We start from the raw sequence: 46,568 nt of genomic DNA, 5'->3' as shown, positions 1-46,568 counted from the left end.
CCCCCTCTCGGGCCGCTAACGCGCCCACCTCTCCCCCGCCTCCGGCGGGGGCGAGGAACCCAGGTTTTGAGAGGTCACCCCTTCCCCATCCTCTCCACCTCCCCCGCCGACAGGAACAACATCACCACGTCGCTCATGCCCAGCAGCGGCGTGAAGGTGACGATGGTGATGCCGCCGGTGGCGTTGGTGCGGGTCAGGCCTTCGGAATAGATGTCGAGCGGCGGCTCCTCGTCGAACCAGACGCCGTGCAGCGTCTCGCCCTGCCATTTCTCGCGACCTTTTTCGTAGCTCTTGAACGACAGCACGCTCTCGCCGGCCTGCACATCGCCGCCGCCGCCATGGCGCACCACGACGCTGTCGAGCGCACCGGGCGCGCCGCGCCCCATGATGGTGTCCAAAATGGCGTCGGCCGGTATCATGCCGGTGCCCCATGCCGCCTGCTGCTGCGGCGGGCCGACCAGCACGCGCTGCGGGTTGTCGCGCGTGCCCTCGCCGGTGACGCCGGCGGCCCACAGCCGTACCGGCGTATCGAAAACCTTGCCGTGCCACCACGCGGGGTAGCGGCCGGTGAGGTGCATCGCCCATTCGGCGCCGCCTGCTTTTGTCTTGCCGAGCTGGTTGCCGGCCATGAACAGGCGTTCGCGGTTGGCCGCGCCAGCGGCATGAAATTCGGCCTGGCGCTGATACGGCTTGTAAGAAGCCAGTTGGTTGGCGCGCGTTCTGCGGTCAAGCTCCGCCAACAGCGCCAGATATTCGGTTCGGGCCGAGATCAGACGGCTCCTCGAGGAACGGTTTGACAACGGTTTCAAGGGCGCGGATGCGGTTGCGTATCTCGTCATCGCTCAGGGCGTCCAGTTGGTTGACGGCGACACCGAAATCCTTGGGCAGCACCGACAGCACGATCTTCAGATACTGGTCCGGCTTGTCGGTCCGCACCTCGGCGAGGACACCGGCGCCATGCGCCTGAAAATCGGCCCGCACGGCGGCCAGGAAATCGTCGCCCAATGTTTTCTTGGTCCGCTTCGGCCGGGGTGTCCTCGCGGCTACCGGACTGGCAGCGGGCTTGCGCGTTGCCGCCCTGGCCTTGCGGCGCGCCGGCCCGGTTTCATCAGTCATGGGTCCGCGCCCCGACATTGACATCACCGGCGGCGGCCTTCGGCGGCGCCTGCCTGGCCCGCTTTTTCAAGCGGGCGGATTTCTTCCTGGCCTTTCCGCGCTTCGGCTTCGCGGCCTGTGCGGGCCTCGCCACAGGCCTTGCAGCCTTGAGCCGCGCCATGGCGAGACCTACGAGCTGTGCGCCGATACCGGCCGGCGGAAAGCAGAAGCCACCGGCCGCATCGCGCACCATGCCGATCAGCACGCCGGCGGGAACCGCCTCGACACGGCCGAGGCGCGCCACCGGGCCGGCGCCCTCGAATTCGCCTATGGCGCTGACGATCTCGCGGCCGTCATCGCCGGTGATGATGCTGGCATAGCGGGGCATGGGATTTCTCGCATCTCGCGGAAGCGGCGCTCTACGGCGCCACCGCATCGGCAGGCAACCCAACCAGGGGCCAGAAACACAAAACCCGCCTCGGCGGCGGGTCGGTGGCGCAAATCAGCACCATGGGTGGATTTATAGCATCGCTGCCCTCACCGGTCAATGCAAAATAGGAAAAAATTCACATTTCCCGAGGGGCATGATCCCGGCGGCTGACATTTATCCGGCTGTTCATGAACCGGCACCTGTGAAATCATCAGCGCCAGCTCATGGAATGATTCCCGTCGCACGGCCTTGTGGGAGAGGACGATGGACAGACCAGCCATGGCATCCGTCTTCAGGATGCGGCACGCTCCGGCCACGGTTTCCGGTGTGCGCAGCACCGGCCAGGGTCAGGCCGATCCGGTCATCCGGGTGCACTCGCTTGGCGAAGCGATCCGCTTCGTCGCCAACGCTTACCCCAATTACGACATCGGCACCGTCGCCATAGATTGCGGCGACCCTTCGATCCCGCGCCTCGGCAGCCTGGAAGTCAGGGCGCTTTGGCGCGAGTATGGCGAGCGCCTGACGCAGGAGTAGCACCTGACCGCTCACGATCGGCGCGCTGGTTCCCGCACGCCGGCCGGATCGGAAACGCCGCTGATGCGTTCCACTGCGATCAACGGAGGGAAAAGTCCATGAACGTCGCCAATCTGCAACTCGAAGGCCTGCTGATGGCCGTCGCCTCGATCAACCACGTCCTGGTCAAAAAGGGGGTGCTGACGTCGGAGGAGATCGACATCGCGCTCCGCAAGGCCGAGGCGTCGGAAACCGGCGAGGAGCGATCGGACGGCATGTCGGCGTCGAACCGCGACGCCGTCAATTTTCCGATCCGGCTGCTGGAACTCGCCAACCAGTGCCAGCCGGAGGCCGACATGCCGTCTTTCTCGAAGCTGGCCCGCATGGTCGGCCAGATGAAGGAGCCCTACAACGATCAGATGTGAGATCCCTGCCCCTGGCGGACTCCTCGTGCCCTGCCCCCGGCATGCTCATTACGCCCTGCCCGGCCATCCCAGGTTCAGCGCCAGAATTCTTCCAGGTCCGTGGACCGCCGCGAACAGCAGTCCGGCCAGGAACGAAAAATGGTCGACGAAGAAACCGAACTCGGCCTGGTTGCCGGCCCAGTGGCTGGGTCCGTGGAAGGCAAAGGCAAGGAACAGCACATAGGCGGCGGCGACCAGGGCGGCTTGGGTGAAGAAGGCGCCGCTGAGGAAACACAGCACCAGGGCCACCTCCAGGATTGCCGCGCACCATGCCAGGAAGAGCGGGAACGGAAAGCCCGCGGCCGCGATATAGCCCGCCGTGGCCTCCATGCCCAGGAACTTGAAGGTCACCGCCATCAGGAAGACGGCGGCGAAGATCAGGCGGGCGACGAGAAGGGCCGCGGTCTGCCACGGCGATTGTGCGATTTGGGGCGACATGGTTGTTCTCCAGCTTCATCAGCCCCAAGGACGCACCGCCATGTGCCGATCCGACATGCCGGGCAAAAATTTTCACCGGTTCCGGTTTGACGCCCGATGCTATGGCAGCGCACCGCTCGAAGGAAGAAGCAAGACCGCTTACCGGCAGGCACAGCTTTAGAAATTCTTAATGATCCTGAAACTTGTCCGTAACCCTGATCGTGATATTGTTAGCCGGGGCTAATGCACAGCTGTGTCTGGTGCACGATATGGGTGGGTGGGTTTTGGGCGCAAGCGTCAGGCTGGGGACGAAGTCCTATCTGGTCCGGACACCGGTTCTGGAGTGCGAAGGCTGCGGCGGCACTGGACAGGTTTTCCAATGCCCGCGCTGGACGAGTTCCAGCGGCCTTTGCTGCCCCGCCGGCACGCATCGCCGCGGCTGTCCCGGCGCCAGCGCGCGCTGCGCCCAATGCAGCGACACCGACAGCACCGGCCCGACCTCTTCATCGGCCTAGGCTGAACTGGCGTTGCTCCGCGATGGAACCAGCATCGCCGATCCGTGTTATGTGTGACCGCGACATATAGGCGTCCGCGCGACCATGCGGCTTACAGAAAGTGAGGCCCGACATGCCTGACGACAAATCCAAGACCAAACAGGACCGCAAGCTGGTCTCGAGCGAGGAAACTTACGAGGTCGCGGCCTTCGCGCGCAAATACGGCATTCCGCAGAGCGAGGCCCAGACCATCATCAAGCGCTACGGACCCTCGCGCAAGAAGCTCGACAACCACATGGCCGCCCGCGGATAGAAGGAGCGGCCGCAAGGCGGCAACCAATTCGCCGGCATGGCGTTGAAGAATGCTGCGGGCCGCGTCAACCGGGCTCGGCGGTACGGTGAACAGGATGTCTTTTTCCCGGTTTCTCATCCTGGCCAACGAAATGGCAGACGAGCATCTGTCCCGCCCGGCCCGCGGCATGCCAAACTGACGGAGCCGGCCATGGCTGGAGCAGCCCTATGGCAGGCAAAGCCAGGCTGGCGAAACGGAGGGCGCAACCATGTCCGACACAACACGCAGGACCGGCAGTTGCCTGTGCGGTGGCGTGCATTTCGTCGTCAACGGCCAGCCGTCGCGGGTTGGCCTTTGCCATTGCAAGGATTGCCGCAAGGCGGGTGGTTCGGTCTATTCGGCCTTTGCCATCTGGCCGCGCGATGCGTTCGAGACATCGGGCGAAGTCGCCAGCTACGGCACACGCAGCTTCTGCCCGACCTGCGGCAGCCGCGTCGCCTGGGTCGACGACAACGAGGCCGAGGTGATGCTCGGCAGCCTCGACGTCGCACCGACGGATTTGGCACCGCAGTATGAATTGTGGACCGGCCGGCGCGAGACCTGGCTGCATGCCTTGCCCGACGCCGAGCAGTTCGAACATGATCGGCCGCAAGCACAGGATGTCGATCCGCCGGCGCCCAGGCCCTTGTCGGACGCCGTCGCGCGCGACTGAAAGCATGGTTAGAAATTGATTGTCCGGGCCTGGAACCCTCCCCTGTCGTCGACGTTATCCGGCGCTTCCTCGGTGCATGTCGGCCGATGTGCCTGATTCATGGAGACGACCGTTGAACGACAAGATGTTTCCCCGACCGATCCGCCTGAAATTCGCTCCCGAGCGGGAGCGCGTGGTGCGCAGCGCCTGGGAGGGGCTGGAATGCCTTGGCGACTGGCCGGCCGGCCAAGGCCGCCGATACCGGGCGGCACTGCGCAGCTGCCGCGATGCGCTGGACGGCTGGACGCCGGCGGAAAAGGCGATGCGGGCGATGATCGACGCCGCGCGCGAGGCGCGCATCCTGCAATGAGGCCCTGGTAGCGGGCAATGAGGACCCAGTAGCGGGAGAAACCAATGGCCGGTTTGATGCTGTCGACACCGCTGCGGGTCAAGCCTCATGGCTCGGACACGATCCGCGAGGTGGCCACGCTTCAGGACGCCAGTGAAATCCTGATCGACTGGCCACAAGCCAGGCGCGGCCCCTTCTACCAGACCGCCCGCGAAAAGATCGAGTCGGTGCTGGCCAACAATGAGGGCGCGGCACAGGCGCAGGAAGCCTTCACCGCGCTCTGCGATCACGCGGGCCTTCTGGTCAGGTAAGCCAAGGCACCCTGCAAACGAAAAGCAGGCGAACTCGCCTGCTTTCTTGTGCGGAACCGCTTTCGGGTCATTCCACTGGCAGATCGCCGTCCACGATCGGGTGGGAGGCCTCGAAGCCGAAGCTCTTCGGCGCCGTCAGCATCAGGACGATGACGATGGCAATAGAGGCAAGCAACGCGGTGGTACTGGCAACATCTCTCACGGCTCCATCCTTTCCAGATCCGGTTTGTCAGAGAAACGTTTCCTGATCCGCGAAGTTCCTCCGCCGTCATGACAATGCTGCTGAACGATCTCTACTGCTTTGGCGGCTGGGGCGGCACCTCGCCCGGCTTGATGACCGGCGTCTTGCCTTCATCGGGTGCCGGCGCGGCCATGCCCTGATCGCCTGTGGGGGGCGGTTTCAGCACGCCGCCGCAATCGTTGAGCTTCTCGCTCAGGTCGCCGCTGCCGGACTGCTGCTTGCCGCCCTGATCCGTTTGTGCCCGGCATTTGTCGGCCTGCTGGTTCGGCGACTGCTGGGCCGTCTGTGCCGCTGCCGGCAATGCCAGGGCCAGCATCGCGGCGCATGACGCAATGACGAGGGATTTCATCTCGGCCTCCTTCGTTGAAGCCGCCCCACGGCGGCCTTCCGTTCACGGGGACAACGTCCGCCGGCCCAAAAGGTTGGCCCAAGGGATTGGGGGAGAGCTTGCGCGGGATCGGCCCGTTGCGGCCGGCGCTTGCGAAGGCGCCGCAACCAATCCCGTTCTCCAGCCGTTGCCTGTGCCGGAGGCCAGCCATGTTCGAGCATTTCCAGCCTATAGACGTCGACATCGAGGACGCCGGCATCTTCGTGCGCCGCGCCGGTGCCGGACCGGCGGTGCTTTTGCTGCACGGCTTTCCGCAAACCCATCTGATGTGGCGCGATATTGCGCCGCTGCTTGCCGATCGTTTCACCGTCATCTGCGCCGACCTGCGTGGCTATGGGCGCAGCGCCTGCCCGGCCTCGAGCGCCGATCATGCTCCCTATGCCAAGCGGGCCATGGCATCGGAGATGGTGGCGATGATGGCCAGGCTCGGCTTTACCAGCTTCATGGTCGCCGGCCATGATCGCGGCGGGCGCGTCGCCTACCGCATGGCGCTCGACCATCCCGGCCGTATCGAAAAACTCGCCGTGCTCGACATCGTCCCCACGGCCGACGCCTGGGATCGGGCCGACGCCCGGCTGGCCCTCGGCTTCTGGCCGTGGTCCTTGCTGGCACAGCCCGAACCCTTGCCGGAAAAGATCCTGGCGGGCGCCGCCGACGCCATCGTCGACAATGCGTTGGGTGGCTGGGGGTCGTCGCCCGATGTCTTTCCGGCCGGCATCCGCCAGGCCTATGTCGAAGCCTTGCGCGACCCCGCCCACCTCCACGCGATCTGCGAGGAATACCGGGCCGCGGCAACGCTGGACCGCGATCACGACCGGGCGGACAAAGCCGCCGGCCGGCGCATCGCCTGCCCGGTGCTGGCCTTGTGGAGCGGGCAAGGCGCGCTCGCCCAATGGTATGCCAGCGAAGGTGGGCCGTTGGCGCTCTGGCGGAACTGGGCCGACGACGTGCGCGGCCGCGCGATCTCGGGCGGACATTTCTTCCCGGAGGAGGCGCCCGCGCAAACGGCAGGTGCGCTGATCGATTTCTTCGGCGGGCTCAAGTCGGATGCCGGTTAGCCACCCGCCACCGGGCACCTCGGATCAGCCGGCTGGTTCCTCCGCTATATCCTCGCCCTCGGGCTCGCCGGGCCGGAAAGGATCGGGCATTCGCGGACATTCCTCGAACCGATGGTCGCGGCCGCCGCAGAAGGAGCAGCACATCGCCTCGCGGCCCTCGTTTCCGGGCCGCCATTGCGGTGTTTCGTAAGGTTTCCTGCCGTCCATGCCCAGCAATGCGCGACGCCTGATTTGGTTGCGCGGCGCGCAACGCGCGCCCGGCAAGGCCCGTCGCGGAACCAACGGACACGATAGGGGGTTATGTGCGACAATGCATGCGGCCATTCCCCGGCGAATCCGGGCCAGCCGCGTTCGCAATTCCGTCAAACCGAAGAGAACCATCATGTCCGCTCGCGTTCCGACCCTGTTGATGGCCATGGCCGTCGTGCTCGCGGCGACCGGTCTGGCCGATGCCCGGCCCGACAGCCGCTCCATGGGCTGCGCTCAGATCCGGGCCATGATCCAGAACCACCGCGCCGTGGTGCTGACCACTGGCCCCAACACCTACGATCGCTATGTCAGGCAGTTCGGCAACGAGTGCGACTGGCCTGAAGTGCCGATGTCGGCCTATGTCCCGTCCCGCGACGGGGACTGCCCGGTCTATCGTTGCGAAGAGCCGGTCAACAATTTCCCGAATTGACCGCAAGCTGCCTGGGCGCCATAACGTGCCGGCTTTCCCGCTTCGTCTAATGGTAGGACAGCGCCCTTTGAAGGCGTGAATCGTGGTTCGAGCCCATGAGCGGGAACCAGGCAGCTGCAAGCCAACGAGTAGCCGGAACCAGGTCGGGTAGCTCCCGATCCTCTCCGATCAATGATGCCGTGATCCGGGACAGGAACCGGCCGGTATCCGGGCAGGAGGAAGGTGGCTTCCTCCCTGGACCTCCGTCGCGATTGACGGCCAGGTAACGTTACGTTAACTTTAATTTAGCTTAAGCTAAACTAGGGGGATCTAATGAAGATGGTTTTCATTTGCCTGGCGATTGTCCTCGCCGGCTCAAATGTCGCTGCGGCACACGAAAAGAAGGCGACCGTCACCGCCTCGAAGGCATGCGCTGGTCTGTCGATCAAGGCGGCGGTGGCAGCAAAATTGGACTGCATAGCAACCGGAACAGCAACGTCGACCCCGACCGACGCAGCGAATGCCAAGCCGCGCCTTGGGTACCAAAACCCTTGGACCATGTCCTCGTTTGGCCTTTGATGTTCCCGGAATTCTGGCTGCCCAGAGGCGCGGAGACCGAAGCCGCCGGGCTTTTGATAAGGCGTGAGTGCGCCGTCAGATCTCGGTCCTGGCCTGTTCCCGCCTGAGCTTCTCGACAATCGGACCATCTGATTGGGGTCACTTCCTCCCGTCAGCATGAAACCTTGCGGCCTGTTGGACGTTCATCGTCGGCCAACAGGAGAGTTTCATGGATCCGGCAACCGCGGCGGTGATGATCATGCTGTCGTGCAACGCATCGCTCTGTCGGCCCATGGAGTCGCGCCCGGTCGTCTATTCATCGATGGCGCAGTGCCAAGCGGCGCTTGAAATCAGATTGGCACCGTGGCCGAGCGGCGAAATGGTCGGCCGGTGCAAGCAGGTCGACCGGATGGCGACCGGCTCGATTGCCCCGGAAGGCTATGCCTCGGTTCAAGTCACGCGTGGAATCGGCGGCGATGCGGTCACCACCAGCTATTTCGTTCCGAGAGCCGACGACTGAATCAGAGGCCGGACGCCGGGGCTACCGGGCAGTTGGTGATTTCGCCCGCGGTCGGCAGGTGTTTGAAGCGAACCTCCTGAAACCATTTCATGGACCCCGCGTTGACGACCGGGGCATCGCCAGACACCGGAGAGAGTCCATGACCGTCAATTGCCGCATATCCATCGACAACAGGCCCGACGCCACCAATGTTACTTTCCAGGCGGTGCCGCGCATTGGCGAGAGCGTGTCCCTGTCGGTCGACGGAAACCCACAGGATCTGCGGGTCTCGCGCGTCGTGCACGTTCCCAACGGTGGACTGGAAGGCGCCGCGATCATCGTCGAAGTGACGACCAGCATCCTCTAGGGATTGGTTCGCGCGGAGATGCCCGAAAGGCTCACGCTACAGTGATCGGCGGCGATGAAACCTCATGCCGCCCAACGCGTTCCACGGGCTAAACATGGTCTAGGTTCCAATGCAAACTGCATGGTTCTCCAAGCCCGTAGTCGTTTCGGTAGGCGTTGCCGGAGCCATCCGCAACCTGTCCAACACACAACAGGCGATCGAGCTCCTGACCACGCATTGGCGCGATGCCGGGAGCCTGAAACATCAGTCCGCGTTGCGCGCCTGCCGCAGGGCAATGAGCGGCGACTTGCCCCCCGAAACCGCCAGGGAGGCCTTTGTCGAGGCCGCGCGCGAGGCGCATATCCTGGTCGAGCAGGTGCAGCCCGACAGGAAATAGGGGGCGGCGTCCAGACCGGCGGATCACCCTAGATGCCGAAACCCGGCGAAACACCATCGGCCTCGCTGCCGGCCTGCGCCACGATGATGGAGGCCAGGGGCGCGCTCAGCTGCCATTTGAGATGGCCGGGGGACCGCTCCAAAATGGCGGAGCCACCGAGCGACTGCGGCGCCACACGCTGCAGCACGACAGTGCCGAACCCCTTGCGCGTGGTCTGATCGCGCCGGTCGCCGGGATGCGGTTCGCAGTTTTCCTCCCAGGTCAGCTGGAATTCCCGTTCGCCAGCGGAGCCGGGAGCATGCGCTCCCGAGCCGATGGTCCAGGTAATCTCGACCCGGCCGCCTTCGCTGCCCAGCGCGCCATACTTTGATGAGTTGGTGCCCAGTTCGTGAAAGGCCATGCCGAGGTTCTGCACCGCGTTCGACTGCAGCGTCAGGACCGGGCCGGAGAGCAGGATCTGCTCCTCGAGGCCGAAGGGCTTGAGATGTTCCTGGATAAGGTCGAACAGGCTCGCCCCCGCCCACTCGGAGGTGACGAGCAGATCGTGCGACCGCGACAGTGCCATGATGCGGGCGCGGATCAATTCCTCGAACTCGCCCGGACCATTCGAGCGCTTGCTGGTCTCCCTGACCATCGACAGGATGACCGCGAACTGGTTCTTGACCCGATGGTTGACCTCCCGCATCAGCAGCCTGATCCGGCGCTCGCTTTCCTTGGCGGCGGAGATATCGCGGGCGATTTTCGAGGCGCCGATGATTTCGCCATCGCCGTTCTTGATCGGCGAAATCGTCAGTGAGACCGAAATCAGCGCTCCGTCCTTGCGCTTGCGCGTCGTCTCATAGCTCGCCACGCGGTCGCCGCTGCGAATCTTGCTGATGATCTCGGTCTCCTCGCTCTTGAGGTGATCGGGAATGAGCATGAGGACGGATTGGCCGATCGCCTCCTCGGCGGTGTAGCCGAACATGCGTTCCGCCGCCTGGTTCCAGCTTTGGATGACGCTGTTCAGGTCCTTGCTGATGATGGCATCGAAGGAGGAATCGACAATTGCCGCGAGCCGGGCGTCGGCGGTCGCCCCCTGTCTGTCGCTGCCATCGATGTCGTTCATCGCCACCCGCAATTGCATCTTTCCCGATCAGATAAGGCGCAAACGGATCAAGGCAATCGCCGGCGCGAGAATGGAAGGCTTACCGCGAAAGTTTCACTCCGCCTGTTCCGGCGGGGCCTTGCCGTCGCCATTGGGCAGGAGCACGCCGAACTCCTGCGACTTGGCGCCCACCTCGGCCGTCAGGAAGCCATCGGAGGCAAGGCCACGGCGCAGCAATTCGCGTACCGCCGCCGAGCGGCTGGGCATGCGTTTGTCGAAACGCCAGTTTTCCAGCGCGGCCAGTTCATCCTGGGTCAACATGATCTGCAGTCGTTCCGGGCGTTCCAGGTCAGCCATGTGCGCCTCCAAGCGCAAAGATCAGGCGAGTTAGTAACCGTCTCATTCTACTTACAGTTAGGAATTTCGGCATCCTGCGTCAAGCGCGGTCAGTGGGTGAATGCAGCGTCGTACCAATGATGATCATCCAACGCAGGTTGCCCATTCGTGTAACTATGCTAACTAGCTGTTTTTGTTTACACTTTTTTCACTTTTAACTTGCCACGCGCCGCCATGGGGCGCATCCTGCCAGCTTGAGGAAACCAACTCGCTTTGGGAGGTTTCAATGCGATACGATTATTCCACGCGACTGCGTGAAGACGTCTATGCGAGCGTCCGCGCAGCGTTCAAGACCGCGGGCATCATCAACGTGTCGGTGGTGGCGGAAAGGATCAGGGTCAGGAACCTGGCCGAGAACGTCGCCCTCGAGGACATTGAACATCTGGTCCTGCAGGCTGCACAACTGGTTGGCGCTGCGATCGAATTCGACGCTTTGGGCAACGGATTGGCCCCGCCTGGAACCGGATTCGTCGAGAACCGTGATGAGAGCTCGATGATCCCTCTCGCTCTACATCGATCAGGCTCGATGCAATAGCCAAAAGCGCCAAGGTGCGACGGCTCCATGCGGCATGGAACCAGTCCGGCCTTCGGAGATTACCGCACCGTCCAGCAGAGGAGGACGTCGTGAAGGTCCTGCGCAGTCTGCTTGCCGAACTGTCGTCCAGCTGGCTCCAGCGCCGCAAGGTGCAGAAATCACTCGCTGGAAATCCAGTCAAACCCGTTTCCCGCGTCCCCCGCCAGGCCGCGACGGTGAGGCCGGTACACAAGCCAAGGTCGCCCTCCTCCCGCGATGTCGCTTCCAATATGTGAACGACCGAGATCGACCCAGTCTCGGAGATCACCGGCACCCACGGCTAGGTCGAGGCCGCCGAGGCCTTTCGGGAGGTGGCGCGCTGTCGCCGCATCCGGCGTTTGGCGACGAGCTTGAGGGCAATTGGCGGCTCGTTCGACAGCGCGCCGACCACTGCGTCCACCATGCCATGCGCCACGAAATCCGCGTTGATGTCACGGGCGAGCTTTTCGGCCGCTTCCTTGTCCTCATTGGCGGCTTGCGACCAGAATACGATTCCCACCCTCAACGCCGCTTTTGCCCGCTTCAGCCGGCGAACCAGAAACCGGGCGTGCTTGATGGAATCCCGGTTCAGGAAGCCGACCACCACGGTATCGATGGTTTCGAGCTCGAGACGGCGGATGTTGGCGGGTTCCATATCGGCAAAGCCGGCCTTCGACACCGTCGTGCCCTGGACTTCCAGCACCTGTGCCAGCATCGCGGCGGCGGCATCGTCCAGTTCACCGCGCCCGCCTGTGCAAAGCACCGACAGATCCGTGCCGTCGGGCAGTTCGGTCTCGTCTTCGCGGGAAGGATCCTTGTCATCCGGCTCCTCTTCGGCCGCCGACGGGCCATCCTCTTCCTCTGCTTCCTCATGCGCACTGTCGTCGAGGTTTGCCACCATCACCAGGGCGCTCTCGGCCACCTGACGCCTTTGCTGGTCGCCCATGACACCGCGCGCACGGTCCTGCTCGCCCAGCAGGAGGGCGGGAATGGCCACCTTGTCGTAGAACTCGACCAGATATTTCTCTTCCAGCATCTCCTCGGCGTGGTCCGTGGCTTCGTCAGGGTCACCGGCCAGCAGACGCTGGTAGAGGCGTGCGTGGGGTTCGAGCACGGGCTCGTTGCCAAACAGGACATCGAGGAACTCGAACTGCGGCACGTGCCTGCCCAGCACCACCAGGCACACGGTGAGCGGTGTTGACAAAACCAGCCCGAGCGGGCCCCACAGCCACGTCCAGAAGATGGCCGCAACGATGATGGCCAGGGACGACAGCCCGGTTCGCGAGCCATAAAGCCAGGGTTCCACGACATTGCCGGTGATCAGTTCCATCACCACGAACAGGGCGGCTGTCCACAGCACCAGCGACCAGCCCGGCGCCACGGCCAGCGCCAGGAACAGCGGCAGCAGCATGCCGATCGCCGGGCCGATATAGGGAACGAAACGCAGGCCAAGGGCCAGCAGCCCCCACAGCAAGGCATTCGGAATGCCCAGGATCCACAGGCCGGCCGCAATTGGTACGGCGTACACGATGTTGACGACCAATTGCATCAGCAGGTACCGGCCAACACGCTTGCCGGCATCCTGAAGCGCCTCGGTGGTACGGTGAAGGTCCCCATACCCGACAAGGCGGATGAAGCGGTCGCGCAAATCCTCCCGCTCCAGCAGCATGAAGATGACGACGACGATGATCAGCCCGGCCGATCCGAGCGGGCTGATCAGCGGCCCGACTATGTTCTGCAGAACCTCCAGGGGTCTTTCGCGCGAGACGATCTCGACCGGCACCGGTTCACGCGGCTTTTCCGGGGTGGCGGCCGGCGGCGGCGTCTCCTGCCTGTCGATCTCCTGGCCGACACGTTCGACCACCTTGCTCAACCTGGCAATGATCCCTCCCCCAACGCCAGTCTCCTTGAGCGAGCGGACCTTGGTCAGGATGTTGGCCTGGTAGACCGGGATGTTTTGCGCCAGTTCGCTGACCTGCGTGGCGACGATGAAGCTGAACAGGGCAAGTGCGGCGAAAGCCCCCAATACGCTGACGATGACGGCGGCAATCCGGGGAATACCGGCCCGTTTGAGCGCGGACACAAGGGGGGCGAGCGCGAAAGTCAGCAACAGCGCGATCGCTATCGGCAGGAAAACCTCACGCCCGAAATACAACGCTGCCACCGTGGTGACGATGGTGGCTACATTGGGCAACGACGTTCGGGGGTGCGGGGCGGCGGGCGAAAGAATATCCTCCAAGCCATGCGCGGGCGACGCCATCCCGTTTCGACGATTGGCCGCCATTCCATGCCTCCCCTGCCAGTCCCATGATCGGGCATATAGAGCCGGCCAGCAACATTAGCCAGAGGTGGAAAGACACGCCGTCCAAAGGGCGGTTTTTCCGATACGGCGGCCGCTGACTCGGATCAGCGCGCGCCGTGCCGCGCCAGCGCATGCTCGATCAAGATATCGATGACCTCGCTGTAGCCGATGCCGATCGCGGCCAGCGCCTTGGCGTACATCGATATGTCGGTGAAACCGGGCAGCGTGTTGACCTCGTTGACCAGCAGGGAGCCGTCGGCGCGCAGGAAGAAGTCGACGCGCGCCATCGCCTCGCAGCCGAGCGCCTTGAAGGCTTGCCCAGCCATTTCCCTCGCCCGGTCGATCACTGCTGCCGGCACATCAGCGGGCACTTTGACCACCGCGCCGTCGGCGTCGAGATATTTGGCCTCATAGGTGTAGAAGCCGTGCTTGCCGGCCGGGATGATCTCGCCGGGCAGCGACACCGTGAGCGAGCCGTCGGCCCGTTGCAGCACCGAGCACTCGATCTCGCGGCCTTCGACGAACTCCTCGATCAACGCCTTGCCGTCATAGCGGAAAGCCGTTTCGACGGCCTGATCGAAACCATCCCGGTCGTTCACCTTGCTCACTCCGAACGACGAGCCCTGGCGCGCCGGCTTGGCGAAGAATGGCAGCCCCAGCGCCCCGGCGATCTCCTGGAAGGAACCGACGTCGTTACGATGGACGGTGACCGAGCGGGCGACGGCAAGCCCGGCTCCGTGCATGAGCCGCTTGGCGACATCCTTGTCCATGGCCGCGGCCGAGGCCAGGATGCCGCAGCCGACATAGGCGACGTCGGCAACCTCCGCATAGCCCTGCACCGAGCCGTCCTCCCCGAAAGGACCGTGCAGCACGGGGAAGACGACATCGACCGGCGCCAGGTCAGCCCGCGTTCCCGTAGGCGACGCTGAGATCAGCCGGCCCTTGCCGCCGGGCAGCAGGGCTATCTCCACGCCATCCTGCGACACTGGAGCTCCCGCCCGTTCGCCGATGGCCTCGGACGCCGGCTGCAGCAGCCATCTGCCCTCCCTGGAAATGGCGATCGGCACCACCTCGTAGCGCGTCCGGTCGATCGCCTTCAGCACATTGGCGGCCGAAAGCCGCGACACGTCATGCTCGGCCGAGCGCCCGCCATAGAGGATCGCAACCCTGATCTTTCCGGTCATCGAAATCCCTCAACTGTCAAAATCAAATGGCGACGGCAATGCCGCGATTGGCAAAGAAGCGGTCGAAAGCGGCTGGCGCCAACACTGCGTTGGCCTGTGTGGCACTGGTATGGCCGGATGGGTTGTGAAAGCGGAACCCTTCATCCGAGGCGGCGGTGACCAGAACCAAATGTCCGCCCTTCGACGGCGGCTCGCGCTCGGGCCAGCGGATCGAACTGCTGACCGAAGCGATGAAGAACCGCGACCGGCCGAGGATCGACGGAATGTCAGCCGTCGCGACATCGGTCATCACCTCGGCATCGAGGCCGAATTCCGCCTTCACGAAGGTGACGAAGGGCGCATAGATCAGCCCCTTGATCGAGCCTTCATTGACGACATAGCCGCCATATGGAGTGCATCGCCTGGCCAGTTCGATCGTCGGCACGATCTCGCCGCGCGTCGCCAGGATCATCTTGAGACACGCCATGCCGCAGACATTGGCGGCCCAGGCCGTGTATTCATCGAGCGTGGCAGCGCCTGATCCCTGCCATAGCGGATCCCGCCGCAACGCGGCTTCGGCGCCGTCGGCGAGCACTGCCAGCGTCATGTCAGGCGTCTCCCACTGACTGAAAAACGGCACGGTTTCAGGCAATGGACTCATGCGAACTCCCCGGGTCTTCAACTCGTATACGAGCATACAAGACTGGAGAAAAGCCGCTCGGACCTGTCGAGGCGCGCGGCGTCTACTCGACCTTCGTCCAGCCAAAAACCAGCCAGGCGTATTTCGATTTTTCGTCGGGTTCGGCGGTATAGGTCATCTGGATGTCGCCGCCCTTGGCGTAGATATCAAGCCGGGGTGCCGTGTCCAGCTCCAGCCATAGCGAACTCTTGTTGAAGGACCAGGTTCCGCACCAGATGCAGGAACCTGATGCCGGGTCACCGGGCTGATGGAAATTGTAGCGGCCGTCCGCCGTGATCTCCAGATAGTCGAACGCGCCGTAGAACGCGGTCACCGTCTGCTGGAAGTCATTGGCGGCCGCTTCCTGTTCCGGCGTTGCCGCATCCTTCATGTCGCGCGGCGGCCGGGTGGTCGCGCCGCTGAGTTGCCATTTGCCGACAAAGTCCTTCTGGGTCGGAAGATATTCCTCCTGAGCCCGTGCCGAAGATATATGAGAAATTGTTAATATGAATGGTGTGGCCATGCCCAAAATCGCAAGCAACGGCGCGGCGACACGGATCGCCCTGGCTGGTTTTTGCATAAAAATTGTTTCTCCACGGTGGGCAAGAGATGGTCTGTTCGGGATGTTATTTGGAAAGGCCGCGCGCATTGCTTTGAGGTCGATTCCCGTCCGCCGTTTCCCGGTTAGCACCGCAGCCACCAATCTGGCAACGCAAGGCACGGCTCAACAAGGCTGATTGGCGCCAGTCTCCACCGTCTCGTGCCGCTTGCGAAGGTGCCGGCGCGAGAAAGCCCGCTTGCGGCTGGCAGCCCTGTCATTGACCGGATGTGCCGGTTGTTTCCCGCCTTCTTTCGAGAGCGAAGAGGTCGGTCGGCGCACCGTGCGGCGTCACCTCGCCTTCGAAGCGAAAACCGCGTTTTTCAAGGACGCGCCGCGAAGGCGGCATCGGCCGTGCGCACCAGTCAGATAACCCGCTCGGCATGCAGGTCGAAGGCAAAAGCCAGGCCGCGCCTTTCCAGTCGTGCCGCCGGCTCACTTCGTATTGATCACCGACGCGGCCCGATAGGTGTCCATGGTCGCGCCGTTGCGGTCCTCGTCGAACAGCGTATCGCTGCCGAAGCTGGCGCGCAGGCCGATGACGACCTTGTTGGCTCTGGTGTCCTGCGTAGACGTTTCGAACTTCCTCCGCTCGAATTCATAGCGTCCGAACACCGCCCATGGCGTTTCGTCGAACCGGTACATGGCCTGCACGGCGGCACCGACCACGTCTTCGTTGGTGCCGTTGTAGTCGGTTCGGTTGAAGTCGAGCTCCGCATCGAGGCGAAGATTCTTCCGGACGAAGTAGCGCGCCACCGCGCGTATACCCCATTGGTCGCCATGAAAGTCGCTGATGGTGAGCTGGCCGACACTGGCCTGGCCATAGAGGGTCAGATTGCCGAAATAGAGTTGTGCTTCCGGGCCGACCGCATAGTTGTTTACGGTCACCCCGCTTTCGCCGACAGATGTGTAGGCGGCGAAAATGCCGGCGGCGAAACGGTCGGAATCGCGGTAGAAGCCATGGACCGCACCGCGCGTGTCATCCAGGGGATCGTAATGGCCCCAGATGCGGTCGTAGGTCAGGTCGCCCTGCAAATTCCAGCGCTCGGCAAACGGAATGTTGACGCGCACGGCGCCGCCGCCGGCCCGGGTCGTGTAGTCGTCGCCGACGAAGCGAAGCCCGCCGAGATAGAGTTCGCCGTAGCCCGAAACATGCGGCGTCACCACCGTCTCCGCTGCCAGCGGCTGCTGCGTATCGGCGGCGTAAGCGGAGGTCGCGGCGACCAGCGACGACGCGGCGAAGATTGAAAAGCGATGCATTAGAGCCCTCGAATGCGAATTTCCGGACCAGCGTCCGGCCGTGGAGATCAGAATTTGTAGGCCACGCCGATCCGCAGATCCTGTGTCGTCAGTTCGATGGCATCCCGATTGAGGGGAGCGCCATTGGAGAAGGCGTGGCGCACGGAGGTGTGGCGGCCGAAATCGGCGAACCTGTATTCGCCCCGAACCACCCAATTGTCGGTGACGGCGTATTCGCCGCCCGCACCCAGCGTATAACCCGCGACGGTATCTCGGACGTCGGCATAGGGACCGCCCGGAATGTTGGTGGTCGTGTGTTTGTAGCTTGCCACCGCCAGGCCGCCGGTGACGAAAGGAAGCCAGCGATCGATCGCATAACCGGCTCTGAGGCGCACGGTGCCTACCGCCTCAAGCTCGAGCTCGCCACCAAAGGCGGGGTCGTCGACGCCGAGCGCCCGGTAGAGCGTCGTGTCGTTCACGCTTGCAAAGCTGTAGTCTCCCTCGACGCCAACAACCAATCCGCTGTCGAACTGCTTGTTGTAGCCGGCAAACACACCGCCGAAACCGCCGGACGGGCTGTAACCCCAGCCGTAATTGTCGAAGCTGCCCGGCGCGAAAGTCTGTCCGACCCTGGCGTCGCTCCGGGCATATCCGGCCTGTGCTCCGAAATAGCCGCCGGACCAGTTGTAGCTGGCCGCGACCGGCAAGGTCTCGGTGGGGTCGGCGGCCAACGCCATGCCGGCGGGAACGAAAAGAAAGGCAGTGGCGAGAAGAATCGTTTTCATTGCTTGTCTGCTGTCCCCGGGATGCTGCACCACGACCGACATGGTCAGTGGCGGTCAGTCGAAGCTACGGTGTTGCATTGATCGCCGGCGGCGTCTTGGGCTGGACAGCATCGGAATTGTCTTGGAGCGCGCCGCCGCACCCCGCCCGGCCGGTGTGGCCGTTCAGCATCAGCCGCGGCGCAGGCAAAACCCCGGCGCGGACGCCAGGGTTTTGTTCGAACCGGCGTGTCAGAACTTATAGCTGAGGCCGACGCGTAAATCGTGCGTCTTGAGATCGATGTTCGAAACCGTGCCAAGACCAAAAATCGGCACCGAGAGATCCTCTTTGCCAAAGTCGGAATAGCGATATTCGACGCGGGCGATCCATTTGTCGGTGAAAGCGTGCTCGACGCCGGCCCCAACCGTCCAGCCAAGATGGGTTTCGTCGTGGATTGTTACTGTACCGAGGGGACCACTGCTGACCACACTCATTTCATACTTGGCCGCTGCCACGCCGGCACTGATATAAGGCAACGTCCGATCGAACGCATAGCCGGCCCGCAGCCGGGCCGAACCCGACCACTTGAGTTCGCTCGACAACAACGCGCCGGCACCGGCGAAGGTCCCCACCGCATCGACATTGCTGTAGGCAAGGTCAGCCTCGGCGCCGAGCACGAAACGGTTCGCCAATTCCTGATTGACGCCGATATGGATGCCACCAATAAAACCGTCCGGATCGAAGGCAGCATTGACGTCGGTGCCCCCAATGCCGGCGCCGCCGATGAAGAGATTGGATTTCCCGGCTACGTAACCGAAGTGAACGCCGGCATAGAGGCCGGACCAGTCATAGCCGGCAGCAACCGGCAAGGTTTCGTTGACGTCCGCCGCGGACGCCATGCCGACCGGCGCAAGCGCGAGGATGGTGGCGAGAAGAATCGTTTTCACTGTTTGCTACCCCAATGATGTTGCTTCCCCCGGCCGTGGAAAATACTCCGCGGCGACCCGGGTATCGTCGAGGTTTTGCATTGTTCGCGGGCGGCGTCTTGGGCTGAGCCGCATTGGAATTGTCGTGGAGAGCGCCGCGGCACTCGGGGCGATCAGTGTGGCCGTTCGGCATCAGTCGATCGGTTCGAAGACAACTGATCCGACTCGCTTCGAGTCCTTGTCTTTGGTGCCGCGCTTCCGCCCGGAATTGCGAAAACAAGGAGTTAGAGCGGCCATCGATTCTGTGAGACGATGATTCGCTCTAACGGGCGGCGTTCGGCGTCGAGCCGAAGCGGCGGCGGAAACAGCGATTGAAGTAGGAGACGTCGGAAAAGCCGCTCAACAGCGCGATCTCGCTGACCCGCATGCGGTCGTTGCGCCGGTCACGCAGCATGCGGTGGGCCCTCTGCAGGCGCAGTTCGAGAATATGCTCGGCGAAACTCGAGCCCGTTTCCTGCAGGAGATCATGGACGTAGCGCGCGGAAAGCCGCAAACGCTGGGCGATGTGCTGGGCCGAGATGCCGGGATCGGCGAAATTGTCCCGCATCGTCTGCAGGATGGCTTGCAGCCTTGCCGCGCGCAGGCCTCGCACGCCCGCCAGCTCGGCGATCTCGCCCTTGGCGCCCGTCGCCAATCCGATCAGGTCCACGATCGTTTCGGTGGCATGGGCGACAAGATCGGGCAAGAGCAATGCCGGCCCCGCTTCCAGGAAGCCGCAATAGCGCTTGAGCATGTCGAGCGCTTCATTGTCGACGCCGATGGTCAGCGCCAGGCGGTCCTCGACATGGGCGAAGGCATTTTCCATGATTTCGCGGGGCACCACGACATTGGTCCAGACATTGCGGTCGCCGCCGGTCATTTCCAGCGCTTCCGAAGCCGAGACCAGCGCGCCTTCGCCCCTGCCGATGCTGTAGTCGCGGCCGGTCTGCACACCGCTCAGCCTGGTGTCGCCATAGTTGACCAGCAGCAGATAGCCGTCGCGGCCGTCATCGGCGATGTTGTGCGTCTTGCGGCTCGCATGCTTGATCGTCCCGGCCATCCGCCCGAGCACCAGCGGCCCGATGGCGGTGGCTTCGATATCCGCCTGGAACGGCACATTGCCGGAGATGGCATATTCGACCGACCAGATCTCGGCGACATGAATGTCCTGCCAGAGCGAGAAGCGCGCGCGGTCGTCGAGATGCGACGGCAGATCGAGCGAAGAGAAGACGTTCTTTTTCAACGAGCAACCGGCCTTTCCCGCGCACGCGTCTTCCCTGAAGCCGCACCGTATGGGACCGATTTGCCTCTTGTCCAGAGACGGCGCCATCCATGCTCCGCAGGACAATTTCAGTGCCGCCCAGGTCAAGAATCCGATCGGATTGGCCGGTGTGGCGTCCGAGTCTCCGAAATACCCCGGAAATGCGGCATCGGAATCACCTCGCCTCGACGCGGTCGATCGATTGCTCCTAGAACGTGATCTTCACCGACGCGGCGCTGCGGTTGGCCGGGCCGTGGTGGACGGCCTCGATGTTGTTGCCGTCCGGGTCGAGCAGGAAGGCGGCATAATAGCCGGGATGATAGGACCGCTCGCCCGGCGCGCCATTGTCCGTGCCGCCGGCTTCGAGCCCGGCCTTGTAGAAGGCATCGACCATGGCGTGATCCCTGGCCTGGAAGGCCAGATGATGACGTCCGGTCAGCTTTCCCAGCGCGGCCCGGCTGTCGGCGCTGGAAATGAACAATTCGTCGGCCCAGAAATAATCCTCGCCGGTGCCGCCGATCGGGACACCAAGGACTTGGAAAACCGCCTCGTAGAAACGCCGGCTGGCGGGGAGATCCCGGACCACGAGCTGGAGGTGGTCGATGAGCCGGCCGCGATGCAATTCCTGGGTTTCCATGAAAGCGCCTCCTCGCAAGGCCTCGAATTTAGGCGCGGTTGGCAGGGCGTCAACGCGGGGCGCGAGCCTCTGCTGACAACCAGCGACAATTTTTCGAGCCCGATGGAACTTTTGCACCGATGGCAAGTTTGGAGGCGCGGCGGGAGAATGTCGGTTGGATTGTTTTCAGAAGCTTGAAGCGCTGGTCGACGGCGCCAATGCCGATGCCATCGAGGAAGCGAACGCATTGCTGCGCCGGTTCAAGGACAGGTCCGAACAGACGACGCGGGCCATCGACGAGTTCATGCTGGACTTCAAGACATTGGTCTTCGTCGTCGAAGCCGGCGAAGAGGGTTTCGAAAAGCCGATCCGCAAGCTCGCCCGCGCCAGGCTTGCAAAGCTCAAGCAGCTGGTGAACGTGCCGGCTTAGGCGCATGCCGCTCTTGCTATTACGCAATTCCTGGGGAAAGCGCTGGGCGCTTTCCCGGGAAAACCATTTGAGACTTTCGTGGAATTTGCTCTAACCCTTGAGCAGCGCCGCCAGCCGGGGAATGCCCTCGCTCACCGCGCTGCGGGTGGCCAGCGTGAACGACAGCCGCAGCGTGTTGCGCCCGGTGCCGTCGGCGTAAAAGGCGTTGCCCGGCACGAAGGCGACCCGCGCCTCCTTCACCGACCGTGCCAGGAGGTCCGTGGCGTCGGTGCCCTCCGGAAGCGTCACCCAGACGAACATGCCGCCTTCCGGACGGCTCCAGGTCACCCCCTCCGGCATGTTGGCTTCAAGCGCGCCGAGCAGGCCGTCGCGGCGCTCGCGGTAGGCGCCGATGAGTTTTTCCACCTGGCCGTCGAACACGGCTTCGGCGACGCGGTGCATCACCATCTGGTTGACGGACGGGCTGTGCAGGTCCGAAGCCTGCTTCATCAGCACCAGTTTTTCCACCACGTGGCGCGGCGCGCAAACCCAGCCGACACGCATGCCCGGCGACAAAATTTTCGAGAACGAGCCGCAATAGAGCGTGCGCGCCTTGTCGATGCCGCCGGACCTGATGCAGTCGAGCGCCAGGATCGGCGGCACACCCTCGCCGTCATAGCGCAGCGCCCGGTAGGCGGCATCCTCGATGACGGCGATGTCGAGCTCGCCGGCAAGGTCGAGCACCGCTTCGCGCTGCTTTCGGTCCAGCGTGTTGCCGGTCGGGTTGGCGAAATCGGGCACCAGATAGGCGAATTTCACCTTGCCGCCATTGGCGGCGGCGGCAGTGTGGTAGGCATCGGGCGTCATGTTGCCGCCCTCGGGCCGCAGCCGGTCATAGCGGGGCTCGTAGGCGTTGAAGGCCTGCAGCGCGCCGAGATAGGTCGGCCATGTCACCAGCGCGGTATCGCCTGGCGACAGGAACAGCTTGCCGAGGTAATCCAGCGCCTGCTGCGAGCCGGAAGTGATGAAGATGTTGGCTTCGTCGCAGGCCACGCCGAGCTTGCCCATTTGCCCGGCGAGCCAGCGCCGCAGCGGCAGATAGCCTTCCGAAACCTGGTATTGCAGTGCTGCCCCCGCTTCCGGGCCGCCGAGCACGTCGGCATAGGCATCGCGGATGGCGTCCGCCGGAAACAGCGACGGATCGGGAATGCCGCCGGCGAAGGAGATGATGTCGGGCTGGTCGAGCAGCTTCAACAGCTCGCGGATTTCGGAGGCCTTCATGCGCGATGAGCGCGAGGCCAGAAGGTTCAAAAGGGTCACGACACGCCTCCCCGGACGTTTTTACAATAGGTCAACCTGACTGACCTATATCCGCTTTGCCAGGCGATTTGAATAGTGCCTGAAGGGCTTCCGCTATACGCCAGTCACCGCCAGGCCCGAACCGGCACGGGTTTCCGCTAAAGGCTCTTCTTGTAACCAATATGGCTGGCACTGAAGCCGAGCCCTTCATAAAAGCGGTGCGCATCCGCTCGCCCCTTGTCGGTGGTGAGCTGCACAAGGCCGCAGCCCCGCGCCCGGCACTCGTCGATCGCCCATTCGAACATCTTCTTGCCGACGCCGTCGGAGCGCCTGTCGCTGACAACGCGAACCGCCTCGATCTGCCCGCGCCAGCCGCCCTTGCGCGAAATGCCGGCAAGGAAGCTGATCTGCAGGGTGCCGATTACCTCCGCGCCATCCACGGCCACGGCAAGCAGCTGATTGGGATCGGCATCGATGGCGTCAAAGGCATCGATATAGCCCTGCGCCAACGGCAACGAGGCGTCTTCGCGGGCGGCACCCAGCGGATCGTCGGCGAGCATGGCGACGATGGCTGGCAAGTCGGAGGCTTGCGCCTTGCGGAATTGGATGTCGGTCATGGACGTGAGATACGGCCGCCCGGCGCCGGCGGCAAGCCGCTAATGGAATGGAGATCAATGGGCGGCAGGACAACGAGGGGGGCGCAACCTCTCGAGGTTCAATCCGCGTCGCCCGCGGGCTTCGCCTTGCCGCACTGCGCCAGCACCTTGCCGATTGCGCCACTGGAACCCTTCAGCGCAAAACTGATCGAACCATATTTGGCAGCGCTGACCGACACGTCCCCCTTGGACCGCAACAGGTCGAGCAGCGGGTCCCCCTTCTCCAGATCGGCCACGAAATAATTGTACATCGCCTCCAGCTGCAGGGTCTTGGTCACCGTCTTGCCGTCGGCCTTGAAGTCGAACGCGCCGCTGATGCCCGGTTCCAGTTGTTGGCCGCTGGCGCCCAGATCGTAGCTCAGCACCGGTTTGTCGTAGCAATTGAGCATCAGATAGGCGTCGCCCCTGGGCCCGCCGCAGACCGAAGCGGTCAGCACGCTGCCACCCTCGTCTTCCTCCATCTTGGCGCTCCAGCCGCCGCAGGATGCCGCGAAGGCCGATTGCGAGCCAAGCACCGCCGCCAAGGCACCGGCGGCAACGAGATTTCTTCTCATGACGTCTCCCTCCGGGCCATTTGCAGCGCCCGCCGGCAGCATATAGGAAAAGCCGTTGAATGGCATTGCATGTGCCGCGCGCCTTGGAGAGAGCGGTGTTGAGAACCTTTGGTCGCCTGTGTTTTCCGACCGCGGCCCTGGTGGCCTTGCCGCTCGCCGCGCATGCCGAATGGAAGCCGGTCGAGAAGGTCGAGACCTACGCCATTTCAGGCCAGTCCGGGCTCGAGCTCTACCGGTCGATTGGCGAGAACGGGCCGAATGTCGGCATTACCCGCGCCATTGCTCACACCAATTTCAAGCTGACCTGGACCAGGGATTATCAGCCGCGTGCCGGAGCCTGCGTGCTGGTCTCGGCCAAGCCAAAGCTCATCATCACCTACACCTTGCCCAGCCCCTCCTCGCCGCTGCCGTCCGCCATCCAGAAGAACTGGGAGGTTTTCCTCGCAGGCGTCAGCGCCCACGAAAAGGTGCATGGCGCGACCATTGTCGACATGGCGCGCAAGATCGAGGCGGCGACGGTCGGCCTCACCGTTCCCGACGATCCCAAATGCAGCAAGATCCGGGTCGAGATGACCAAACGCCTGTCCGCCCTTTCGCAGGCGCAGCGGCAGGCAAGCCGCGATTTCGACCGCATCGAACTCGGCCAGGGCGGCAATCTGCAAAAGCTCATTCTTGCCCTGGTCAATGGCGGCTGAGCCACCGCGCCTCGCGGCGCGGCGGCGTATTCGCGGTTCGCTCCGCCCTAGCGGCTGAGATCAAGCGCGGCTGACAGATCCCCCATCGGCGGCTCGCCATTGGCGGCCAGCGCCTTGTCGCGGGCGACGATGCCCGTCAGCACCGGCAGATCGTAGCGCGCGGTGATGAAGCGCAGGATCGACGTCGTATCGTATTGCGTGTGGTCAACCGTGCCCATCCTGGCATAGGGCGAGACGATGAAGGCCGGGATGCGGTTGCCCGGGCCCCAGCGGTCGGCCTTGGGCGGCGCGACGTGATCCCAGAAGCCGCCATTCTCGTCATAGGTGACGACGACCAGCATGTGGCTCCATTGCGGGCTCTTCTCCAGATGCGCGACGAGGTCGGCCAGATGCCGGTCGCCCGATGTCACGTCGGCATAGCCTGAGTGCTCGTTGAGATTGCCCTGCGGCTTGTAGAAGGCGACCTGCGGCAGCTTGCCGTCGTCGATCGCCTTGATGAACTCGGCGCCATCCAGGCCGCCATCCCTGAGATGCTCGGTGCGCGCTGCCGTGCCGGGCGCGTAGGCGGCGAAATAGTTGAACGGCTGGTGGTGGAACTGGAAGTTCGGCACCGGCGTGGCGTTCTTGCCGTCGAGCGCCGTCTGCCAGGCGCCGGCGTACCAGGCCCAGTCGACCCCCTTCAGCGACAGGAGATCGCCGATGGTGATGTCGTGCTGCGGCGGCAGCGTGGTGGGCGCGGCCGGATCGGCCAGCGCCTTGTCACCGCCCTCGGCAGGCTTGTTGGCGCTCGGCTGATAGGGCGGCTGCATGGTGTTGACGGCGTAAAAATCGGGCGTGATGGCGCCGTCATTGACGAATTTCGGCACGCCGCCCAGCGCCGACGGCGGCGAATTGTCGGCCACCTTCAAGGTCGTTCCGTCGGCCTCGACCACGGCGATCTGGCCCTTGATCGGACTCGTGTCGGCATGCGGATAGACCGGCGTACAGGCGCAGGCGAGCTGGAAATGGTTGAGGAAGGAGCCGCCAAAGGCGCCCTGGAAGAAATTGTCGGCCAGCACATATTTCTTCGCCACCTGCCACATCGGCAGGCTCGAGCCGTCATAATGGCCCATGACCAGCCCGCCGGAATCGGCCCAGGCGACGAATTTATCGTTCTTGCCGCCGTCGATCTGCATCTGCTCCTGGTAGAAACGGTGCCACAAATCGTGGGTGATGACATTGGTGCCTTCGTTGAAGCCCTTGGGATCGTCGATGGCGAAGGCCGCGTTGGCGAGATGCGCGGTCTGCGCCTCCGTCACCACGGGCGTGACGCCCTTTCCGGTCAGCCCGCCCCAGGCCGGCGGCAGTTCGGTCAGCGGCTTGCCATCGCGATCGAGCTGGCGCGCCTGTTCGGCCGAGACATTGGCCAGCCCATTGGCGCCGGGGAAGCCACCATAAAGATTATCGAAGCTGCGGTTCTCCGCATAGATGACGACGACGGTGTCGATCTTGTCGAAGCCGGGAGGGGCGGCATTGGCGGCCGCAAGGGGAAACAAAGCCGAACCGGCCAGACAGAAGGAAGTGAGGAACTTGAGCCTCGTCATGGAAAGACCTCGTGGCAGACTTTAACTAGAAGAGCTATTGCGCGGGAACCATAGGCAGCTAACGTGGATGCCTTGTCACCTTTGTGACATCCGCCGCCGCGGCGAACACGGTTTCGTGAGCACTGGGACCGGTCATCAATCCGTTGCACTGCGTTCTTATTTCCGGGCCAAAGCGGACCGTGCCCCATGATGACGAGACGATGGAAAAGCCTGATGATCGCGAGTGCCGCGATCTCGGCATTTGGCTTTGCCGCGCCCGCGAATACGGCGGGGCCGGACGGGGTCCATCCCGGTCCGCTGTCGCGTGGCCAAGCCTTCGCACGCGCCGAGGCGCTGACTGCCTTGGGGCGAAGGATGTTCTTCGACCCGGCGCTCTCGGCTTCGGGAAAACAGGCCTGTTCCTCCTGCCACGATCCGCGCCATGCCTTCGGTCCGGCCTCGGCATCTCCCGTCGAGATGGGCGGCCCGAACCTCGACCTGCCTGGCGTGCGCGCGGTGCCGTCGCTGCGCTATCTCGAGGCGGCACCCGCCTTCACCGAGCATTTCCACGATTCCGAGGACGAGGGCGACGAGAGCGTCGACAATGGCCCGACCGGCGGTCTGACCTGGGACGGCCGCGCCGATCACGGTGTGGACCAGGCGAAAATCCCCCTGCTCTCGCCCTTCGAGATGGCAAACAAGGATGCCGTGGCGGTCTCCGCCGCCTTGCGCAAGTCAGCCTATGCCGATGACTTCAAGGCAACCTTCGGCAACGATGTCTTCGACCGCCCGGACGATGCCTTCGACGCCGCCGCCGAGGCGCTTGGCACGTTCGAGCAGAGCGCGGTCGACTTCTACCCCTATTCCAGCCGCTACGACGCCTTCCTCGCCGGCAAGGCGACGCTATCGGCGCGGGAATTGCATGGCCGCGCCCTGTTCGAGGACGAGGCGAAAGGCAATTGCGCCTCCTGCCACCTCAGCGAACCGGCCAATGACGGTGAGCCGCCGCAATTCACCGATTTCGGCCTGATCGCCATCGCCGTGCCGCGCAATCCGGCCATCCCGGCCAACGCCGACCCGGCCTATGTCGATCTCGGCCTGTGCGGTCCCCTGCGCACCGATTTCCGTGGCCGCACCGACTATTGCGGCCTGTTCAAGACACCGACCCTGCGCAACGTCGCACTGCGCAAGAGCTTCTTCCACAACGGATATTTCCACACGCTGCGCGAAGCGGTGGCCTTCTACGCCAGCCGCGACACCGACCCCGGCCGCTGGTACCCGAAAAACGCTTACGGTACGGTCGATAAATATGACGATTTGCCAAAGGCTTACTGGCCGAACTTGAATCAAGACCCGCCCTTCGGCGGCAAGAAACCCGGCGACAAGCCGGCGCTCGACGATGCCGAGATCGACGACATCGTGGCGTTTCTGCAGACGCTGACGGATGCGGATCAGGCGGCGAAGCGGTCGCAGTGAACTGGGAAGCCACGTCGTAAGGGTCGCTAGTTGACGTGGGGATTAGCCGAAGCCCTCCCTCGCTTCGTCATCCTAGGGCGGAGCAAGGAGCGAAGCGACGCGGCGCAGACCCTAGGATCCATGCCGCGACGCTTGCGACGGACAAAACGGTGCCGAACCTGGCTCCAACCTCCGACGAAACGCCATCAAACCGCGACCAACCTGTTCCGCGAAACAGCTCGAACCATTCCGGATTGGTCTTCTCGATCAGTTCGATCTTCCATTGTCGCGACCAGCGCTTCAGCGATTTCTCGCGTTGAATGGCGTCACGAATGTCGAAATGTTCCTCGGTACCAGACCAACCGCTGCACACCGTAGCGCCTGGTGAAGCGCGAACCTTCGCCGGATTTGTGCTCCGGCATGCGGCGACCGAGATCGTTGGTGACACCGATGTAGATGGTGCCGCCCTTCTGGCTCGCGGTCACGTAAACATAGCCGGTCATGCGTTGACGGTAACCGCCAACCCGTCCGGGGACTATCCTCGTTCGCCGTATTTTTTCGGCCCACGTCGCGGCATGGATCCTAGGGTCTGCGCGGCGTCGCTTCGCTCCTTGCTACGCCTAGGATGACGAAGGGAGGGAGGGCTTCGGCTAATCTGAGAGGTATGGGATCGCCGCAGCCGCCTCTCACAGCGCCCGGATCACACCCCCATCCACGCGGATATTCTGCCCGGTAATATACCCTGCCCCGTCCGACGCCAAAAACGCGATCGTCGCGGCGATCTCCTCTGATGTGCCATAGCGCTGCATCGGCACGTTGTCGCGGCGCTCTTCGGTGGCGGGCAGGCTGTCGATCCAGCCGGGCAGCACGTTGTTCATGCGCACATTGTCGGCCGCGTAGGTGTTGGCGAAAATCTTGGTGTAGGCGGCAAGGCCGGCGCGGAACACGGCCGACGTCGGGAACATCGCGTTCGGTTCTGCTACCCAGGCCGTCGAGATGTTGATGATGGCGCCGCCCTTCTGCTTGACCATCTGCGGCGCCACGATGCGCACCGGCCGGATGACGTTCATCAGGTAGACGTCCATGCCGGTGTGCCACTGCTCGTCCGTGATCTCCAGGATCGGCGCGCGCGGCCCATGGCCGCCGCTGTTGACCAGCACGTCGATGCGGCCATAGCGCTCCAGGGTCAGGTCGGCGAGCCGCTGCAGATCGTCGTTCGACTGGTTGGAGCCGGTGACGCCGAGCCCGCCAAGCTCCTTGGCCAGCGCCTCGCCCTTGCCGGACGAGGACAGGATGGCGACCTTGAAACCATCCGCCGCCAGCCGTTTGGCCGCCGCCGCCCCCATGCCGCTGCCGCCGGCCACGATGACGGCTGTCTTTTCTACACTCATCGGATTTCCTTTTCAGATTGGCGAGAGCTACGGTTTCAGCGGTCCTATAGCCGGTTTCGCCGCGCAGTTCGAACGAGAAAGCCTGAATCGAGCTGCAGAAAACTTGCGCGGTGAGCTGCGCCCTATCCTTCAACCGTCTCCAGCTCGCTCAGCAGCGTGCCTTCCATGTCGGGCTCGTCGCCGGAGCAGACGCACAGCATCTCGGCGTCGCCCTCGCCCACCGACAGATAGGCGTGGCCCATGGTGGAATCGATGTAGACGCTCTCGCCCGCTTTCAGCCGCACCGGCGCGTACTGGTCGGTGTGCAGTTCGATCTCGCCCTTGAGCACGATCAGGAATTCCTCGCCGGCATGCCTGGTCAGCGGGCCGAACTCTTGCGGCGTGCGGGCGCGCGCATAGGCGTGGATCGGCACCATGCGCTTGCGCACCAGGTCGGTGGCCAGATACCGGTAGTCGTAGTTGCGGGTCAGCTGGCGCAGCGTGTTGGACTGCGAGGTCACCGAACGGCGGGTGCGCGCTGCCGGCTGCTTGCGGTCGCCGCTGAGCAGTTCCGTCACATGGATGCCGAGCCCCTCGCAGATCTGCAGCAGCTTGTCGTAGGTCAGCGACATCTGGTCGTTCTCGACCTTGGACAGCGTCGACACCGCGACGCCGGTGAGCGCGCTGACCTCCTGCAAGGTCCAGCCATGGGTTTTTCTCAAAGCCCGCAGACAATCACCGAGATTGGGTTGCTCCGACATTGCCAGCTCCAAGGCGCGGGATCGCGCCGCTCCACCCTAGGTAGTCGAACTCCCCGCAGCCATCAACAACATCGAAATTTTCTTATACGCTAAATATTGACTGGATACGAAAATATTTTTACGACTGACGGATGCAGTCAAAGTCCTTCCAAAAGATTGTCGTCATCGGCGGCGGCATTGCCGGCCTCTCGCTTGCCGCCGAGGTGGCGGGCTGGGCCGAAGTCACCGTCATCGAGCGCGAACCGCATCTCGGCTACCACGCCAGCGGACGCTCCGCCGCTCTGTTCACCGAGACCTATGGCAACCGCCTCGTGCGCGGGCTGACGCTGGCCAGCCGGCAGGCAATCGTCGAGGGCGGTTTCGTCGCCCACCGGCGTGGCGCGCTGCATGTCGGATGGACCGGTGAAGATGCCGCCATCGACAAGCTGGCTCGTGATTTGCAGGCGCTGGTGCCATCAGTGCGCCGCCTCTCGGCGGCCGAGCTCCACGCGCTGGTTCCGGTCATTGCCCAGCAAGCCACATGCGGCGGCGTCTATGAGCCGGACGCGGTGGATGTCGACACGGACAAGATGCTTGCGACCTGCGCGTCCAAGCTCAAAGCCGGCGGCGGCACCATCCGCACCGGCGAGGAGGTCCGCGCCATCTCACGCGACGGCAGCGCTTTTAGGGTTGAAACAAGCGCCGGCGTCTACTCGGCTGACATCATCGTCAACGCCGCCGGCGCCTGGGTCGATGTCGTCGCCGGCATGGTGGGGCTCCCGGGCCTCGGCTTCCAGCCGAAACGGCGCACCGCCTTCCTGTTCGATCCGCCCGCCGGGTTGGACATCGCCGGCTGGCCGCTGGTGGTCGACCTGCACGAGCAGTTCTACTTCAAGCCCGATGCCGGCAGATTGATCGGTTCGCTCGCCGACGAGACGGACTCCGAGCCTTGTGATGCGTATCCCGAGGATATCGACGTCGCCATCGCCGTCGACCGCATCGAACAGGCGACGTCGATGCGCATCGGCCGCCCGTCGACGCCATGGGCAGGCCTGCGTACCTTCGCTCCCGACCGCACGCCGGTCGCCGGCTTCGACCCGCGCCTGCCCGGCTTCTTCTGGCTCGGCGGCCAAGGTGGCTACGGTTTTCAGGTGTCGCTGACGCTGGCCAGGCTGAGCGCGGCGCTGATGCGCGGCGAGCCCATGCCCGACGACGTCACCGCACTCGGCGTCACCGCTGGGGCGCTGGCGCCCGATCGCTTCCTTACCCCGGCGACGACGCCATGAAGTTCCTTCCCTCAACCCCGAATGTGTCATCAGGAGCGTTTGCGATGAAATCTCTGCGCGCGGTGCTTGCCCCGTCCCTTCTGGCCACGTCCCTTCTGGCCACGTCCGTTCTGGCCTCATCCATCCTTCTCGGCGGACAGGCCTACGCCAAGACGCTGGTCTATTGCTCGGAAGCCAATCCCGAGACCTTCAACCCGGCGATCGGCATCGCCGATTCCACCATGGACGCCGCCGCCAAGACGATCTTCAATCGGCTGGTCGAGTTCAAGCCGGGCACCACCGAGGTCGGCCCGGCGCTGGCAGAAAGCTGGGAGGTTTCGCCTGATGGCAAGACCTACACTTTCCATCTCAGGCACGGCGTGAAGTTTCAGTCGAACGAGCATTTTTCGCCCACGCGCGACTTCGACGCGGACGACGTGCTCTACACCTTCAACCGCCAGCGCGACGCCAACAATCCCTATCACAAGCTTGGCGGCGGCTCTTACGAGTACTTCAACGCGCTGGGCATGGGCACGCTGATCGACAGAATAGACAAGGTCGACGACTACACCGTGCGCTTCACGCTGACGGCTCCCAACGTCACATTCCTGGCCGGGCTGGCACTCGACTATCTCTCCATCCTGTCGTTGGAGCAGACCGAAAAGATGGTCGCGGCCGGCACGCCGGAGCTGATCGACAGCATGCCGGTCGGCACCGGACCGTTCGTGCTTGAGGCCTATGTGCCCGACAGCCAGGTCCGTTATGCCGCAAACAAGGATTACTGGCGCGGCGCGCCGAAGATCGACACGCTGGTCTTCGCCGTCACGCCCGAGCCGACCACCCGCGTCGAGCGCATCAAGGCCAATGAATGCCAGGTCGCCGCGCCGCCGCCGCCAAGTGCCGTCGCCGACCTGCGCAGCGATCCCGACATCACGGTTCTCGATCTCAAGGGCCAGAACATCGGCATTCTCGGCTTCAATGTCGAGCACCAGCCGCTGGGCGACGTGCGCGTGCGCACGGCACTGGCCAAGGCCGTCGACCGCAAGGCGATCGTCGATGCGGTCTATGCCGGCGCCGGCACGGTGGCCGGCAGCGTCGTGCCGCCGGCGCAGCTCGGCGCCGTCACCGATGCCGGCATCGAGTACGATCCCGATGGCGCCAAGAAACTGCTCAAGGAAGCGGGCCATGAAAGCGGCCTCAAGATCAGCCTGTGGGCGATGCCGGTGTCGCGCCCCTACAATCCCAACGCCAAGCGCATGGCCGAGATGATCCAGGCCGACTGGGCGAAGGTCGGCGTGCAATCGGAGATCGTCAGCTTCGAATGGGGCGAATACCTCAAGCGCACCGCGGCGGGCGAACAGGACGCCTTCCTGCTCGGCGGCAGCAGCGACAATGGCGATCCCGACAACATGCTGAGCTATCTGCTCTCCTGCGACGGCGTGAAGGGTGGCTCCAACCGCTCGCGCTGGTGCGACAAGGATTTCGAGAAGCTGCTCGACGAGGGCCGCGTTGCCGCCGACCCGAAAGAGCGCGCCGCGATCTATGGAAAGGCGCAGGCCATCCTGAAGGCCGAGGTGCCGGTGGCGCCGATCGCCCATTCGATGGTGGCGATCCCGATCCGCAAGAGCGTGCTGAATTACGTGCTCGACCCCTTCGGCCGGCAGAATTTCGCCGCCGTCGATATCGCGGAGTGAGGCTTGTCGCGCTGGGTACCCCCCTCATCCGGCCGCTACGCGGCCGATTTTGCGAAGATCCCGCGATCCACAAAAAGCGAGACCACCATGCCAAAAGACCTGAACGCTCTTCTCGCCACCTACATCGCCGATGGCGCGGTGGGTGCGTCGCTCGCCTATGCCAGGGGTGACACCACACCAACCGCCCTCACATCAGGCCTCGCCGATCGCGCGCTGGGCACGCCTGTCACGTCGGACCAGCTGTTCAAGATCGGCAGCTGCACCAAGACCTTCGTCGCCGCGGCCCTGGTCAAGCTCGCCGAGACCGGCAAGCTCGACCTCGGCGCGCCGATCGCCTCCTGGTTCCCGGACCTACCTGGCGCCAAAACCATTTCGGTACGCCAGCTGGTCAACCATCGCAGCGGCCTGCCGGAATTCGAATATTACATTCCGATGGACCCGAGCCGGCAATGGACGCCGCAACAGCTGGTCGACATCGCCTTCGCCTCCGACAAACAGAAGCCACCGGGCGGACCGGCCGTCTACAACAACACCGGCTATGTCCTGGCCGGCATGGTGATCGAGGCCGTCACCGGCCAGAAGCTGGGCGCCTATGTCAGAAGCGCGGTCCTTGAGCCACTCGGCCTGAACAACACCTGGTCGCCGGCGACCGAGGCCTTCCCCGATAAATCGATGGTGCGCGGCTATTACCACCGGCCGCCGCGGGCGCCGAACGCGCCCACCGACATCGCCTCGGGCGGCGAGATGTGGCAAATGGACGGCGTGCTGCCCTACTCCAATGAACTGCAGGATTCCTCCGACTCCTTCCCCTTCGGCGCCGCCTATGGCTGCGGCGACATGGTGTCGACGCCGTCAGACATGGTGGGCTTCATGCGCGGCCTGTTCTCCGGCGGACTGTTGTCGCCGCCGGTCTTCGCCGAGATGTTCGAACACCGCGTGCCGGCGAGTTTCCCCGGCACCCGCATGCGCGAGACGGGCGCGGGCATGTTCCAGAGCACCTATGCGGACCGCGCCTTCTACGGGCACCAGGGCAGCATTCCGGGCTACGTCGCCGTCATGCTGCACGATCCCGAGACGGACCTCACCATCGCCATGACCAGCAATGTCGGCTCCGGCAATCGCCTCTCCTTCCAGGCGAGCGGCATGCATCCGGTGGTGGAACAAGCGATCGCGACAATCTTGCGGCTGTGATCTTAGGGAGGGTAGGAAATCGAACTGCTGCCGTCAGAGGGCCTCACGCGATCTATGCGCGGACGTCAGCCATCTCTGCGCCTCTCGAAGAGCTGGAGGTATCGTTCGAACACGAAAAACCGATTGCGTCTTTGGCCGGTGACTTCGATTAGAACGCCGTGGCTTATGAGATCGGCAATCAATGACGTAGCCGTGTTTGTCGTCGTGTCCAACAGAATGGTGACACCCTTCACGTCGACCAATGGTTGCCTGTAGAGATGTTCTTACAAGTTGTTGCGCGTTTCCTTGACGGCGATGGCTGAAGCGCGGCAGCGTTTCCCGTTCTATCCGCTCTTTAAGCACCAGAATTTTGCGGAACACGTCAGCAGACGCACGCGCTGTCTCTTCAACTCCGTGGAGAAAGAAAATCAGCCAGTCGCGCATATGGTTGCCCTCGCGTACGGCCATGAGGTGATCGATATACGCTGTCTTGTTGCGCTCGAAATAGTCGGACAGATAGAGCGCGGGTTTGACAAGAAGCCCCTGTGAGGCGAGGTAAAGCGAAATCATCAGGCGGCCCAGCCGCCCGTTGCCATCCAGGAACGGATGGATGGTTTCGAATTGATAGTGGGCGATCGCAATGCGGATGAGTGGCGGTACGCGCAGGCTGTCGGCATGGATGAATTTTTCCATATCGCTCATGAGCTCGGGAACATGCTCGTGATGCGGGGGCACGAAGACCGCGTTTCTTAGACTCACGCCAATCCAGTTCTGACTGGTTCGAAATTCGCCGGGTTGCTTGGTGTCGCCGCGCACCCCCTGCATGAGGATGGCGTGAGTTTCCTTCAGTAGCCTGTTGGAGAAAGGCAGGCGCTCCAGGCTGGTAATGGCGCTATTGATCGCTTGGATATAGTTCTGCACCTCCTCCCAGTCGTCGCGTGCCTCAGGAGACAAATCTTCGATCTGCTTGAAAGCGTCCTCGATATTGGTGTGGGTGCCTTCGATCCGGCTGGACTGGGTTGCTTCCTTCGCAACGTACATGCTGATGAAAAAATCGATGTCGGGAACGAGTTGTGCGAACGCATTCAATTCACCCAATGCTCGATCGGCGCGGCCAAGCACCTCTATGATGTTCGGGTCGGAGACGATCCAGGGATGATTGATCGAGGTCGGCACGAAGCTGCGATGTTCCAACCGCTTTTCGTACTGCCCCGCCTTGTAAGACGACAAATCCATATTTCAGAAACGTCCACGATTTCTACAATAAGAAAATCGTTATGTCAGATTCGACCAACTTCCAAAAGCTATTTCAATTTCTCACCAGGTTTCTGAAATAAGGGTTCGGCTATTTCAGAAACTTCCGTATTGCGGCTTCGACGGGCCAGCGGCCTGCACCCGGTCGTCGATCGGGCGATCCGCATCATTCTCGACTGACCGCGTTCAGCCGCCCTGCCGCGACGATGGATCGGGCAGGCCCGGCAGCATCTGGCTCAGCACCCGGTCGCGAAGGAAGAAATGGTGGAAGATGGCAGCGGCCGCGTGCAGGCCGGCGATCCACATCATGACGTCGCCGAGCGTGCCGTGAATCTCCGCCAGCGGCGCGCCCCAGCTGCCGGAAAACGGACCGATAGCTCCCAGCCCATAGACAGTGACCGGGTGGCCGCCGAACAAGGCGCCGACCATGGCTGTCGCCGGAACGGCGAACAGCAGCGCATAAAGCGCCCAATGCGTTGCCTTCGAGGCGACCTCCATCCAGGACGGCATGGCCGGGGCATCGGGAATGCGGTCGAACCGGCGCCAGATCAGGCGAACGACCAGCAAGCAGAAAACGGTGAAGCCGAGCGACTCGTGCAGCAGCAGCGTCGACGCCCTGGCCGCTGAATAGACCCGCTCCGGCGGACCGCCCGCCGAGACCAGGAAGGCAATGAGCACCAGCAGTGCCGTCAGCCAATGAAATGCCTGGGCGAGGCGCCCATAGCGGGTTGTCGTGCCGGAAAATGACATGCGAGAGCTCCGAAACGTTGGACATCTCTCCTTGCCCGCGAATGTGGCCTTATTTCAGCTGTTCCTCAATCGCCTTGCTGCGCGAATGGCATCGCCGAGTTCGCCGACGGCGCAGCCCGACAAGGTTCAGCTCATACTCGTGGAGCGGAAGTTCGCGGCGGCCGCGGCCACGATCTCGGCATTGTCCCTCGCCACCGTTCCATCGGCGAGCGTCTTGCCGTCCTCCAGCCCGACCCGTGTCGACCAGCGCTTTTGCCGCGCAAGGTCCACGAACGGCCAGACCGTGCCGTCCACGCCGTGCAGCAGGATCTGCCGCCGCACGCCTGCGCGTTCGAGAATGGCGGCGATGCCGTGCGCCTCGTCGAGGGCTGCAGGCAGGTCCGGTATGTCGATCTCGATCAGGATGCGCAGTACGCGGCCGTGATCGGCGAGCGCCACGAAGCGCTCGGCATCTTCCGTCGTGGCCAGGCCCGCCTCGATGCCGACGCCCTGCTTGCGCAACAACTCCATCACGGCGGGCGCGTCGGTTTCTGAAAGATTGACCGAGGCATAGTCGGGCAGTTCCCGCCAGGCGGCGATCGCCGCGCGGGTGCGCGCCACATCGTTCTCGATCCAGGCGCCGGTCGACACGCCGATCAATGTGCCCGGACAGGCCTGGCGCACGGCAAGGACCGTCGCATCCACCGCCGCCAGGCTTTCGCGCCCGTCGGCGCCGCGCGGATGGATGTGTAGTTCGGCGGCACCGGCGGCGACGCAGGAAGCCGCATCGCCGGCCATTGCCTTTGCCGTCAGCGGCAGCCTGGGATGGAAATCGCGCGAACGCGCGCCGGTGATGCAGGCTTGGACGATCATCGATTTCACCTCGGGCAAAAGAGCGCAGTCTAGACAAGCCGCCAAACCGCGCAAAAGCCGGCAGGGCCGTCACTCCTGACACGATGGCGCCGCCAGCAGCACGGCGTTCGCCGGCATTTGAATAAAAGGCGCCTGTGGATATTTACCCCACCTTGCGCCAGGCAGGCCAATATCCATCAGGGCGGGATCATGGAGGGAACCATTGACCAGCGATTTTTCAGCCGCCCGTCTCCATCTCGAACGCGCCTACCATTATCTGCGCGGCAATGACGAGACGAGCCGCGCCACATGCGAGGCCCTCGACCTGTTGATCGAGATGGTAGCGGAAGCACAACACAGAAAGCCGGAACCCGGGGTGCTGGAATTTCCGCGAGCATCGGCACGCCGACTCGGCTGAACAGCACGCGTGGCGTTGGTTCAGCCCGCGCGCATCAAATCTTCGTCTTCACGCATGTCGCTCCGGGCCGCTTTTGGAGCGACATGCATTTGATCCGTCAGGACGCCCTGCGTCTCGATGCGGCGCCGGCCATTCGCGCCGCCTGCGCCACGACCCGCTCCAGCGGTTCGGGCCGGTGCAGCAGAAAACCCTGACCGAACTCGACGCCCATATCGCCCAGCATGGCCACCGTGTCCTGCCGCTCGATCTTTTCGCCCACCACGGCGCAACCGAGGCTGCGGGCAATGCTGGTGATGGCCAGCACGATCTCGCGATCGAAGCGGCTTTCGGTGACGTGCTCGATGAAGGAGCCGTCGATCTTGATGGCATCGACCGGAAAGCGCCTGAGATACTCGAACGAACTCATGCCGGCGCCGAAATCGTCGAGGCTGACCCGGCAGCGCCGCTCGCGCGCCTTGCGCACGAACGCCTCGGCGGCGTCGAAGTTGGTGACGGCGGCGGTTTCGGTGATCTCGAAGCCGATGCCGGAATGCGGCGTCCCGGTCTCCTCGATGACCCGGTCGACAAAGTCCCATAGTCCTGGGTCGCTCAGCGTCTGCGCCGACAGGTTGAAGCCGAGCGTGATCGCGCCGGACTTCATCGCCGCGCCGTGCCGAGACAGGGCGGTGCGGATGATCCAGCGGTCGAGCCGCGCGGCAACGCCGAAGCGCTCCGCCGCCGGAATGAACTCGCCGGGCGGGATCAGCCGGCCGCCCTGTCCTGCAAGCCGCGCCAGCACTTCGACATGGCGGCTCTCTTCCCAGGGCCTGCCCAGCCGGTGGATCTGCTGGCCGAACAATTTCAGCCTGCCGTCATCCATGGCGTCGACCGTGTCGGCGGCGAGCCGCGCCGCGTTGAGGCCGGCCGAACCGGAGACGGCATCGGTCGAAAACAGCGCGAAGCGATCGCGCCCGGCGGCCTTGGCCGCGTAGCAGGCATCGTCGGCGCAGGCCAGCGCGTCGGCAACCGTGGTGGCACGGTCGCGGACGACGGTGATGCCGATGCTGGCCGCCAACCGGCGCGACGTCGCGGCAAGGCCGAGATCGGCGTCGCGCACGGCCGCCAGGATGGCGCCGGCCAGACCTTCGGCTTGCACGGCGTCGCAATCGGGCACCATCAGGGCGAACTCGTCGCCGCCGAGCCGCGCCGCATGCGCCGATGGCGGCAGGCAGCGGCCGATACCCGCCGCGACGCTCTTCAGCGCCAGATCGCCCGCGGCATGGCCGGCGAAATCGTTGAGGGCCTTGAAGTAGTCGAGGTCGACATAGAACACCGCCAGCGGCACGGCCGTGGCGATATGGTGGGCGAGCAGACGGTCGAAGGCGGCGCGGTTCCAAAGGCCGGTCAGCGCGTCGTGGCGGGCGGCGAAGGCAAGCTCCTGTTCGCGCAGCTTGTCCTCGGTGATGTCGCGCACAGTGCCCAGCACCTGGCCGGTGGCACCGGCGGCGGCGATGAAGCGCAGCAGCGATTCGACATGCCGGATCTGGCCGTCGCGCTTGATAATGCGGTACTGCGCGGCGATGACGCCGTCGGTTCCCAATGGCACCCTGTGGGCGCGTTCGGCGGCGTCCTTATCGTCGGGATGCAGGTAGCTGTGCCAGAGATCGGCCGTCACCTCGTCGGTCACTGCGACGAGGCCGAATATCTCTCTTGTGCGCGCGTCCCAATAGCTCTTGTTGGTAGCGATGTCGTAGTGCCAGATGCCGGTGCCGCTGGCGGCGAGCGCCAGGCGAAAGCGGATATTGACCTGTTCGAGCGCGGCTTCGGCCGCCTTCTGCTTGGAGATGTCGGTCTGCACGCCCATCAGCCTGAGCGGCTTCCCGTCGGCGTCGCTCTCGACGATGCCGCCTCGGTCGAGCACCCAAACCCAGTGGCCCTGCTTGTGCTTGAGCCTGAGTTCGGTCTCGATGGCGTCGGTCAGCCCGGCAATGTGGCGGTCGCCGCTGGCCTGCGCCCGTTCCCGGTCGTCGGGATGGGTAAGCTGCAGCCACAGGTCACTGGTATTGGCGAGTTCGCCGTCCTCGTAACCCAGCATCCGGGCCCAGGTCGCCGAATAGAAGCAGTCGCCGGTGCTGAGATCCCAGTCCCAGACGCCAAGATGGGCGCGCTCCAGGGCCTTGGCCCAGAACGCTCCGCTACGACTTTTCTTATCCTGACCCGCCATTCGTCCGTTTTGCCCGCTCCACCCGCGGCAATCTGCGGCAAAACCAGAAAAGAAACCGTTACCGGGCGGCGGAAGAGGGGATGTCCACGCTCCTAGCGACAGTCTTGGCATCGGCCTTTCGATTGGCGGGCAAGAACCGGAGTTTGGCGCGCCTCGATTGGTCATAGGGATGGCCGTGTTCACCAGCCAGTCCGGTGATCACGAAGCAAGACAGGAAAAGGACCTCCCAATGACCAAGCAGGAAGACAACAAGGCCGTCGTCGTCAGATGGTTCACCGACTTCTGGGGTGAAACCTGCGACCTCTCCGTCGTCGACGCCGTCGCGGCCCCCGATATGCTGCTCAAATACTCGCTGCACGAGCCGCGCCGCGGGCGCGACGACATCAAGGCCTTCATGACCGATTTTCGTGCAGCCTTCCCGGATCTCAACTTCTGGGCCACCGCCGATCTCATCGCCGAGGGCGACTACGTCGTCGGCCAGTGGGAGGGCGGCGGCACGCATACCGGCCCGGCCTTCGGCGATTTTCTCATCGGTTCGCTGCCCGCCGCCACCGGCCGCACGATGCGCTTCACCGGCACCACGGTGCTCAAGGTGATCGACGGCAGGATCGTCGAGGAAATCGGCCTCGACGACGGCGTCGCCGCCCTCACCCAGCTCGGCCTCATCAAGCCCGCCTGAGAAATCTCACGCAGAACCGAGGTGGGGGCCAGGCGGCATTGCCGCCGCCTGGCCATGCCGCTTACTGGCTCGGCGCCATCGCGTGTTCGCACGACACTTTCGGGTTCATGTCGGCGAACGTGCCGGTCGGGTTGCCTTTCCAGGCCCAGACATGCAGTTCGTAGAACTCACCCAGGCCATAGCGGTTGGGCGCGCTGTTGAAGTTGAACAGCTGTCCCTCGAGCGACGCCGGCCCCTTCGAGGTGATGTATTCGACCGCCACCAGCTTCAGCGTGCCGTCGGCCATCGGCTCGTACATCACCGCTTCGGGACGGGCGATGTCGATCTTGTCGTCCTTCAGGTACCCGCCATTGACATAGTGGATGCCCATGGCGCCGCCGGTGATGCCGCTGGCGCAGGGAATGGGCGCATAGCCTTCCGCCGTCGCGGCGTTGACATCGAGAAACCGGCTGTTGGCGGCCCGCACCTTTTCGGCCAGCGGATTGGCACCGGACGTGATTTCAGCCGCCTCCTGATGCGCCTGGGCAAAGGTGGTGCAGGCGGCCAGAATGGCCCCTGCCACGAAAAGCCCGTTGCGAAAATCGCGTATCATGTTTGTTCCATTCTTCTTGAAAAAGCACAGCGGGCCGGCCGCCGAAAATACGGAGGCCCGGCAGGCAAGCGCCGTGGCTGTTGTTGCTTGGTGATCCCGGATACGGTGCAAGGAATGCCGGGAGAGATCATCCCTTCGGCAGATACGGGATCGTTCCGGCCAGATCGGTGTCGTCAATCAGCTGGAAACGGCTGTCGCTGCCGCCCTGGCGGGCCGAAACGAAGGGCGCGTAGGCCGGATCGGTGGTGAAGGCGCGCGCCGCCGCTTCCGACGGGAACGCCATCAGGGCGATCAGCGTGGTGTCGAGCGGCTTACCTTCGAGCGTCTTCACATTGCCGCTGCGCGACAGATATTTGCCGCCATGCTTGTGGACGAGGTCGTGCACCGAGGCGGCATAGGCCGGCACCCATTTCGGGTCCTTCATCTTGATGTCGGCGATAACGTAAGCAGTCATTGTCGTCTCCTGGTTGCGGCGCACAGGGATATCCCGTGCAACCGTCCAGAGGGCTCGCATGGCTAGGCCCAAGCCGACCAGTCCGCGATCTGTACTGGGCCGGTACAGTTTCTGTACTCGCCGCTTCGATCACGAAGGACTAATGTTGCCCGCAGGTTCTAGGGAGAGGCACGGTCATGACCCAGCACGGATACAAACAGTTCTGCCCGCTATCGATGGCCGCCGAGGTGCTGTGCACCCGCTGGACGATGGTGCTGATGCGTGAGCTTGTGGCCGGTTCGACCCGTTTCAACGACTTGCGCCGCGGCGTGCCCAAAATGTCGCCGACCCTTCTGTCGCAACGGCTTAAGGAGCTCGAGCTGGCGGGGATCGTCGAGCGCAAGGAGGTCCCGGGAGAAAAAGGAATTTTCGACTATCGGCTGACGGAAGCCGGCCGCGATTTGCGCCCGGTCGTCGAGGCGATGGGCTTCTGGGGGCAGAAATGGGTCGAGTCCCGCCTGTCCCTCAAGAACCTCGATCCGTCGCTGCTGATGTGGGACATGCGGCGCAATTTGAACCCCTCGCCGCTGCCGGAAGGACGAACGGTGATACAATTTCTGTATCAGGAACTCCCCGCCTCCAAACGCTCCTGGTGGCTGATCGTCGAAAAGCACGGCGAAGTCGATCTGTGCTGGTATGATCCGGGCTTCGACGTCGACCTCTATGTCTCGACCGACCTGCACACGATGACGGCGATCTGGATGGGAGTGCTCACCGTCGAGAAGGCCGGCCCGAAGGTCGTCCTGACCGGCGACCAGGCCATCGGCAGGAAGATGCAGGCCTGGCTGGGGCTCAGCCCGTTCGCGGTGGAACCCAAACGCGCGGCGTAGCAGCCGGTCCCGTCTGTGCAGGCGTCTCGGCTGCGCTCACATGCAACATCCCGGTTCCAATCACGCGTGCGCCTCCTGACAGTTGGCAGGAAACGGGTGGCGGGGCTGGCTTCTGGCGGCTTCAATGCCAGCCATGTTCATCGCTCTGGCCAAACATCTGCAACCCGCGCCGCTGCTGGCCGACGATCCACGCTGGGCGCGCATTGTCGCCCGCGACAAGTCGGCCGACGGCGCATTCTGGTATTCGGTGGCGACGACGGGGGTTTATTGCCGGCCCTCCTGTCCGTCGCGGCGCGCCAACCCAGCCAATGTCCAGTTGCACGACACTTTACAGGCGGCGAGGGCGACAGGCTTTCGCCCATGCCGGCGCTGCAATCCGGAAGGCCCTTCGCTCGAGGCCGCCAACGCCGCGATGATCGCCGACGCCTGCCGCAGGATCGGGCAGAGCGAGGTTGAACCGTCGCTGATCGAACTGGCCGATGCCGCCGGCCGCAGCCCCGGCTATTTCCACCGCGTTTTCAAGGCGGTCACCGGGCTGACGCCGAAGGATTATGCAGCGGCCCGGCGTGCCGCCCGGGTCCGCCAGGGCCTGGAAGACGGCGTCAGCGTGACATCGGCGATCTACGATGCGGGCTTCAATTCGAGCGGGCGCTTCTACGAGAAATCGACCGGCATGCTCGGCATGACGCCGACGCGCTATCGCGCCGGCGGCGCCAACGAAGAGATCCGCTTCGCCGTCGGCGAAACCTCGCTCGGCACCATCCTGGTCGCATCGAGCCGGAAAGGCGTCGCCTCGATCCTGCTCGGCCAGGACCCCGACGCGCTGGTGCGCGACCTGCAGGACCGTTTCCCCAAGGCGCGGCTGGTCGGTGGCGACAGCGACTACGAGGCGCTGGTGGCCCGCGTCGTTGGCCTCGTCGAGGCGCCGGCGCTCGGTCTCGACCTGCCGCTCGACGTGCGCGGCACCGCGTTCCAGCAGCGCGTCTGGCAGGCCTTGCGGGATATCCCGGCTGGCCGCACGGTTTCCTATGCCGAGATCGCCGGCCGCATCGGCGCGCCGAACGCAACCCGCGCCGTCGCCGCCGCCTGCGCCGCCAACGCCCTCGCGGTCGCCATCCCTTGCCACCGTGTGATCAGGAAGGATGGCGTCCTGTCGGGCTATGCCTGGGGCGCCGAGCGCAAACGCGCGCTGCTCGACCGCGAGGCCGGCGATGCTGCGGACAATGCCTCGCGGTCCTCGCGGGCCTGACGGCAATGCGCGCGATGGCCAGTTCTTCCACCACCGGTGCGAACGGTCAGGTCGCCAACGGCGCTGCCGTCAGCCTGGAGGACGCGAAGGCGCTGGTGTTGGCCGTCATCGGCACGCTTGTCGAGGATGGCAAGGCCGAGTGGAGCCGCACGACGACCGGCGAGTTCGAGCTGCGGCTGATATCAGGCGAAGTTTTTTTGCTGGACGAGGTCGGCGTCACCCGTGTCGCTTGAGGCGGTCCAAACCGCACTTGCTTTCGCCGTTCAGCCCCCTGGATTGAATTTGAAAGCAAGCATCGGAGTGTGCGGCACCGGCCAGTTCGTTAGGGTCAAGGCATAGACAGGAGTGAAGGCAATGAACCACATGCAAACCGATATGCAGGCGACAACCGCCAGCGTCCTTGACACCATCAGCTACGCCATCGGCCAGTCGGCGCTTGGAAACATCCTGGCGGCGCGCAGCCCTATCGGCGTCTGCGCCATCCTCATCGGCGCCGACGCCGGCACGTTGCGGCAGGACCTCGCCAACCGCTTCCCCAGCAGGGTGCTGCTCGAAGACGCGGCCGGCCTGCGCGATGATCTCGCGGCGATAGCGCGCTTCATCGAAACGCCCGGCGCCGGTCTCGACCTGCCGCTCGACATGCGCAACGGCACGCCCTTCCAGCAGCGCGTGTGGGAGGCGCTGCGCGCCATCCCATGCGGTGCCACCGTCACTTACACCGCCCTTGCCCGGCGCCTCGGCATGCCGGATGGCGCCCGCGCCGTGGCGACGGCCTGTGCCGCCAACGCCGTCGCGCTAGGCATTCCTTGCCACCGGGTGTTGCGCGCCGACGGCTCGCTGTCCGGCTACCGCTGGGGCATCGAGCGCAAGCGCGCCTTGCTGGAAAGGGAGGCCGCGATATGAACGCCGACGCCAGGGTCGCGCCATCGCTGGTCGCAGCCGCCGAGACACGCATCGCCGCCTATGACTGGCCGGCGCTCGCCACCGAGCTCGACAGCTTCGGCTGCGCGGTGATGGAAAAGCTGCTCTCGGCCGATGAGTGCCGGCAACTCGCCGGCCTCTATCCCCAGGAGCAACATTTCCGCAGCCACATCCACATGGCCAGGCACGGTTTCGGCAAGGGCGAATACCGTTATTTCCGCTATCCCTTGCCCGATCTGGTCGGCGGCCTGCGCGGCGCGCTCTATCCCAGGCTGGCCGCGGTCGCCAACCGCTGGAACGAGCGCATGGGGATCGCCATGCGCTATCCCGCCACGCATGGCGCGTTTCTCGACCAGTGCCATGCCGCCGGTCAGGTCAGGCCGACGCCGCTTTTGCTGCAATATGTGCCCGGCGACTTCAACTGCCTGCACCAGGACCTCTATGGCGACCTTGCCTTCCCGCTGCAGGTGGCGATCCTGCTTTCCGAACCGGGCGAGGATTTCACCGGCGGCGAATTCGCCCTGACCGAACAGCGGCCGCGCATGCAGAGCCGGGTCGAAGTGGTGCCCTTGCGCCAGGGCGATGCGGTGGCTTTCGCGGTCCACAACCGGCCGGTGCAGGGCACGAAGGGCAATTACCGCGTCAACCTGCGCCACGGCGTCAGCCGCCTGCGCTCCGGCATGCGCCACACGGTCGGCATCATTTTTCACGATGGGAAGTGAGCGCCGGCTCATGCTCCCAATAGGGCGGATCGCCGAAAGCGTTGCGCAGCCATGCGGTAAGTGCGCGCAGTTTGGCGGATCCGCGCCGATCCTCGGGACAAGCGATATAGATGGTGGCTCCTTCAGGCTCCGCACCCACATCGACGACCGTCAATCGCTTGTCGGCGATCTCGGTGCGGATGAAGTAGGCGGGGAGCAACGCCAGCCCCAGGCCGGCAAGTGCGGCGTCGCGCATCAAAATCCCATTGTTGACGCGCAGCGCGGTTTCCGGGCGGATCGTCACCAGCCGCCGCGAAATCTTGAACCGCCAGTCGGCGGCACCTCGGATGGAATAGATGATGCCCTTATGGCGCTTCAAGTCATCGGTGGTCACGGGCAACCCGAATTGCTCGGTATAATCCGGCGAGGCCACCAGGAAGCGACGGCTGGAAGCTAGCTTCTTGACGATGACAGGTCCATCTTCGACGACCGGCCCATGACGCACAATGGCATCGTAGCCATCGGCCACCATGCTGACGAAACGATCCTCGAGATCGAGCGTCAGTTCAATTCCCGGGTGCTTGGCCAGGAAGCCATATAGCGCCGGGCCGAGATGGAGGATGCCGAAACTGGTCGGCGCCGATATCCTGAGCGGCCCGGCGAGTTCGCCGCGGCGCTCGGCGATTTCGGCGCGGGCATCGGCCACCTCCTGCATGATGCGCTTGGCGCGCTCGTAAAAACCTCGTCCCGCCTCGGTGATGGAGAGTTTGCGGGTAGTGCGGTCCAGCAGCTTTGTGCCGAGGCCGCGCTCCAGTTCCGACAGTCGCTCGCTGATGACGGATTTCGACAGGCTCATGCGCCTGGCCGCTTCGCTGATCGAACCGGATTCCGCTACGGCGACAAACGCGGCGGCCGATTCGAGCTTCAGCATTGTTCGGCTTTCCCAAATTCACCATCAGGCGACAGCCACCTAACGAAATCAAGGACATGGTGCCATAATTGTACAAGTCGCGATACCGCGATCACAGAACAAAAGCTCGGAGAGTGCAGCATGTTTCGTCCGTTCGTTGTCGTCCTTGGTCTGCTGGCCATGAGTGTTCCGGCGTCTGCGCGCGTTGTCGCGTTTCCGGCCGGCTTCAAGACGCAGACGATCGAGACCAACGGCACCAGCCTGAACGTCCGTGTCGGCGGACAAGGGCCGGCGGTCGTGCTGCTGCATGGTTTCGCCGACACCGGCGACATGTGGGCGCCGGCTGCGATAGCGTTGATGAAGGACCACACCGTGATCGTGCCGGACCTGCGCGGCATGGGCCTTTCGGCGCATCCCGACGGCGGCTACACGAAGAAGAGCCAAGCCGTCGACATCGCCGGCGTGATGGACGCGCTGAAGATCGACAAGGCCGACCTGGTCACCCATGACATCGGCAACATGGTCGGCTATGCGCTGGCCGCGCAGTATCCGAAGCGCATCACCAAATGGGTTGTCATCGACGCGCCGCTGCCGGGCATAGGCGACTGGGACAAGATCAAGCAGAGCCCGCTGCTGTGGCATTTCAACTTCCGCGGCCCCGACATGGAACGGCTGGTGGCGGGCCGCGAGCGCATCTACCTCGACCGCTTCTACAACGAATTGTCGGCCGATCCCAAGAAGATCGACGAGGCGACGCGCGTCCACTACGCCAAGCTTTACGCCCGGCCACATGCCATGCACGACGCCTTCGAGCAGTTCAAGGCATTCGACCAGGATGCGATCGACAATCAGGCGATGCTCACCACGGGCGGCAAGCTGACCATGCCAGTGCTCGCGGCGGGTGCGGAAAAATCGGCCGGAACGACGCAGGCCGACATCTTGCGGTTGGTCGCCAGTAAGGTCACCGGAGCCATCGTGCCTGCATCGGGCCATTGGATCATGGAGGAAAACCCGGACGCCACCGTCACGCTGATTACAGACTTCCTCGC

At 64.0% G+C, this 46,568-nt stretch carries 57 protein-coding genes, 1 tRNA gene and 1 pseudogene (1 of these 59 only partly in view); 28 read left to right on the top strand and 31 right to left on the bottom strand.

Annotation, left to right across the window (positions count from 1 at the left end; translation table 11 throughout):
* Positions 1 to 74: 74 nt before the first annotated feature.
* From LB555_RS23630 to LB555_RS23620, 3 genes are read right to left on the bottom strand one after another with little or no spacing between them, the layout of a single operon-like run.
* On the bottom strand, positions 75 to 740 hold the full coding sequence (locus LB555_RS23630) for a terminase large subunit domain-containing protein (protein ID WP_224683905.1): 666 nt from the start codon (positions 738 to 740) through the stop codon (positions 75 to 77).
* On the bottom strand, positions 727 to 1,116 hold the full coding sequence (locus LB555_RS23625; protein ID WP_224683904.1) for a hypothetical protein: 390 nt from the start codon (positions 1,114 to 1,116) through the stop codon (positions 727 to 729). The genes LB555_RS23630 and LB555_RS23625 overlap by 14 nt, the downstream gene beginning before the upstream one ends.
* A complete protein-coding gene (locus LB555_RS23620) occupies positions 1,109 to 1,483 on the bottom strand; it encodes a hypothetical protein (protein WP_224683903.1) in 375 nt (124 codons plus the stop codon). Before LB555_RS23620 ends, LB555_RS23625 begins: the two co-directional genes overlap by 8 nt.
* A 306-nt stretch (positions 1,484 to 1,789) precedes the next feature.
* Between LB555_RS23620 and LB555_RS23615 the strand changes: the two genes are divergently transcribed.
* The gene (locus LB555_RS23615; protein WP_015317042.1) at positions 1,790 to 2,059 is read left to right on the top strand and encodes a hypothetical protein; all 270 of its coding nucleotides are present in this window, start codon (positions 1,790 to 1,792) and stop codon (positions 2,057 to 2,059) included.
* 98 nt (positions 2,060 to 2,157) lie between these two features.
* Complete coding sequence (locus LB555_RS23610) at positions 2,158 to 2,463, top strand: hypothetical protein (protein ID WP_015317041.1); 306 nt, start codon at positions 2,158 to 2,160, stop codon at positions 2,461 to 2,463.
* Between the two features lie 48 nt (positions 2,464 to 2,511).
* On the opposite strand, the gene LB555_RS23605 is transcribed toward LB555_RS23610, so the two are convergent.
* Entirely contained in the window at positions 2,512 to 2,940 is a 429-nt protein-coding gene (locus LB555_RS23605) for a DoxX family protein (protein WP_140620672.1), read from the bottom strand.
* A 606-nt stretch (positions 2,941 to 3,546) separates the two neighbouring features.
* Here LB555_RS23605 and LB555_RS23600 point away from each other — a divergent pair.
* The 4 genes from LB555_RS23600 (at position 3,547) to LB555_RS23585 (ending at position 5,056) form a co-directional block, all read left to right on the top strand.
* The gene (locus tag LB555_RS23600; protein WP_015317039.1) at positions 3,547 to 3,726 is read left to right on the top strand and encodes a DUF3606 domain-containing protein; all 180 of its coding nucleotides are present in this window, start codon (positions 3,547 to 3,549) and stop codon (positions 3,724 to 3,726) included.
* A gap of 247 nt (positions 3,727 to 3,973) precedes the next feature.
* Positions 3,974 to 4,417 carry a GFA family protein gene (locus LB555_RS23595; protein WP_015317038.1) on the top strand — a complete coding sequence of 148 codons (444 nt, stop codon included), beginning with the start codon at positions 3,974 to 3,976 and terminating at the stop codon, positions 4,415 to 4,417.
* Between the two features lie 112 nt (positions 4,418 to 4,529).
* On the top strand, positions 4,530 to 4,766 hold the full coding sequence (locus tag LB555_RS23590) for a DUF982 domain-containing protein (protein ID WP_023782817.1): 237 nt from the start codon (positions 4,530 to 4,532) through the stop codon (positions 4,764 to 4,766).
* 44 nt (positions 4,767 to 4,810) lie between these two features.
* On the top strand, positions 4,811 to 5,056 hold the full coding sequence (locus LB555_RS23585) for a DUF982 domain-containing protein (protein ID WP_224683902.1): 246 nt from the start codon (positions 4,811 to 4,813) through the stop codon (positions 5,054 to 5,056).
* Between the two features lie 67 nt (positions 5,057 to 5,123).
* Here LB555_RS23585 and LB555_RS29350 read toward each other — a convergent pair whose 3' ends face one another.
* Positions 5,124 to 5,258 carry a hypothetical protein gene (locus LB555_RS29350; RefSeq protein ID WP_263489265.1) on the bottom strand — a complete coding sequence of 45 codons (135 nt, stop codon included), beginning with the start codon at positions 5,256 to 5,258 and terminating at the stop codon, positions 5,124 to 5,126.
* Positions 5,259 to 5,349: 91 nt separating this feature from the next.
* Positions 5,350 to 5,646: a hypothetical protein gene (locus LB555_RS23580; RefSeq protein ID WP_140716212.1), complete on the bottom strand. Its 297-nt coding sequence runs from the start codon at positions 5,644 to 5,646 to the stop codon at positions 5,350 to 5,352.
* 188 nt (positions 5,647 to 5,834) lie between these two features.
* Here LB555_RS23580 and LB555_RS23575 point away from each other — a divergent pair, with 188 nt between their 5' ends.
* From LB555_RS23575 to LB555_RS23545, 7 genes are all read left to right on the top strand, one after another.
* Positions 5,835 to 6,743 carry an alpha/beta fold hydrolase gene (locus tag LB555_RS23575; RefSeq protein ID WP_140725408.1) on the top strand — a complete coding sequence of 303 codons (909 nt, stop codon included), beginning with the start codon at positions 5,835 to 5,837 and terminating at the stop codon, positions 6,741 to 6,743.
* 382 nt (positions 6,744 to 7,125) lie between these two features.
* Positions 7,126 to 7,422 carry a hypothetical protein gene (locus tag LB555_RS23570; protein WP_140618060.1) on the top strand — a complete coding sequence of 99 codons (297 nt, stop codon included), beginning with the start codon at positions 7,126 to 7,128 and terminating at the stop codon, positions 7,420 to 7,422.
* A 35-nt stretch (positions 7,423 to 7,457) separates the two neighbouring features.
* Positions 7,458 to 7,531 (top strand) — tRNA-Gln (locus LB555_RS23565).
* Between the two features lie 203 nt (positions 7,532 to 7,734).
* Entirely contained in the window at positions 7,735 to 7,980 is a 246-nt protein-coding gene (locus LB555_RS23560; RefSeq protein WP_224683901.1) for a hypothetical protein, read from the top strand.
* A gap of 208 nt (positions 7,981 to 8,188) precedes the next feature.
* Entirely contained in the window at positions 8,189 to 8,479 is a 291-nt protein-coding gene (locus LB555_RS23555; RefSeq protein ID WP_224526784.1) for a hypothetical protein, read from the top strand.
* A 139-nt stretch (positions 8,480 to 8,618) separates the two neighbouring features.
* A complete protein-coding gene (locus LB555_RS23550; RefSeq protein ID WP_015317029.1) occupies positions 8,619 to 8,825 on the top strand; it encodes a hypothetical protein in 207 nt (68 codons plus the stop codon).
* A 109-nt stretch (positions 8,826 to 8,934) separates the two neighbouring features.
* Complete coding sequence (locus LB555_RS23545) at positions 8,935 to 9,201, top strand: DUF982 domain-containing protein (protein WP_224683900.1); 267 nt, start codon at positions 8,935 to 8,937, stop codon at positions 9,199 to 9,201.
* A 28-nt stretch (positions 9,202 to 9,229) separates the two neighbouring features.
* Here the strand turns inward: LB555_RS23545 and LB555_RS23540 are convergent, their stop codons facing one another.
* Both LB555_RS23540 and LB555_RS23535 read right to left on the bottom strand, forming a co-directional pair.
* Entirely contained in the window at positions 9,230 to 10,306 is a 1,077-nt protein-coding gene (locus tag LB555_RS23540; RefSeq protein WP_041163410.1) for a sensor histidine kinase, read from the bottom strand.
* A gap of 93 nt (positions 10,307 to 10,399) precedes the next feature.
* Positions 10,400 to 10,642 (bottom strand): hypothetical protein, encoded by a 243-nt coding sequence (locus LB555_RS23535; RefSeq protein WP_015317026.1) that lies wholly within the window; start codon positions 10,640 to 10,642, stop codon positions 10,400 to 10,402.
* Between the two features lie 265 nt (positions 10,643 to 10,907).
* Here LB555_RS23535 and LB555_RS23530 point away from each other — a divergent pair, with 265 nt between their 5' ends.
* Entirely contained in the window at positions 10,908 to 11,216 is a 309-nt protein-coding gene (locus LB555_RS23530) for a hypothetical protein (protein ID WP_224683898.1), read from the top strand.
* 319 nt (positions 11,217 to 11,535) lie between these two features.
* Here LB555_RS23530 and LB555_RS23525 read toward each other — a convergent pair whose 3' ends face one another.
* The 9 genes from LB555_RS23525 to LB555_RS23480 all read right to left on the bottom strand — a co-directional run bounded on the left by LB555_RS23525 (position 11,536) and on the right by LB555_RS23480 (position 20,840).
* Positions 11,536 to 13,518 carry an AI-2E family transporter gene (locus LB555_RS23525; RefSeq protein ID WP_224683896.1) on the bottom strand — a complete coding sequence of 661 codons (1,983 nt, stop codon included), beginning with the start codon at positions 13,516 to 13,518 and terminating at the stop codon, positions 11,536 to 11,538.
* A gap of 122 nt (positions 13,519 to 13,640) precedes the next feature.
* A complete protein-coding gene (locus LB555_RS23520; protein WP_224683895.1) occupies positions 13,641 to 14,720 on the bottom strand; it encodes a D-alanine--D-alanine ligase family protein in 1,080 nt (359 codons plus the stop codon).
* A gap of 22 nt (positions 14,721 to 14,742) precedes the next feature.
* A complete protein-coding gene (locus tag LB555_RS23515; RefSeq protein WP_140665763.1) occupies positions 14,743 to 15,360 on the bottom strand; it encodes a C39 family peptidase in 618 nt (205 codons plus the stop codon).
* A gap of 82 nt (positions 15,361 to 15,442) precedes the next feature.
* Positions 15,443 to 15,958, bottom strand: coding sequence for a hypothetical protein (locus LB555_RS23510; RefSeq protein ID WP_224683912.1), 516 nt, complete (start codon positions 15,956 to 15,958; stop codon positions 15,443 to 15,445).
* Between the two features lie 453 nt (positions 15,959 to 16,411).
* Positions 16,412 to 17,236, bottom strand: a complete 825-nt coding sequence (locus tag LB555_RS23500; RefSeq protein ID WP_140725390.1) for an outer membrane beta-barrel protein — start codon at positions 17,234 to 17,236, stop codon at positions 16,412 to 16,414.
* Between the two features lie 47 nt (positions 17,237 to 17,283).
* The gene (locus LB555_RS23495; protein WP_140618048.1) at positions 17,284 to 18,000 is read right to left on the bottom strand and encodes an outer membrane protein; all 717 of its coding nucleotides are present in this window, start codon (positions 17,998 to 18,000) and stop codon (positions 17,284 to 17,286) included.
* Between the two features lie 228 nt (positions 18,001 to 18,228).
* Positions 18,229 to 18,876 (bottom strand): outer membrane protein, encoded by a 648-nt coding sequence (locus LB555_RS23490; protein WP_224583711.1) that lies wholly within the window; start codon positions 18,874 to 18,876, stop codon positions 18,229 to 18,231.
* A 349-nt stretch (positions 18,877 to 19,225) separates the two neighbouring features.
* Complete coding sequence (locus LB555_RS23485; protein WP_224683894.1) at positions 19,226 to 20,185, bottom strand: AraC family transcriptional regulator; 960 nt, start codon at positions 20,183 to 20,185, stop codon at positions 19,226 to 19,228.
* Positions 20,186 to 20,411: 226 nt separating this feature from the next.
* Positions 20,412 to 20,840, bottom strand: coding sequence for a VOC family protein (locus LB555_RS23480; RefSeq protein WP_015317017.1), 429 nt, complete (start codon positions 20,838 to 20,840; stop codon positions 20,412 to 20,414).
* A gap of 154 nt (positions 20,841 to 20,994) precedes the next feature.
* On the opposite strand from LB555_RS23480, the gene LB555_RS23475 reads away from it, so the two are divergent.
* Positions 20,995 to 21,249, top strand: coding sequence for a hypothetical protein (locus LB555_RS23475; RefSeq protein ID WP_224683893.1), 255 nt, complete (start codon positions 20,995 to 20,997; stop codon positions 21,247 to 21,249).
* A gap of 90 nt (positions 21,250 to 21,339) precedes the next feature.
* Here the strand turns inward: LB555_RS23475 and LB555_RS23470 are convergent, their stop codons facing one another.
* From LB555_RS23470 to LB555_RS23460, 3 genes are all read right to left on the bottom strand, one after another.
* Positions 21,340 to 22,509, bottom strand: a complete 1,170-nt coding sequence (locus LB555_RS23470; protein ID WP_224683911.1) for a PLP-dependent aminotransferase family protein — start codon at positions 22,507 to 22,509, stop codon at positions 21,340 to 21,342.
* Between the two features lie 176 nt (positions 22,510 to 22,685).
* On the bottom strand, positions 22,686 to 23,144 hold the full coding sequence (locus LB555_RS23465; protein WP_224526848.1) for a GNAT family N-acetyltransferase: 459 nt from the start codon (positions 23,142 to 23,144) through the stop codon (positions 22,686 to 22,688).
* 98 nt (positions 23,145 to 23,242) lie between these two features.
* On the bottom strand, positions 23,243 to 23,737 hold the full coding sequence (locus LB555_RS23460; protein WP_224526851.1) for a hypothetical protein: 495 nt from the start codon (positions 23,735 to 23,737) through the stop codon (positions 23,243 to 23,245).
* A gap of 59 nt (positions 23,738 to 23,796) precedes the next feature.
* Here LB555_RS23460 and LB555_RS23455 point away from each other — a divergent pair, with 59 nt between their 5' ends.
* Complete coding sequence (locus tag LB555_RS23455; protein WP_224526854.1) at positions 23,797 to 24,432, top strand: DUF922 domain-containing Zn-dependent protease; 636 nt, start codon at positions 23,797 to 23,799, stop codon at positions 24,430 to 24,432.
* Between the two features lie 47 nt (positions 24,433 to 24,479).
* Here the strand turns inward: LB555_RS23455 and LB555_RS23450 are convergent, their stop codons facing one another.
* Entirely contained in the window at positions 24,480 to 26,015 is a 1,536-nt protein-coding gene (locus LB555_RS23450) for an acid phosphatase (protein WP_224683892.1), read from the bottom strand.
* Positions 26,016 to 26,228: 213 nt separating this feature from the next.
* Between LB555_RS23450 and LB555_RS23445 the strand changes: the two genes are divergently transcribed.
* Positions 26,229 to 27,470 carry a cytochrome-c peroxidase gene (locus LB555_RS23445; RefSeq protein ID WP_411970790.1) on the top strand — a complete coding sequence of 414 codons (1,242 nt, stop codon included), beginning with the start codon at positions 26,229 to 26,231 and terminating at the stop codon, positions 27,468 to 27,470.
* 196 nt (positions 27,471 to 27,666) lie between these two features.
* On the opposite strand, the pseudogene LB555_RS23440 reads toward LB555_RS23445, so the two are convergent.
* From LB555_RS23440 to LB555_RS23430, 3 genes and pseudogenes are all read right to left on the bottom strand, one after another.
* Positions 27,667 to 27,952: pseudogene (locus LB555_RS23440) on the bottom strand (GIY-YIG nuclease family protein); the annotation flags it as partial.
* Positions 27,953 to 28,135: 183 nt separating this feature from the next.
* Complete coding sequence (locus LB555_RS23435; protein ID WP_141906984.1) at positions 28,136 to 28,840, bottom strand: SDR family oxidoreductase; 705 nt, start codon at positions 28,838 to 28,840, stop codon at positions 28,136 to 28,138.
* A 122-nt stretch (positions 28,841 to 28,962) separates the two neighbouring features.
* Positions 28,963 to 29,580, bottom strand: a complete 618-nt coding sequence (locus tag LB555_RS23430) for a helix-turn-helix domain-containing protein (RefSeq protein WP_015317007.1) — start codon at positions 29,578 to 29,580, stop codon at positions 28,963 to 28,965.
* 131 nt (positions 29,581 to 29,711) lie between these two features.
* On the opposite strand from LB555_RS23430, the gene LB555_RS23425 reads away from it, so the two are divergent.
* From LB555_RS23425 to LB555_RS23415, 3 genes are all read left to right on the top strand, one after another.
* The gene (locus LB555_RS23425; RefSeq protein ID WP_224683888.1) at positions 29,712 to 30,845 is read left to right on the top strand and encodes an NAD(P)/FAD-dependent oxidoreductase; all 1,134 of its coding nucleotides are present in this window, start codon (positions 29,712 to 29,714) and stop codon (positions 30,843 to 30,845) included.
* Between the two features lie 44 nt (positions 30,846 to 30,889).
* On the top strand, positions 30,890 to 32,518 hold the full coding sequence (locus LB555_RS23420) for an ABC transporter substrate-binding protein (protein ID WP_224683887.1): 1,629 nt from the start codon (positions 30,890 to 30,892) through the stop codon (positions 32,516 to 32,518).
* 87 nt (positions 32,519 to 32,605) lie between these two features.
* Positions 32,606 to 33,709: a serine hydrolase domain-containing protein gene (locus LB555_RS23415; protein ID WP_224683886.1), complete on the top strand. Its 1,104-nt coding sequence runs from the start codon at positions 32,606 to 32,608 to the stop codon at positions 33,707 to 33,709.
* A 33-nt stretch (positions 33,710 to 33,742) separates the two neighbouring features.
* On the opposite strand, the gene LB555_RS23410 is transcribed toward LB555_RS23415, so the two are convergent.
* The 3 genes from LB555_RS23410 to LB555_RS23400 form a co-directional block, all read right to left on the bottom strand.
* Positions 33,743 to 34,924, bottom strand: a complete 1,182-nt coding sequence (locus tag LB555_RS23410) for a Fic family protein (RefSeq protein WP_224683885.1) — start codon at positions 34,922 to 34,924, stop codon at positions 33,743 to 33,745.
* A gap of 204 nt (positions 34,925 to 35,128) precedes the next feature.
* Positions 35,129 to 35,692: a cytochrome b gene (locus tag LB555_RS23405; RefSeq protein ID WP_141906981.1), complete on the bottom strand. Its 564-nt coding sequence runs from the start codon at positions 35,690 to 35,692 to the stop codon at positions 35,129 to 35,131.
* A gap of 126 nt (positions 35,693 to 35,818) precedes the next feature.
* Positions 35,819 to 36,544 (bottom strand): 3-keto-5-aminohexanoate cleavage protein, encoded by a 726-nt coding sequence (locus LB555_RS23400; RefSeq protein WP_224683884.1) that lies wholly within the window; start codon positions 36,542 to 36,544, stop codon positions 35,819 to 35,821.
* A gap of 202 nt (positions 36,545 to 36,746) precedes the next feature.
* Here LB555_RS23400 and LB555_RS23395 point away from each other — a divergent pair, with 202 nt between their 5' ends.
* Complete coding sequence (locus LB555_RS23395; RefSeq protein WP_023774040.1) at positions 36,747 to 36,941, top strand: hypothetical protein; 195 nt, start codon at positions 36,747 to 36,749, stop codon at positions 36,939 to 36,941.
* Between the two features lie 97 nt (positions 36,942 to 37,038).
* On the opposite strand, the gene LB555_RS23390 is transcribed toward LB555_RS23395, so the two are convergent.
* Entirely contained in the window at positions 37,039 to 39,144 is a 2,106-nt protein-coding gene (locus LB555_RS23390; RefSeq protein ID WP_224683883.1) for an EAL domain-containing protein, read from the bottom strand.
* A 229-nt stretch (positions 39,145 to 39,373) separates the two neighbouring features.
* Here LB555_RS23390 and LB555_RS23385 point away from each other — a divergent pair, with 229 nt between their 5' ends.
* A complete protein-coding gene (locus LB555_RS23385; RefSeq protein WP_140791328.1) occupies positions 39,374 to 39,823 on the top strand; it encodes an ester cyclase in 450 nt (149 codons plus the stop codon).
* Between the two features lie 61 nt (positions 39,824 to 39,884).
* Here LB555_RS23385 and LB555_RS23380 read toward each other — a convergent pair whose 3' ends face one another.
* Together LB555_RS23380 and LB555_RS23375 are read right to left on the bottom strand one after the other, a co-directional pair.
* Positions 39,885 to 40,415: a hypothetical protein gene (locus LB555_RS23380; protein ID WP_224683882.1), complete on the bottom strand. Its 531-nt coding sequence runs from the start codon at positions 40,413 to 40,415 to the stop codon at positions 39,885 to 39,887.
* A gap of 127 nt (positions 40,416 to 40,542) precedes the next feature.
* Positions 40,543 to 40,869, bottom strand: coding sequence for a DUF1330 domain-containing protein (locus LB555_RS23375; RefSeq protein WP_015316997.1), 327 nt, complete (start codon positions 40,867 to 40,869; stop codon positions 40,543 to 40,545).
* A 176-nt stretch (positions 40,870 to 41,045) separates the two neighbouring features.
* Here LB555_RS23375 and LB555_RS23370 point away from each other — a divergent pair, with 176 nt between their 5' ends.
* From LB555_RS23370 to LB555_RS23350, 5 genes are all read left to right on the top strand, one after another.
* The gene (locus LB555_RS23370) at positions 41,046 to 41,738 is read left to right on the top strand and encodes a winged helix-turn-helix transcriptional regulator (RefSeq protein ID WP_224583741.1); all 693 of its coding nucleotides are present in this window, start codon (positions 41,046 to 41,048) and stop codon (positions 41,736 to 41,738) included.
* Positions 41,739 to 41,871: 133 nt separating this feature from the next.
* Positions 41,872 to 42,987, top strand: a complete 1,116-nt coding sequence (gene ada, locus LB555_RS23365) for a bifunctional DNA-binding transcriptional regulator/O6-methylguanine-DNA methyltransferase Ada (protein WP_224683909.1) — start codon at positions 41,872 to 41,874, stop codon at positions 42,985 to 42,987.
* A 14-nt stretch (positions 42,988 to 43,001) separates the two neighbouring features.
* Positions 43,002 to 43,220: a hypothetical protein gene (locus LB555_RS23360; RefSeq protein ID WP_224526894.1), complete on the top strand. Its 219-nt coding sequence runs from the start codon at positions 43,002 to 43,004 to the stop codon at positions 43,218 to 43,220.
* 121 nt (positions 43,221 to 43,341) lie between these two features.
* Positions 43,342 to 43,890 (top strand): methylated-DNA--[protein]-cysteine S-methyltransferase, encoded by a 549-nt coding sequence (locus LB555_RS23355; RefSeq protein WP_224683880.1) that lies wholly within the window; start codon positions 43,342 to 43,344, stop codon positions 43,888 to 43,890.
* Positions 43,887 to 44,630, top strand: coding sequence for a 2OG-Fe(II) oxygenase (locus LB555_RS23350; RefSeq protein ID WP_224683879.1), 744 nt, complete (start codon positions 43,887 to 43,889; stop codon positions 44,628 to 44,630). Before LB555_RS23355 ends, LB555_RS23350 begins: the two co-directional genes overlap by 4 nt.
* Here the strand turns inward: LB555_RS23350 and LB555_RS23345 are convergent.
* The gene (locus tag LB555_RS23345; RefSeq protein ID WP_015316991.1) at positions 44,608 to 45,540 is read right to left on the bottom strand and encodes a LysR family transcriptional regulator; all 933 of its coding nucleotides are present in this window, start codon (positions 45,538 to 45,540) and stop codon (positions 44,608 to 44,610) included. The two genes, LB555_RS23350 and LB555_RS23345, sit on opposite strands and share 23 nt — an antisense overlap.
* A 120-nt stretch (positions 45,541 to 45,660) precedes the next feature.
* Between LB555_RS23345 and LB555_RS23340 the strand changes: the two genes are divergently transcribed.
* Positions 45,661 to 46,568 carry the 5' portion of an alpha/beta fold hydrolase gene (locus LB555_RS23340; RefSeq protein ID WP_224683877.1) on the top strand. 7 nt of this gene lie beyond the right edge of the window, so only the first 908 of its 915 coding nucleotides appear in the window; it begins with the start codon at positions 45,661 to 45,663; its stop codon lies off the right edge, out of view.

Source organism: Mesorhizobium sp. BR-1-1-10 (genome assembly GCF_020165595.1).
GTDB classification, from domain to species: domain Bacteria; phylum Pseudomonadota; class Alphaproteobacteria; order Rhizobiales; family Rhizobiaceae; genus Mesorhizobium; species Mesorhizobium australicum.
This window is presented reverse-complemented; position numbering and strand designations above follow the sequence as displayed.

Excerpts from the sequence above, each read along its gene's own strand:
- LB555_RS23595 (WP_015317038.1), top strand. The coding sequence starts at position 3,974 with ATGTCCGACACAACACGCAGGACCGGCAGTTGCCTGTGCGGTGGCGTG.
- LB555_RS23520 (WP_224683895.1), bottom strand. The coding sequence starts at position 14,720 with ATGACCGGAAAGATCAGGGTTGCGATCCTCTATGGCGGGCGCTCGGCC.
- LB555_RS23400 (WP_224683884.1), bottom strand. The coding sequence starts at position 36,544 with ATGATCGTCCAAGCCTGCATCACCGGCGCGCGTTCGCGCGATTTCCAT.
- LB555_RS23445 (WP_411970790.1), top strand. The coding sequence starts at position 26,229 with ATGATCGCGAGTGCCGCGATCTCGGCATTTGGCTTTGCCGCGCCCGCG.
- LB555_RS23370 (WP_224583741.1), top strand. The coding sequence starts at position 41,046 with ATGACCCAGCACGGATACAAACAGTTCTGCCCGCTATCGATGGCCGCC.
- LB555_RS23580 (WP_140716212.1), bottom strand. The coding sequence starts at position 5,646 with ATGAAATCCCTCGTCATTGCGTCATGCGCCGCGATGCTGGCCCTGGCA.
- LB555_RS23555 (WP_224526784.1), top strand. The coding sequence starts at position 8,189 with ATGGATCCGGCAACCGCGGCGGTGATGATCATGCTGTCGTGCAACGCA.
- LB555_RS23560 (WP_224683901.1), top strand. The coding sequence starts at position 7,735 with ATGAAGATGGTTTTCATTTGCCTGGCGATTGTCCTCGCCGGCTCAAAT.
- LB555_RS23600 (WP_015317039.1), top strand. The coding sequence starts at position 3,547 with ATGCCTGACGACAAATCCAAGACCAAACAGGACCGCAAGCTGGTCTCG.
- LB555_RS23450 (WP_224683892.1), bottom strand. The coding sequence starts at position 26,015 with ATGACGAGGCTCAAGTTCCTCACTTCCTTCTGTCTGGCCGGTTCGGCT.
- LB555_RS23405 (WP_141906981.1), bottom strand. The coding sequence starts at position 35,692 with ATGTCATTTTCCGGCACGACAACCCGCTATGGGCGCCTCGCCCAGGCA.
- LB555_RS23380 (WP_224683882.1), bottom strand. The coding sequence starts at position 40,415 with ATGATACGCGATTTTCGCAACGGGCTTTTCGTGGCAGGGGCCATTCTG.
- LB555_RS23620 (WP_224683903.1), bottom strand. The coding sequence starts at position 1,483 with ATGCCCCGCTATGCCAGCATCATCACCGGCGATGACGGCCGCGAGATC.
- LB555_RS23495 (WP_140618048.1), bottom strand. The coding sequence starts at position 18,000 with ATGAAAACGATTCTTCTCGCCACTGCCTTTCTTTTCGTTCCCGCCGGC.
- LB555_RS23510 (WP_224683912.1), bottom strand. The coding sequence starts at position 15,958 with ATGCAAAAACCAGCCAGGGCGATCCGTGTCGCCGCGCCGTTGCTTGCG.
- LB555_RS23355 (WP_224683880.1), top strand. The coding sequence starts at position 43,342 with ATGAACCACATGCAAACCGATATGCAGGCGACAACCGCCAGCGTCCTT.
- LB555_RS23455 (WP_224526854.1), top strand. The coding sequence starts at position 23,797 with ATGGCATTGCATGTGCCGCGCGCCTTGGAGAGAGCGGTGTTGAGAACC.
- LB555_RS23535 (WP_015317026.1), bottom strand. The coding sequence starts at position 10,642 with ATGGCTGACCTGGAACGCCCGGAACGACTGCAGATCATGTTGACCCAG.
- LB555_RS23420 (WP_224683887.1), top strand. The coding sequence starts at position 30,890 with ATGAAATCTCTGCGCGCGGTGCTTGCCCCGTCCCTTCTGGCCACGTCC.
- LB555_RS23425 (WP_224683888.1), top strand. The coding sequence starts at position 29,712 with ATGCAGTCAAAGTCCTTCCAAAAGATTGTCGTCATCGGCGGCGGCATT.
- LB555_RS23585 (WP_224683902.1), top strand. The coding sequence starts at position 4,811 with ATGGCCGGTTTGATGCTGTCGACACCGCTGCGGGTCAAGCCTCATGGC.
- LB555_RS23480 (WP_015317017.1), bottom strand. The coding sequence starts at position 20,840 with ATGGAAACCCAGGAATTGCATCGCGGCCGGCTCATCGACCACCTCCAG.
- LB555_RS23430 (WP_015317007.1), bottom strand. The coding sequence starts at position 29,580 with ATGTCGGAGCAACCCAATCTCGGTGATTGTCTGCGGGCTTTGAGAAAA.
- LB555_RS23500 (WP_140725390.1), bottom strand. The coding sequence starts at position 17,236 with ATGCATCGCTTTTCAATCTTCGCCGCGTCGTCGCTGGTCGCCGCGACC.
- LB555_RS23570 (WP_140618060.1), top strand. The coding sequence starts at position 7,126 with ATGTCCGCTCGCGTTCCGACCCTGTTGATGGCCATGGCCGTCGTGCTC.
- LB555_RS23345 (WP_015316991.1), bottom strand. The coding sequence starts at position 45,540 with ATGCTGAAGCTCGAATCGGCCGCCGCGTTTGTCGCCGTAGCGGAATCC.
- LB555_RS23410 (WP_224683885.1), bottom strand. The coding sequence starts at position 34,924 with ATGGATTTGTCGTCTTACAAGGCGGGGCAGTACGAAAAGCGGTTGGAA.
- LB555_RS23610 (WP_015317041.1), top strand. The coding sequence starts at position 2,158 with ATGAACGTCGCCAATCTGCAACTCGAAGGCCTGCTGATGGCCGTCGCC.
- ada (WP_224683909.1), top strand. The coding sequence starts at position 41,872 with ATGTTCATCGCTCTGGCCAAACATCTGCAACCCGCGCCGCTGCTGGCC.
- LB555_RS23540 (WP_041163410.1), bottom strand. The coding sequence starts at position 10,306 with ATGAACGACATCGATGGCAGCGACAGACAGGGGGCGACCGCCGACGCC.
- LB555_RS23575 (WP_140725408.1), top strand. The coding sequence starts at position 5,835 with ATGTTCGAGCATTTCCAGCCTATAGACGTCGACATCGAGGACGCCGGC.
- LB555_RS23490 (WP_224583711.1), bottom strand. The coding sequence starts at position 18,876 with ATGGCGTCCGCGGCGGACGTCAACGAAACCTTGCCGGTTGCTGCCGGC.
- LB555_RS23350 (WP_224683879.1), top strand. The coding sequence starts at position 43,887 with ATGAACGCCGACGCCAGGGTCGCGCCATCGCTGGTCGCAGCCGCCGAG.
- LB555_RS23375 (WP_015316997.1), bottom strand. The coding sequence starts at position 40,869 with ATGACTGCTTACGTTATCGCCGACATCAAGATGAAGGACCCGAAATGG.
- LB555_RS23615 (WP_015317042.1), top strand. The coding sequence starts at position 1,790 with ATGGACAGACCAGCCATGGCATCCGTCTTCAGGATGCGGCACGCTCCG.
- LB555_RS23460 (WP_224526851.1), bottom strand. The coding sequence starts at position 23,737 with ATGAGAAGAAATCTCGTTGCCGCCGGTGCCTTGGCGGCGGTGCTTGGC.
- LB555_RS23605 (WP_140620672.1), bottom strand. The coding sequence starts at position 2,940 with ATGTCGCCCCAAATCGCACAATCGCCGTGGCAGACCGCGGCCCTTCTC.
- LB555_RS23390 (WP_224683883.1), bottom strand. The coding sequence starts at position 39,144 with ATGGCGGGTCAGGATAAGAAAAGTCGTAGCGGAGCGTTCTGGGCCAAG.
- LB555_RS23625 (WP_224683904.1), bottom strand. The coding sequence starts at position 1,116 with ATGACTGATGAAACCGGGCCGGCGCGCCGCAAGGCCAGGGCGGCAACG.
- LB555_RS23435 (WP_141906984.1), bottom strand. The coding sequence starts at position 28,840 with ATGAGTGTAGAAAAGACAGCCGTCATCGTGGCCGGCGGCAGCGGCATG.
- LB555_RS23545 (WP_224683900.1), top strand. The coding sequence starts at position 8,935 with ATGCAAACTGCATGGTTCTCCAAGCCCGTAGTCGTTTCGGTAGGCGTT.
- LB555_RS23525 (WP_224683896.1), bottom strand. The coding sequence starts at position 13,518 with ATGGCGGCCAATCGTCGAAACGGGATGGCGTCGCCCGCGCATGGCTTG.
- LB555_RS23530 (WP_224683898.1), top strand. The coding sequence starts at position 10,908 with ATGCGATACGATTATTCCACGCGACTGCGTGAAGACGTCTATGCGAGC.
- LB555_RS23550 (WP_015317029.1), top strand. The coding sequence starts at position 8,619 with ATGACCGTCAATTGCCGCATATCCATCGACAACAGGCCCGACGCCACC.
- LB555_RS23465 (WP_224526848.1), bottom strand. The coding sequence starts at position 23,144 with ATGACCGACATCCAATTCCGCAAGGCGCAAGCCTCCGACTTGCCAGCC.
- LB555_RS23415 (WP_224683886.1), top strand. The coding sequence starts at position 32,606 with ATGCCAAAAGACCTGAACGCTCTTCTCGCCACCTACATCGCCGATGGC.
- LB555_RS23515 (WP_140665763.1), bottom strand. The coding sequence starts at position 15,360 with ATGAGTCCATTGCCTGAAACCGTGCCGTTTTTCAGTCAGTGGGAGACG.
- LB555_RS23470 (WP_224683911.1), bottom strand. The coding sequence starts at position 22,509 with ATGAAGGCCTCCGAAATCCGCGAGCTGTTGAAGCTGCTCGACCAGCCC.
- LB555_RS23360 (WP_224526894.1), top strand. The coding sequence starts at position 43,002 with ATGGCCAGTTCTTCCACCACCGGTGCGAACGGTCAGGTCGCCAACGGC.
- LB555_RS23385 (WP_140791328.1), top strand. The coding sequence starts at position 39,374 with ATGACCAAGCAGGAAGACAACAAGGCCGTCGTCGTCAGATGGTTCACC.